This is a genomic window from Pseudarthrobacter sp. S9 (assembly GCF_050156545.1).
Taxonomy (GTDB): domain Bacteria; phylum Actinomycetota; class Actinomycetes; order Actinomycetales; family Micrococcaceae; genus Arthrobacter.
Window position 1 is genome coordinate 2,550,039 of sequence record NZ_CP189576.1, and the last position, 57,214, is coordinate 2,607,252.

Genomic DNA, 57,214 nt, shown 5'->3' on the forward strand with positions numbered 1-57,214 from the left:
GATCTTGATGAAGCAGCCCTCCGCCCGGATGACGGCGCGAGTACCGGGCCGGTGAGAAACTATTTCGCCGTGCCGGGCCTCGGTCCGCAGGGCCGGGAGGCCCGGATCGTCCTCGAGCAACAGCTCAAACCGTCCGTCACGCAGGCGTGCTCCCTGGACCCCCGGCCGTCCCGGCTTCAGGACCTCCAGAATGTAGTCTCCGGGAGTGAAATCCGGCCACGCCCGGTGGACCTCCCACGTTTGGCCGGAAGCGTCGATCGCGGACATGGGCACGGGCGGTAGCCAGTTCATGGGATCAGCTCGGAGGCCCGGTCGATGTGCCGGCACATGTCGGCGGCCCAGTCAGGGGACCTGTTCCTGAACGGATCGACGGCGCCGGTGAACATTCGGAAGGCCATCCAGGTGTCCACGGCAGCTTGCGTGATCCCGCCGCCGGCCTGGGCATAGCCGTCGAGGAGGTGGTTCGTATGAGAACCGCGCGGCGCGTCCGCGGGTTCCCGCCACAGGCTCATTTCTTCAACGGCCGCGAAAGAACCCAGATCGGCTTCCGGGGCTCCCAGATGGGAGCGGTCGAAGTCGATCAGGCGGACTTCCGATCCGCCGACCAGCACCTGATCTGCGGAGAAGTCGCCGTGGACCACTACGGCAGTCCCGTGACCCGCACGCCCTTCCAACCGGCGGTAGATCCGGAGCGCCACCTTTGCGGCAGGCTCCGCGAGCGAGGGCAGGAGTGCCGTGATCATATCGCGGTTGGCCGTCAACTGCTCGAGAAGATCCTGTGCGGCCTCGGCGCGGTCCGGCTGGGCCTCGACCGGGATGCCGTGCAGTATGGCGAGGGCTTTCCCTGCCCGGCGGGCCCCTTCCGGGTCCTCGCGCATGGACAGGTCATGGGCGCCCCAGACCGGGCTGGCGCTGATCCCGTGACGCGAGCAGTCGGCATCGCCGAGCCGGCGAAGCACCGGGACCCCGTGCAGCTCCAGCCGTCGCAGGAGCATACGCTCGTCGTCGGGGACCGGCTGTGCCGCCGTCCTGATCACGATTGGCCCGCCCGGCGTTTGCTCCACGAACACCAGCCGACACTCGGGTATGTAGCGCAACACCCGGGCGGTGCCGGTGAGGAGCGGTTGTCCGGGCTGCTGCACGGCGCCGAGGCGATCCAGACCTAAGTCCCGGAGCCAGTCCAGGTTTTTCCTCAAAGTCCAATCGTCCTCGAAACCGCCTATGGCGACTACAGAGTCCCACCGACGCGGGTCCGGGCGGACCAGCCGGATGCCCCCGCCGTCGCTCGCGGAGCGCTGGGCGCGCCCGTTCAGCTTGGAGTAGCCGGATGTGGTGCTGGTCAGGGCCCAACCGTAGTTTTCCGTGCCGTCGCCGGTGCAGCAAAAAGCAACAAGCACGGACGTGTGGGGCTTGTACCGGACACGGGTTATGCGGATATTTTCACCCACAAGCTCGGACAGGCGATCGTCGTCGAGCACGGCTGCCAGGTACGGAAGGGCGTCGTCGCGCCCGGCGAGTGAAAGGTCCGCGTCACTCAACCGCGTGGGCATCGCGTTCACGTCGGCACCTGCAATTCGTGCCCGGATAAATCCTGCTCCGGCCGCGGGGTGGGCGTTTCTCCCATCCACTTGCTGAAGCGGCTTTCGGGGTCCTCCAGCAGCTTCAGCGGACGCCCCTCTTCGGTGATGCGGCCGTCCTCAAGCCACACGATCCGGTCGCACAGGCGCGCTGCGAAGGCATCATGAGTGATCGTGATGGAAGTCCGCCCCCGGGTCAGAACCTCCATGGCGTCCAGGATCGATTCGCGTGAAGCCGGGTCCAATCCCGCCGTTGCCTCGTCCAGGATGACGATGGGTGCCTGCCGGAGGATGGCGCGGGCGATCGAGAGCCGCTGACGTTGACCGCCGGAGAGATCCTTGGCAGCTTCCCCGAGGACCGTGTCATAACCGTCGGGAAGAGCCCGGATGAAGGTGTCGGCCTGTGCCAGCGAGGCGGCGTGTTCGATGTCCTCGTCGGAGGCGTCGAGGCGGCCGAACCTGATGTTCTCCCGGACCGTGGTTCCGAACAGGACGGAGTCCTGGAGCAGGATGGAGACGTGCGAGCGCACTGACGCGATCTGGAGCTCTTTCAGGTCCTCGCCTCCTACCCGGACGACGCCTGACGTGGGGTCGATCATGCGCAGGATGAGGCTCGCCAGGGTCGATTTTCCCGCGCCGGACGGACCGAGGATGGCCAGATGCTCCCCGGCCGGAATGCGGAGGTTGATCCCATGCAGCACTGTGGTCCCCTCGCCGTGGCCGGCGAAGACGTCCTCGAACGCGATGTCCGGGCGGTGGCCGTTCAGGGCCCGCGCGTTGGGGGCTTCGGGCAAATCGGTCTGGGCCTCGAGCAGGTCCGCCACGCGCTCGCCGGAGGCTGTGGCCCGGGCGATCCGGCTGGTCTGCTTGGCAAGATCCTTCAGCGGTTTCATCCCGGTTTTCAAGTAGGTAAGGAACACTATGAGGTCGCCTGGCGTGATCGAGTGGCTCAGCACGCGCCAGCCGCCGCCGGCCAGCACGACGGCGGTGGCGACGCCGATCAACACGTCGGTGCGGCGCTCGAGGCTGGCAGCCAGCCGCAGGGCGACAACTCCTGTTCCCAAGGCTGCCTTGTTGCTATTGCGGAAGTTGGAGCTGATGGTTTCCTCGAGCCCGTAGGCCTGCACTTCACGCATGGCGCTCAGGGTCTGGGAGGCGGTGGTGGCCAGAGCGCTTTCACCCTTGCGTGACCTGCCGGCTGCCTCCGTGATCGGTCCGGAACTCCGGCGGGACAGAAGGGCGAAGATCGCGGTGGCCAGAAAGACGACCAGGGCCAGGAATGGATCCAGCCAGAGCATGATGATGGTCATGGCTACGAGCGTCACCGCATTGCCCAGCATGGGCAGGCCGGCCGTGACGGCGACTTCCTGCAGGCGGGATACATCAGCCACCAGACGTTGGACAGTGTCTCCGGAAGAGGCTCGAGTGTGGTGCCTCATGGACAGGCCTTGCACATGGCGGAAGGTGCGGGCCCGAAGGTCAGCGGCGACCTTAGTTCCGATGAGTGCGAAGGAGATCGCGGACCAATAGTTGGCAATGGCACGCAGGATGCTGATGACCACGATCGCGCCGCCGCACAAGAGCAGCGTTTCCAGACTGGCATCCATCGTGGGCCCGGGTCGTCTAATCGTCGCGCCCAGCGACCGTGAAACCGCATCGATGACTATTTTGACCGGCCACGGCTCCAGCAGGCGGAACAGGATATCGGCTGCGAGCCCCACGAATCCGGCGACCATCAGGAGCCGGTGTCCGCGCAGGTGCGGGCGCACGCACTGCAAGGTCCGGCGGAGCCCGGACTCAGGTTTGTTGCTGCGGTCTGGGCGCGGCCGCCGCCACGGTCCGTGTTTGGGCTGAGATGGTTTGGGCGGGGAAGATTCGGACCGAGGAGGCAGGTGCCTTGGCGTGGCCGTCATGGCACGGCGACCCTGCGCGCTGGCGGCAAGGCCGCCGTGATGCGAGACAGCACCCCGTTCCAGGTGAACCGCATCACCGCTTCATCGCGGGCCTGGCCCCCGAGCCGTTCGCGGAGGGCCGGATCCTCCGCGAGCCGGGTGAGGGCGGCGGCGAGGGACACGGGTTCCCCGGGCGGCACGAGTATTCCGGTGCGCCCGTCCTCCACAATGGACGGGATCTGGCCTGCGGCGCTCGCGATGATGGGCATCGCGGCCGCCATGTACTCATAGACCTTCAGCGGTGAAAAATAGTCGTCCTGACCGGTGGCATCAGGGGGATAAGGGGCGGCGGCGGCGTCGCATTCATCCAGGAGACCTGGTACAGCCGCAGGCGGGACGGCACCGGCGAAGTCTGTTTCCACGCCCAGGGATGCGGCGAGGCGTTCGAGGTCCTCCCGGACCGGGCCGTCGCCGATGATCCTCACCTTCCACCGGCGATCCGGTTCAGCCGCCTGCTCGTTGGCGAGGGCAACGGCATGCAGGAGGCCAGGGACTCCATGCCAAGGCTTCAACGTTCCCACGAAGGCCACAGTGAGGTGATCGGGGTTCCTGCGCCCGGGGCGGCGTGCCGTGATCCGGTCGACGTTCACACCATTCGGTGTCAGCACCGTCCTGGCCGTGGGCACCCGGTCCCGCACCCACCGGACCACAGGCTCAGAGACGCACGCCACGACGTCGGCCGTTGCGGCGTTGCGGCGGAAGACAGCCTCGGCTTTCTTCACATCGAGCAGTTGGCGGTACCGCTGCTGCTCTTCGATGAGCGGGGCGTTGACTTCGAGTACCGACGGGACGTCGAGTACCTTGGCCACCACCGAGAGGGCCGGGCTGAACAGCGAATAGCGCTCGTAGACCAAGCCGCAGCCGTTGCGCAGGACCTCGTCAACGAGCGCCAGTGCCGCGTCTTGGACGGCCCGTTCCCGCGCCGGTCCGGGGACGGATTCCGGTCGGACTTCGACGACGTCGAGGTCGGCCAGGTCGGCGGGCCTGTCGGTTCCCAGACGGGTGCAGTAGACCGTGACGGCGGCCCCGGTTCCGCGCCAGGCGCGGACGATTTCCTGGACATGCACCGAGGAGCCCTTGGTGCCGAAAACGGGCACCCCGGGGTCGGCGCAGAGATAGGCCACGCGCATCATGCGACCTTCCTTTCCGCACGGGAGAGGGATCTCAGGAGTTCGGACTGGCGGTGGACGTCGAAGTCCTCCTCGATCAGGGCACGGGCATTGCGGGCCATGGCCACGATGTCGGTGACGGGGGAGCCGAGCGTGTGGATGGCCCGGGCCAGGGCGTGGGGATTTCCCGGCCGGGCCAGGATTCCGGTGGAGCCGTTCCGGACCACTTCCGGAATCCCGGTGACCGCGGTGCTGACGCAGGGGACTCCGGTGGCCATGGCCTCGAGCAGGACCGTGGGCATGCCGTCCGCGTTTCCGTCGGCGCCGATCACGCAGGGGGCAACGAAGATATCGGAGGAATGGAGCAGCTCGTGGACCTGGTCCTGGGTCTGGGGCCCGAGCAGCCGGACGTGCTCGCCCAGCCCGAGCTGGTCGATGCCGGCCGCCAGATCCTCGGCCAGCACGCCGGTCCCGGCGATGCGCAGGTCCAGGCTGAAGCCCTGATCCAGGAGTTCGGCGGCCGCGGGCAGCAAATGCTGGAACCCCTTCTTCTCCACCAGGCGCCCGACGGCGGCGATGCGCACCGTGGCTCCGAGCGGGCGCGGATCCCGGTACGGGAAGCTCTCCAGTTCCAGCCCGTTGCGCACCAGATGGAGCCGGGACGTGGAGGACGGGAAGCGGCGGCGCAGGTAGCGCATGTTGTAGCGGCTGATCGTCACGGCGTGGTGGGCCTGTTCGAGCTTGATCCGGAGGTCGTCATCGCGGACAGACTCATGGAAGATGTCGACGGCGTGGGCGGTGAAGGAGAACGGGATGCCGGTAATGGCCGAGGCCAGCCGCGCTACGCTGGTGGCGCCTGACGCAAAGTGGACGTGCATGTGCCGGATATTCCGGTTCTGCAGGACAGTCGCCAGGTTGATGGCCTGGACAGCGTCGTCCGCTGTGGCGGCGGAGAGTTCGGCAAAATTCCGGCCCAGGGCGCCCGTGAGCCCGGCCACCCCGGCCATTTGGAGGCTGTCCCACAGAGCTACAGTCTTAATTGGCCGGTCAATATAGGTCACCGGTGCCTGGACCCGGGCGAGTGCGGGATGGAACCGGGGATCGGTGGTCGGCCGGAGGGAGAAGATCTCGATCCGGTCGCCCGCCGCTTCGCGGGCCAGGATCTCCGAAACGATGAACGTTTCGGAGAAACGCGGGTACATCTTGAGGACGTACGCAATCCCCGGTTCAGACGGCGACACGACCCGCGCTTCCCTTCGCATGGGCTGCCGCATCCCTTTCGTTCGCACGGAAGAGCGGCTGCAACAGCTCGGCCGCCAGTTGCGGAACGCGGATCAGCCCATCCAGGACCGCACGGCGGCGGTCCACTGTGGTGCCGAGCCTGGACGCCAGCCAGCCGGCCAGGATCTCGGGGGTCAGAGTGCCGATTTCGTGTTGTTCCAGATAACCGGCATTGGCCAGGGACGCGGCGCGGATGCGCTGCTCGGCGCGAGCCTGGGTGCGGGGCACGATCAGCGCTGGGACATTGGTGCTCATGATCTCGCACACTGTGTTGTAGCCGCCCATGGAGACAACGGCGGCCGCGTGGCGGATGTGGAAAACGATGTCGTCCACGGCGGGGACCACCTTCACTCCGGGTCCGGCCTGACGCTGGAGATCCTTGAGCTGCTCGGCGGGCATCTGCGGGCCTGCCACGATCAGGTGTCCCAGCCCGGCAGGCACGTGCGCGGCGACCGCCACGCTGGCCAGGGCATGGCCGTCCGAGCCGCCTCCGACCGTGGTCATAAAGTACGGGCCGGGCATGGAGCTCGTGCCGGACACCGAAGGGCGCCCGGCGGCGAGGTAGCCGGTATAGCGGATGAGTTTCCGCAGGGAGAACGGTATCTCGCCCGCCGCCACGGGGTCGTGAACGGCGGGGTCGCCGTACACCCAGATCGCGTCGAACAAGGCCTTGACCATGCGGGGTCCGCCAACGCGGGCCCATTCGGTGAAGGCCGCGTCGGGGGAGTCCAGGACTTCGCGGAGCCCGAGCACCACGCGTACGGGACCGGCGGAGCGGGCCCGCCGCAGGGCGGTTTCGAGTTCGCCGTGGACGCCGGTAGCATGGCGGTCCACCACCACCAGATGGGGGCCGAAGCCGGCGATGACGGCCTGTAGCAGCCTGGCGCGCAAGGACACGAGATCGTGCATCGGCAGCGCCAGGTTCCGGGCCCGGTAGCCTTCGGGGCTTTTCTCTATCCCTGGAAGCAGGACCCAGTCCCACCCCTCCGGAGCTTGAAACGCGGGCGCCAGCGCAGTGCCGGTGATGAGGATGCCGGTGACGGGACGTCCGGTGAGCCCCGGAAGCTGATTGCTCAGCGCGTGGGCCAAGGCCAGATTGCGGCGCACATGCCCCAGGCCCACTGAATCGTGTGAGTAAAGCGCTATTCGCATGGGCTCCACGGCAATCCTCCCAAGCCTGTGGTCCTCCGGCGCAGCCGTTTTCGCAGCTGTCTTTAGTTGCCGGCGGTCTCTGATGTTACTAATCAGCGTGCGCGGGAAGAGTGAGGAGGGGATGAGGGGAGGATTAAGGATTTCTCATGGAGCGGCCGGCATCAGCGGCTAGCGGTTCAGAGGCGGACGCCAACTGCCTGCAACGGGATCCGGATCAGGAAAGAGGATCCGTGGCCGTATTCGGATTCGACTGTGGCAATGCCGCCGTGCGCTTCGGCGATCGCGGAGACGATGGCGAGGCCGAGCCCCGACCCCTCATCCCCGCGGCCCGGGTGTGCCCGGCCGAACCGCTCGAAGATGCGTTGCTGGTCCTCCGTCGCGATGCCGCTACCGTCGTCGCGCACCCACAGCAGCAGCGTGTCCGAGGCAGGCAACGGCTTGCCGTCGGGCGCTGTCGGGCCCTCGATCCGGCATCCCAGAGCGATCGTGGAGGAGCGCTCGGTGTACCTGACGGCGTTGGCGGCGAGCTGGACGAGGGCCTGTGTGAGGCGCTGCGGGTCGGCTTCCACGACGTAGTCGGCGGTTTCATCGATCTGCCAGCGGCGGTCCGCGAGGACGTGGATCTTCTCCATCACCTGCTGGAGGAACTCGGGGATAGGGATGGGCTCCTTCCTGATGAAGTCAGGGTGGCCGGAGTTGGCGAGCAGGAGCAGGTCATCCACCAGGCGCTGCATGCGGTCCACTTCGTCGAGCAGCACCTCCCTCGTGGCCACGACATCGGCGGGATCGTCGACGGTCACGAGCTCGAGGTGTCCGCGGAGAATGGTGAGGGGTGTCCGTAGCTCGTGGCCGGCGTCGTCCAGGAACTGTTGCTGCTGCTGGGCGCCCTCATCCAGTCTTTCGAGCATGGTGTTGAAGGTCTTCGTGAGGAGTGTCACGTCGTCCTCACCGTCGCGCACTTCCACCCGCCGGGTGAGGTCCTCGTGACTGACCACCCGCGTGGCTTCGCGCAGACGGCGGAGGGGATCCAGCAACCGGCCGGCGACCAGGCCGCCAATCAGCGCAGCGCCGAGCAGCGTGCCGGCGGCCACCAAGGAGTAAGTGCGGATCGAGGAGACGTTGTGCTCCCTTTGGTCGCCGGCGTCCCGGCCAACCAACAAGAACGTCCCCGTGGTGACGGCGGCACCCTTCACCGGCAGGACGACGGTCCTGAACGGACGTCCGGCAGCAGTGAGTTCGCCGAAGGCGGCGCCCGCGGCATCCCTGAGCCGGGCGGCGGAAGGGTACAGGCCCGCATCCAGGAGACCATGGTCGGGGTTTCCTTCGACGGTCCACGCCACGCGACCGGCAACGATTCCGGCCATGACCTCGTTGCTGCGGGGCTGGATGTCTTCCGCGGCTTCGTGGAGCGCGCTGATGTCAGACCTGTTGGCGTAGTCCCCGGACGTCTTGCGGTTGGTCTGCACCAGCTTGACCACCTCGTTGGCCTTGTCCAGAATCGCCTGGTCCACCCTGGCGTCGGAGTCCTGGAACTGGACGATGAAGGTGACCAGTCCCGCGGTCACCAGCCCCGCGAGCATCATGCCCAACATGGCTGCCACCACCCGGAAGCGCACCGAATGGATCTTCGCGCCCCAGCCGGAGGGGTCCAGATCCTCGGCTGGGCGAGCAACAGCCGGCGTCCCGGGCACAGCGTGGCCATTTTCGCGGAGCCGGTGTTGCGTGGAGGTCACGATATTCCCTTCCCGATGGCGGCGGCCGGTCCCCGGCGCTCGGGGCCGCGCCGCGCACCTTCGTTTCTAGCCAAGGCGGTATCCAGCGCCGCGGGTTGTGATGATGTGGTCCGCGCCGATCTTCAGCCGCAACTGGCGCACATAGACATCGACGACGTTGGAGGTGCCGTCAAAGTCGTAGCCCCACACGTGGCTGAGGAGTTGCTGCCTGCTCAGGACCTGCCCCGGATGGAGCAGGAACATTTCCACCAGCGCGAACTCACGGGCCGAGAGCTCGACGATCCTGCCGTCGACGCTCACTGTGCGGGTGTGCAGGTTCAGTTCCAGCGGGCCGTAGCGGATGATGTAGCCCGCGGGTGATTCGCCGTTGTCCCCGTTGCGCAGCCTGGCCCTGATGCGGGCCACAAGCTCCTCGAAGCGGAAGGGCTTGACCATGTAGTCGTCGGCGCCGCCCTCCAGCGCGGCTACGGTGTCCGCGGCGGAGTCCCGGGCAGTGAGGAAGATGACCGGGATGCCCACCTGGTTGTGGCGGAGCGCGGTCAGGACGGTGAAGCCGTCCAGACGGGGGAGCCCGATATCGAGGAGGAGGAGATCGAACTCGCCGCTGGATGCGTAATCCACAGCCGTGACGCCATCGGCGACGACCGTGGGGGCATAGCCCGCCGCCCGCAAACCCTTCTCGATGAACCGGGAGATGCGCTCTTCGTCTTCGGCAATGAGTATGCGGATCACGGTGACCCCCAGGAAGGCCCGGATCCGGAAAAGGTCCGGTGGAGCGCATGATCGCGCTGCCGGCATTATTCGCGGGACTTCAGGCCTGCTCCAAAACTGCGGCGTCTCCTGCACGTGAGCTGGGAGGAATTCCGAGGCCCCAGCAGCCTCGATCTGCCCGGGGTGCGGGCGCGGTGCGGACCCCACAGCGTGAGGACCGGCGGTTCGACTGTTCCCTTGCTCCCCGGGCGGGTCCAATGTCTGCTCAGTGGATCCAGCCCGTCAAGGCGGCGGGGCGGGCCGGCCCGGCCCGGCGATCCTGGCATCCGAGGGTCGGGATGTTCTTAGTGATTGAGTGATGGACATGTATTGCTCCTCCGCGAGGATGCCCGGCCATACTTACGGGCTTTCCATCGGGTGTCTGCACCGGGTTTTATACCCGGTTCCCCTATCCTGCTCCTGCATCGGCGCCCGCGCCACCCTTGGACGCAAGCTTTACGGACAATTGCCGCAGATGAACAGCGATTTCGGCTTCACCGCCCGAACAGGGCGGCGGTGATCTGGTGCGTCAGGTCGTGGATGAGGTCGAGGCGGGCCTCGCCGTCGGCGTCGTCCGGGCCCCAGGTGTAGATAACCACCGCGTAGGAGTGCCCTCCGGAACTCAGGATGGCGGCGTCGTGGACGTAGCCCTCCACCACGCCGTACTTGTGGTGGACGGTGATGTCCGGGGCGACGGCGGCCGGGATGAGGTCCTCGTCGTTGGTCTGCTGCATGTAGCCCAGCAGCTCCTCCGTATGTTCGGCATTGAGGAGCTTGCCCGTGGAGAGCTCCTGCAGTAACCGCGCCATGTCCGGCGGCGTCAGGAGGTTCTGTTCGGGGTCGTAGGTGATCCCGAGGGAGGCGGCGTATTCGACGAGCCGGGGGTAGCCGATGTCCTGCATCAGCAGGAGCCAGGAATCGTCGCTGCTGGTATTGACCATGGCCTCGAGCTGGAATGCGGTATCGAATGCGCCCAAGGGCGTGTCCAGCGACTTTTCGCCGGTTTCCACCAGATGGTAGTAGGCGGCCGCCGTGAGGATCTTCGCGGTGCTTGCCGCGACATACTCAGAGACGTCGCCGTAGCTCTGCAGATTCCCGTCACGGGTGTCCGCCACTGCGACGCCGATCCTGTGACTGCCGTTTTCGCTGAGGATCCGTTGGATCCCGGCGGCGAGGTCGACGGCGGGGCCGGGTTGGGCTTTCGACGCCGGTGCGGCACCGGGCTGCTTCTGCGGCTGCCACGGGGTTACGGCCAGGAAGTCCGTGTGCGGTGCCGGTACCGTGCGGACTGTGGCCAGGACGATGAGAGCGGCCAGGACCAGGAGGGTGGCGGCCCACACCAGGAACATGTTTCTCCGGTGGTTTCCGGTGGCCGCGGCTGGGGCGTGCGGTCCTGTGGTGTCCATGTGCCAGGACCTTCCAATTCAAGCGGGCGGGGGTCCATTGAACGTATGCCCCGGGGGAGGCGATGTCCACGGAACGCGCGGGACACCCCGGAGCTGTGGCAAAACTCCCACCCGCACCGCAGAATCCGGACGTAGACTGACGTTCGAATCAATGTGAGTGAAGTGCCCGGATAGAAATGCGCACCTGAGTTGGAGACCGGATGCTCTGGAAACTGCTCGTTGAGTACCTGCGGCCGCAGCGGCGGCTGATGCTCGCCGTCGTCGTCTTCCAGCTGGCGCAGTCCATCGCCTCCCTGTACCTGCCCACCCTGAACGCGGACATCATCGATGAGGGCGTGGCCAAGGGGGACACCGGCTACATCCTGCGGCTCGGTAGCGTCATGCTGCTCATCACCTTGCTGCAGATCGCTTGCGCCGTCACCGCCGTGTACTTCGGCGCGAAGGCGGCGATGGGCCTGGGCCGGGACGTGCGCGGGGCGATCTTCACCCGGGTGGCCGAGTTTTCCGAGCAGGAAGTCACCCGCTTCGGCGCCCCGAGCCTCATCACCCGCTCCACCAATGACGTCCAGCAGGTCCAGCAGCTCGTGTTGATGTCCGCCACGCTGATGGTGGCCGCGCCCATGCTCAGCATTGGCGGCGTGATCATGGCCATCCGGCAGGACGTGCAGCTCTCCTGGCTGATAGCCGTGAGCGTGCCCGTGCTGCTGATGGCGGTCGGGCTGATCGTCACCCGCATGGTCCCGCTGTTCCGGCTGATGCAGACCCGGATCGACACCGTGAACCGCGTGCTGCGCGAGCAGCTGACCGGCATCCGCGTGGTCCGCGCGTTCGTGCGTGAGGACATCGAGACCGCCCGGTTCGGGGAGGCGAACGCCGATGTCACGGACACGGCCCTGCGCGCCGGCCGGCTGATGGCCCTCGCGTTCCCCTCGGTCATGCTGGTGCTGAACGTCTCCAGCGTGGCCGTGATCTGGTTCGGCTCGTTCCGGATCGCGGACGGCTCCATGCAGGTGGGCACGCTCATCGCCTTCCTCAGCTACCTCATGCAGATCCTAATGTCCGTCATGATGGCGACGTTCATGGCCGTGATGATCCCGCGGGCCGCGGTCTCGGCGGACCGGATCGGCCAGGTGCTGGGCACCGAATCCAGCGTCCGGCCCCCGGCGCACCCGGTCACCCTGACGGCGGGGCGGGGCGAACTGGAGATGCGCGGCGTCGGCTTCGCCTACCCGGGTGCCGAGCAGCCCGTGCTCAGCGGCATCAGCTTCACCGCCCGCTCCGGGCAGACGACGGCGATCATCGGCAGCACCGGCTCCGGCAAGACCACCCTGGTGAACCTCATGCCGCGGCTCTTCGACGCCACGAGCGGTTCGGTGCGGGTTGACGGCGTGGATGTGAAAGAACTGCACCCGGATCTGCTCTGGGGGCACATCGGTCTGGTCCCGCAAAAGCCCTACCTGTTCTCCGGCACGGTCCGCAGCAACCTGCTCTACGGCAAACCGGATGCCACGGAGGAGGAACTCTGGCGGGCCCTGGCCATCGCGCAGGCGCAGGACTTCGTCCAGGACATGGAGGGCGGCCTCGACGCGCCGATCTCGCAGGGAGGGACCAACGTCTCCGGCGGGCAACGGCAACGGATCGCGATCGCCCGGGCGCTCGTGAAACGGCCCGAGCTATACATCTTTGACGACTCGTTCTCCTCGCTGGACACCGCCACGGACGCCCTCCTCCGGCAGGCGCTCAAGCACAACACCGCCGGGGCGACGCTCGTGATCATCGCGCAGCGGGTCTCCAGCATCCTGGACGCGGACCAGATCCTGGTGCTCGACGACGGCAGGATCGTCGGCCACGGCACGCACGAGGAGCTGCTGGAGACCTCGGAGACGTACCGCGAGATTGTCTCCTCGCAGCTCGCGGCGGAGGAGGCGGCATGAGCACTGTCCGTAACAACCGGCCCGCGCCCGCCGCGCCTGCCGCCGGGGGACCCGCCGGGGCGCCCGCCGTCGAACGGATTCCCCGGCCGGCCGGCGGACCGGGCCGCGGCGGTCCCTTTGCCGGGATGAATATCCCGGCGGAAAAGGCGATGAACTTCTGGCCGTCCGCGAAGCGGCTGCTGGGCGAGCTCCGTCCCGAGCGGCTGTGGCTGATGCTGGTGCTGGCGCTCGCCGTCGTCAGCGTGACGTTCTCGGTGATCGGCCCGCGGCTGCTGGGGCAGGGCACCAACCTGATCTTCTCCGGCGTCGTGTCCAAGCAACTCCCGCCCGGGGTGAGCAAGGTCCAGCTGATCGCCCGGCTGCGCGCCGCGGGGGAGAACCAGAAGGCGGACATGCTCAGCGCCATGACGCTGACCCCCGGCGCCGGGATCGACTTCGGCGCGCTGTCCACCGTGCTGCTGTGGGCGCTGGCGCTGTATGTGCTGGCCTCGGCGTTCAGCTGGGTGCAGGCCTACGTGCTCAACGGCGTCGTGCAGCGCACGGTGTTCCGGCTGCGCGAGCGGATCGAGGCGAAGATTAACCGCTTGCCGCTGCACTACTTCGACTCCGTGCAGCGCGGTGAGCTGCTCAGCCGGGTGACCAACGACGTCGACAACATCTCCCAGAGCCTCCAGCAGTCCATCAGCCAGGCGGTGACCTCCCTGCTGACGGTGGCCGGGGTGCTGCTGATGATGGTCCTGCTCTCGCCGACCCTCGCCGTGATTGCCCTGGTCACGATTCCGCTGACGCTGGTGACCACCGCGGTGATCGCCAAGCGCTCGCAGAAGCTGTTCGTGGCGCAGTGGAAGCACACCGGCGAGCTGAACGGCCAGATCGAGGAGACCTACACCGGGCATGCGCTGGTGAAGGTGTTCGGCCGGCAGCGCGAGGTGGAGGAGCGGTTCCGGCAGAAGAACGTGGAGCTGTTCGATGCCGGCTTCGGCGCCCAGTTCATCAGCGGCCTGATCATGCCGGCCATGACGTTCATCGGCAACCTGGTCTATGTGGGGATCGCCGTGGTGGGCGGGCTGCAGGTGGCCTCTGGTGCCATGCAGCTGGGCGATGTGCAGGCGTTCATCCAGTACTCGCGGCAGTTCACCCAGCCGCTGGCCCAGCTGGGCTCCATGGCCAATTTGCTGCAGTCCGGGGTGGCCTCCGCCGAGCGCGTGTTCGAGCTGCTGGACACCGAGGAGCAGAGCCCTGAGCCTCATGTGCCGCTGGAGCCGGAGGCGACGCGGGGACGGCTGGTGTTTGAGAACGTGTCGTTTTCTTATTCGGCTGACAAGCCGCTGATTGCTGATTTGAGCCTGGTGGCGGAGCCGGGGCAGACGGTGGCGATTGTGGGTCCCACCGGGGCGGGCAAGACCACCCTGGTGAACCTGATGATGCGCTTCTACGAGCTGGAGGCGGGTCGGATCACGCTCGACGGCGTGGACGTCGCCGCCATGTCCCGGCACGAGCTGCGCTCGCGGATGGGCATGGTGCTGCAGGACACCTGGCTGTTCGGCGGGACCATCCGGGACAACATCGCCTACGGCCGGCCCTCGGCGTCCGAGGCGGAGATCCTGGAGGCCGCGACGGCCACCTACGTGGACCGGTTCGTGCACTCGCTGCCGGAGGGCTATGACACCGTGCTCGACGACGAGGGCGGCAACGTGAGTGCCGGCGAGAAGCAGCTGCTGACCATCGCCAGGGCGTTCCTGGCCCGCCCCAGCGTGCTGATCCTGGACGAGGCCACGAGCTCGGTTGACACCCGCACCGAGGTGCTGGTGCAGAAGGCGATGAGCGCGCTGCGGTCCGACCGGACGAGCTTCGTGATCGCGCACCGGCTGTCCACGATCCGCGACGCCGACCTCATCCTGGTGATGGAGGCCGGGCAGATCGTGGAGCAGGGGACGCATGCCGAGCTGCTGGCAGCGGGCGGAGCGTATGCCGCGCTGTATGCGGCGCAGTTTGCGGCTCCGGTGGCGGAGGTTTGAGGGTCTCCGATCCGGGGAGACGGTGGGAGGCCGTGCCTCCCGCCGTCGTCCTTGGCGTTTCTACTCGCTAGCTGCCTCGAAGGTGGCGCCTTTTATGCGCTGTGGCTCAGGCTGACAGTAAAGGTGTTGGGCCCGCTGCAGGTGACTGCGATGCTGTGCTTGGCAGCTCGGCGAGCTCACCGGTTTGGCCTCATTGCGTCCACCATGATGGGTAATACTTTTGCTTCTAATCCACTGCGTCCGCTTCGCGCAGGAATGAACGTCAGGGCTGCTTCGGCTGGGAAGTCGCGTTCCCGACTGTCAATGGCCAATAGTTTGTGCCCACGGGCGGCCAGCAGAAATGCCCGCTGGTGGCCATGAAAACTGCCCGCTCATGGCCATTAGATCTGCCCACCGGGTAGTCGGCGGCGTTGGCCATGTTCGGGACTTGTGGCCGGTGTCCTTAAAGTATTGAGCAGGTCCAGCGCCGAACTCGTCGGCTGAGCCCACACCCGGACGGCCTCAACCAGGGTACAGCGGGGGCCCGTCCCGTTCACCGGGGCGGTGGCCCGTTTTCGGTGCACAGCCATCCCGGTTGATTATTATCGGGTTGCGGCACCCGCTGCCCCTGGAGGTTACCGGTTCCGGCGCAGCGTCCGGTTTGACGGGCGCCCAGGGATTGGCCAAGGTGTATCAGTGCCCGCAAAATCTGAACAACCCGTCCCTGCCCGGCCGATACCGGGCATCGGCCATCAGATCGCGGCACTGCTGGGCTTTCTTGCCCTTTCCCACGCGGTGTCATTCCTGGGCTCGCTGGCCATCATCGCGAACGCCCACCCCAGAAAACCGCTCGGGTACAGTGTTTGAATGGTTCGTGGACTTGCCGACATCGGGGCGGAGGGTGTTTTGCTTGCCGGCGCGGGGCGCGCCGTCTTGCTGCAGATCGCCCATCCTGCCATCGGTCATGCCATCGCTGAGCACAGCAACTTCTCCGAGCGCCCGTTGGACAGGCTCCGCAGCACGATGAGCTATGTCTACGCCGTGGTCTACGGCACCTCGGGCCAGGTGGCCGCCGTCAGGCGTGTCGTGAACCGGGCCCATGCCCGTGTCCTCCGCCAGCCGGACGCCACCTCGAGGGGGTACAACGCCTTCGACGCCGAAACCCAGCTCTGGGTAGTTGCAACCCTGTACGACACAATGGTCACGGTCCACGAGAAAATCCACGGTCCGCTCGACGACGCCTCGGCCGATGTTGTCTACCGCGAGTACGCCAAGATCGGCACTGCCCTGCAGTTGCCGGAGAAGATGTGGCCGGCTGACAGGGCGGCCTTCCGCGAATACTGGAACCGCACCCTGGCCGGACTGCAAGCCGACGAGGTCGCGGTGCGCGTCGCACGTGACCTGCTTTATCCGTCAGCCGGACCGGCCGTAATGCGCCTGGTCATGCCCCTGGCGCGCCTGATCACGGCCGGGCTCCTGCCGCACCAGCTTCGGAAGGACTTCCGGCTGCCGTGGAACCGGCGGCACCGTCTGTGTTTCGAACGCACGATAAATCTTTTGGCCAGGGTTTATCCGCTGCTTCCGCAACGGCTCAGGCACTGGCCGAAGAACTATTACCTTGGCCAGCTCGCTCCAGCGTTGGGGCACACATAGCAAGGCCGACACCTTGCGGCTGCCCCGGAGGTAAGGGGCCGGCAGTCCAACGCCGATAACAGCGCATACGTCTCCCGGCCGTAACCAGGTGCAGCGCCCCGGCTACAGCAGGACGCGCCCGTTGGCCCGGTCCTGCACGGCGACAAGCTCCCGCCGGGTGGCTACGGGCCCATCCTGGAAGTAACGCGCGTACCCGGCGTCGGGGTCCTCCGCGCTCAGCGTCCATCCGCTGATGACCTGGTCGTAGGCGTCCAGGATCCTCGGGTGCCTCGGCCGGGGATCCGGACTCGTCGGCCAGTGCCTGCAGCAGATCCTCACGCGCCCAGCTGACCACTTCGTCGGGGTAGTGCGGCATCGCTGAACCTCCGGTCCTGGACACGGCAGGCGCTGCGACTCACATCGTAACGGCCGGATCAGCTACGGCAAGCCCGCGGCCGCGGGTGGCGCAGCCCTCGGCTTCCAGGGCGTCGAAACAGCCCAGGAAGATCATCTGTTGCCCCGGCCATCACGTACCGGCCGCGCTTGCGGCCGTCCCCGTGGGTGGTCCGGAACGGGCCACGGGGTGCCCTTCCGGACCGCCTCTAATGGAACTATTAGAGGTGTTGGTGGTCGGTCGTCCATCATGTGGGCGGGTGGAGCCATGCGGAAGCTCAGGCCGTCCACATGTGGGCGAGGGATCATCTGGTGCGTTTGCGGCGGTTAGGGGGTCGCTTCAGAAAACGGAAAAATCGTACGCTAAGGGCGTTCGAAGGCAGGTATCTACCGGGTCAGCTCAAGAAGCGGAAAGACAACGCGCGCCGGGTGTTGGCGATGACGCCCTCTCAGATGCCGCTTGGCACGGACACAGTCAGTTTCAACCGGCAGTTTGTCCAAGGAAACTAGTCAGTGTGCGTCCGTAAGGGGAACGGTCGGTGCAGCAGATTCGGCGTCGACCGTGGCGCCCCGATCGATGTGGCAGCTCGCCGCCCAACGGGATCCTTGAACGCAACACCAAGAATTCACAAGCACGCGGCGAGCGAAGTGCATGGCTCGAGGGCAGGATGGAGAACATGGAAGTCCTTGGGAGCCGCATCCTGCTTCATCCGTCCGAACCTGAGCGGAGCCACCGGTTTTATCGGGACACGTTGGGCTTGGCGATCTACCGAGAGTTCGGGAGTCGTGATGCGCCGGGCCTGGTGTTCTTCCTGGGAAACGGTTTTCTCGAGGTCGGCGGACGGTCGACTGATCCGCAGGGGGGTGCCCTGGCGATCTGGATTCAGGTCCGCGACGTGCAGCTCGAGTACGATCGGCTGCGGGCGGCCGGGGTACCGGTGATCCGCAAGCCGCAGCAGGAGCCGTGGGGGCTGGTGGAGATGTGGATCGCGGACCCCGACGGGGTGCGCATCGTGCTCGTTGAGGTTCCGAAGGATCACCCGCTGCGACGCGACCAGCGGTGATCATTTCTTCTCTCGCGGCCGCCGTCCCGACGGCATCCTTTGCGGCGGAACGGATGTTCGAAGGGCAGGGTCTTAGCATTGGTCGTATGAAGGTTGGTGAGGTCCACGGACGCTCAGGGCGGAAACTGCAATGACCGGTGACAGGGATCGGGATGCTTCAAGGCGCCCGCGGCAGGCCCGGCCACGTGACGCTCTTGGGCGGCCGCTGCCGTACGGAAGCGCTGGCGTCGAGCCGGTCTCGGAGGAGCCGCTGCCGCCGGCGCAGACGTTGGTCTCGGCCCGGAGTCTGGTGGAAGCTGGCCGGCCCTTCGCCGCCCATGAGGTACTCGAGTCCCGCTGGAAAGCTGGGCCGGCCGAAGAACGCAACCTTTGGCAAGGTCTCGCCCAGATCTGCGTCGGGCTCACCCACGCCGCCCGGGGCAACAGCGTTGGCGCGCTCCGGCTCTTCGAGCGCGGTGCGGCCCGACTCGAGGAGTACGGTTCCGGCGAAGGGCCGACCTACGGGCTCGACTTGTCCGCCGTTGTGAGTTGCGCACGTGATCGGATGCGCACCGGCCGCTGAGCTGGCGACCAGCATCCTCGCGGCAGGCGGCGGAGGCACTATTTCCGGGGGACTACTGAGAGTTTGCTTGACCAATAACTTGTCCCGTTAGCGGAACCCTCTGCCAGCCAGGAATGACTTCCGCCGCGTTGTGACAGTTAAGTCAGACACGGGCCTTCCGGCCGCGTGACGTCACATGGTGCGGCGGTCCCGTCTGACGAACCTGGTTGTTGAGTTCCGTCGCGTCAATTATTCGCCGGGCCCAGGTCAGGGGCGTGGACCGGTTCGGGCATGGGGAGGTAGTACGCGGAGGTGTAGCGCGATGCGTCGCCGGTCAGAGCCCAGACGGAGCCGCGCCGCCGGCCGGCGCGGGGCTCCAGGGTGGTCCGGTCGCGGTCGGCCAGGCGGGCCAGGACCCCGGAGACGACATCCTCATGTGTGCACAGCACGGTGCCGGTACCGCGGGCGTCGTCGACAAGCCGCATCGCATGTTCGATGCGGCCGTCGGAGAGATCGTGGGTGACTTCCACCGTCAGTGATTCGCGGTGCGCCAGCGGAACCACGGTTTCCATGCACCGGGCGGCCGGGGCGGAGAGGATCCGGTCAATTTCAAAGAATGAGCCCAGATCCTGCAGGGACCGGCCCATGGGGAACATTGGAACGGAAACCATCGGTAGCGACTCCGAGTCCGCCCTTACTTGTCACATGAGGACACGAATAGGAGCACCGGGCCCTGGGGGAATGGTTCAGCAACTGCGCCCGGGAAATCGGGAGCGAGCGCGGCGCCGAAGCCGGGAACTGGCTCCGGTACGCCATGCGGGACGGTGCCCTGGCGTAGCCTCCGGAAACGGTGAGATTTGCGTTAAGGAATCGTTACGCCCTGCGCGCCGGGCCGAAACAACCGCGGAGCAGGATGGGGGGAGTCTGTGATTCCCACGCTCATGTAGCACTCGTGCGGCTCGACTGCGGGGGTGTACTCAGCCGGCCGAAAGGATCTGTCCCGTGATCACCAAGAACCTTTTCCTGCAGGGCGTCTTCCGCTTTGAGGGAGCCGGACTTCAAAAGCCGGTTCCCATCCACCGGGAGCTCGCGCACTTCGTTCCGGACGGGGTCATCAACCAGACCCTCTATTTTCGCGGCGGCAACTCCTGTTCCGAGCTGATCACGATCGTCCTGATGCGCGACGGCGTGCCCATGCGGTATTTCCCCATCGGCGCCAAGAGCGACGTGCACGTGCCCCTCAGGGTGGTGGAGGACATCGAAGGCGGGTCGGTGATCGAGTTGTTCCTCCTGGCAGCGGACGGCGTCGAGGGATCCGTGGTCATAGACCTGGGCATGGTGGAACACTGATGACCACCATCTTGTATAAGGGCAAGCCCAAGCCCCAGGCGCTGCAGGGGAAGCGCGCCGCACGCCGCCGGCTTGTGGTGATCGGCAACGGGATGGCGGGGGCCCGTGCCGTGGAGGAAATCCTGGCCCGCGGCGGTGCGGAGCAGTTCACCATCACGATGTTCGGTGATGAGCCCTACGGCAACTACAACCGGATCATGCTCAGCCATGTCCTGTCCGGCGAGGAGAGCGACTCCGGAATCTTCCTGAACTCCCTGCCCTGGTACCGGGAAAACAACATCACGTTGCACGCCGGCGTCCGGGTTGAACGGATCGACAGGTTCACCAAGTACGTCTTCGCCAACAACGGCCACGTCATTCCTTACGACGTGTTGATCATCGCCACGGGCAGCCGGTCCTTCATGCCTCCGATGGACGGTCTGTACACACCCGGCGGATCGCTCAAGCCCGGCGTGTTCACCTTCCGCACCATCGATGACACCCGCAACATGGTGCAGCACGCGCAGCATGATCACCACCACCGGGCAGTGGTGATCGGCGGCGGGCTGCTGGGCCTGGAAGCTGCCCGCGGGCTGCAGAGCCATGGCGTCGGTGTTGACGTGGTGCACTCCGGCGCGCACCTGATGAATGCCCAGATGGGACCCGACGGCGGGGCCATCCTTCGCCGGAGCGTGGAAGCCCTCGGCATCAGGGTGCACACCGGGAGCCGCACCATCGCTGTCCTCGGCGCGGATAAGGTGACCGGGGTCCGGCTGCGGGACCAGCCGGACGTTGAGTGCGACATGGTGGTGGTGGCCGCGGGCATCCGCCCCAATGTCGATCTTGCCGTCCTCAGCGGCCTGCCCGTTGAACGTGCCATTGTGGTGGATGACCAGCTGCGCGTCCTGGACGAGGATGACATCTACGCGGTGGGTGAGTGCGTCCAGCACCGGGGGGAGGTGTACGGACTCGTGGCGCCGCTGTGGGAGCAGGCCGTTGTCCTGGCAGACCACATCACGGGTGCGGATACCTCCGCGGCGTACCTTGGCTCGCGGATCGCCACCAAGCTCAAGGTGGCTGGCGTCGAGGTGGCGTCGATGGGCCTGCACGGCCCGGAGCGCGACACGGACGAGCACATCGTTTTCTCCGAACCGAGCCGGGGCGTGTTCAAGTCGATCGTCATCCGGGACAACAAAATGGTGGGTGCGACCCTGCTGGGCGACAGCCGCAAGGTGGCCTATCTCACCCAGGCTTTCGACAGGGGGTTGCCGCTGCCGGAGGAGCGGATCTCGCTGATGTTTGATCTGGGCGGCCCGGCCGAGGAGCAGGGCGTGGCTGAACTGGACGACGACGCCCAGGTCTGCAACTGCAACGGCGTGAGCAAGAAATCGCTGGTGGACACTGTCAAGGGCGGCTGCAATACCGTCGCGGGCGCAATGGATGCCACGCGGGCAGGCAAGGGCTGCGGTTCCTGCAAGCTCCTGGTCAAGCAGGTGGTGGAATGGGCGGCCGACGGTGACGTGGAGGAGGATCCGGCAGCCAGCTACTACGTACCGGGCATTCCGCTGGACAAGCCCTCGCTGATGGCAGCCATCCGGAAGCAGGGGCTCCGCTCGGTGTCAGCGGTGTTTGCCGCCCTGGCGCCGGACAGCGCAGAAGACGCGAAGTCGAAAATGGGCCTCGCCTCGCTGATGAAAATGATGCTGGCAGACCAGTACATTGACGAGCGCGATGCCCGGTTTATCAACGACCGCGTGCACGCAAACATCCAGCGCGACGGCACGTTCTCCGTGGTTCCGCAGATGAAGGGCGGCGTGACCTCCGTGCAGCAGCTGCGCCGGATTGCCGACGTCGCCGAAAAACACAACATCCCCATGATCAAACTGACGGGCGGGCAGCGCATCGACCTTTTGGGCGTTCCCAAAGAGGACCTGCCACACGTCTGGGCCGACTTGGACATGCCCTCCGGGTATGCGTACGGGAAGAGCTTCCGCACGGTCAAGACGTGCGTTGGGAAGGACTTTTGCCGCTTCGGCACCGGCGATTCCACGAGGCTGGGCATCGAGATCGAGTCGAGGTTCCAGGGCATCGAGTCGCCGGCGAAACTGAAACTGGCCGTGTCCGGCTGCCCGCGCAACTGCGCCGAGTCGCTGGTCAAGGACGTGGGCGTGGTGGCGGTGGAAGGCGGCCGCTGGGAGGTCTACGTCGGGGGAGCGGCGGGAGCCCACATCCGCAAGGGCGACTTGCTGGCCACCGTGGATGATCCGGAGGACGTTAAGCTGCTGACCGGCCGCTTCATGCAGTATTACCGGCAGAACGCCAACTGGCTGGAACGGACGTATGCCTTTGTGCCACGGGTGGGCATTGAGCACATCCGTGCCGTGGTGGTTGATGACGCGGACGGCATCGCCGCCGAACTGGACGCCGCCATGCAAGCCTCCGTGGACAGCTACGTGGATCCGTGGAGTGAGCGCGAAGATCCGCTCACGCCGGGCCAGTTCCGCACCTCCCTGCCGCTCACGGTCCTGCCGCAGGTGCCGGTCCGATGAGTACGCGTCCGATGAGTGCCGGCCTTCGCAACCTCGGCCCCGTCGATCAGATCCCTTTCGGGGAGGGACGGGCTTTTGGAGTCGACGGCGAACAGGTGGCGGTCTTCCGGCTCCGCGACGGAACCCTGCGCGCGCTGTCCGCCGTCTGCCCCCACCGGGGCGGGCCGATCGCTGACGGCACCATCGACCAGCGGGTGGTGATGTGCCCGCTGCACCAGAATGCCTTCGAGCTGGACACCGGGTGCTCCACTACCGGGGCTGAGCCGCTGCGCAGCTACGAGGTTCGTACCGACGGTGAACAGAACATCGTTCTGAAAACTGGCCGGAGTGGCGTCATTAATTAGGGATGGCGCCGGTTTGGTGTTGCCCGCGTCACGGACAGCCGCCCGGGTCTTGTAAGCTGGGCAGGCCGCGCGAACCTTCGACGCGTTGTGAGTTTTTGTCCAGATAATTTCCCCAAACGCGGGATAACCCGAATTATGTGTCCCTGAACTCCGCGTTTCGGTCCCGGCCATACCCCGACGGGTTACAGGCGGGTTCTGATTCACCGCATTGCCCCTGAGGACACCTCCAGGAGCACAGGGCCTACAAACTTGGCGGCTCACGACACCTTCAGGAGAACTGGGCCCTCTACGAAGGCCGGCCCCGTGGCGGCACAGACCTGCGTCAAGCGGAGAACCTGTCGTCGGTCATGGCGGCAGCCGCGCCCATGACATCCTTGGCGCGCATGTCCCGGATTGCTTCGATCGGGGAGACCTCGCCCAGCCAGGGGTTCGCGCCGACAAACCACAGCCGGGCCACGTGTTCACCCTCCACACCCGCCACCTCGCGTCTTTCGTCCTCTGCTTTCTCGTTGGAGCGCTGAAGGGTCCGGAATGGTTGCTGCTGCTGATTGTCTCCGTCATTGGACTCTCAATCTTTCTTTTTGGCCTCTGCATCTTCAGGGACGTCAACGGCGCCGCAACTGGCTGGTCCCGCATGTACAAAGAGAGCAAAGGAATACCGCCGGAAGGCTTCACCTTCGCCGATGTTCCGACGATAAAGTTCATGGGCTTCATGTACATGTGCATGGGAGTCCTGGCCTTTGTCGGCATGGCACTCGAGGCTTTCAGGTAGCCAAATATCCCCGGCACACGGGATGCGATCTAAAGGACGCTTGTCTATGGGGACATCTCAGCAAAGGATTGTTTTTCAAGACACTGGGTTGTTGAATTAAGAGCTGCGTCGGCGTCCGTTTGTCGCACCTTCACCGGGCAGTTTCTCGGGCGGGTCATACGGGAATCATCCAGAGCCGCAATGACAAGGGTTTCCTGAAGCAGCGGTTGGGCCGCCGGCCCGGCCGGAAGGGGACCGGCTTACGGGCGCGTGAGGGCAACGATCTTAGAGAAGTGAAAGATCCCAAGCCGGGAGCGTGTGTTGTTTAGGCAGGCGCCTTGGATTGTTCTGGGACACTTCAAGCATGACCAATCGCCAGTTCCCATTCAGCCCAAGAACCAGCGGAGATTTGGAGCCGGGAGACATCATTGCTGTTCCTTGTGAGGGAGGGCGTTGGGCCTGCCTCCAAGTCGTTGAGCTTAAACGCGAAGGAGCCGGCTCCCGCTCCACCTTCGTGGTTGGAGCGCTACCTTGGAGCGGGGCAGAGCCACCCACGGACCGAGATGTGAAGGGTCTGGCCGTCACAGAGCAAGGACTTACGCGGATTGAGCTTTTTACTGAGGGAGGTCTGCAAGTCGTCGCGAATAGCCCTTTTGTGCCGACCGCCTTCGCCTCGAACTACCGACACTTTGAGGTGGGCACTCAGCACCTTGTTTGGGGATGGAGGGCGGCAATCCGCAAGGCGACGACAGCGGCAGATGCCACCTGATCGAATGGCCCGGTGAGGGATGGGCTTACGGAAGCGCCGGCGTGTAGCTGACCAGACCCGTTGGCGGCGCTTCTTTGCGAGCGGCGAACCTGGCCCCCGTAGAGTGAGGCACCAGCCCGTAGCAGACACTCACCTAAAGGAGACCCATGCCAGACAGAACCCGCGTCGAACGACTCGAAGTATGGGTCGGTGGGCTTTCCCGGCGCCAGCTGATGATCTGCCTGAGCGCGCGTGGCATCCTTGTTAACAGTCACGCGGAAACCCTGCTCGAGGACCTCGTCTTCGACGACCGGGACTCTCGTCCCGTGGTGGTCACAGAGCGTACGGTCGCCGAACTCGGGCTTCCCAGTGGGGCGACGCTTACTCAGATCTTCGAGGTTGCTCAGCAACAGGGTTTGTTGCTGTGCCCGGTGGATACTGGGCCCTATTTGCGCATGGCTCTGAACGGGCAGATGGAGTCTCGCGACTCGGTGATGTCTTCGGGGCGGGCACCCGATGGCGGCCTCACAGTGGCCGCCGAAGCTCTTAGCCAGGACGACGAGTATCCGAAGGGCTTCTATCTTCGAGTCGTAGACGGTCAAGCGTGGCTGCGTGGCTACCGATGCGACGACGAGCACATTTGGTCCCCCGATGACCGCTTCATCTTTCAACTTCCGCCGCCGCCCGCTTGAACTCAGCCGGGGAGGGAAGGCCCGTAGAATAGTGAGGAATTGGCCGGGGGGACCACATGAATTCACGCGGGATTTGCCTTGTCATCGAAGATGACCTCGACATCCGGGAACTGCTCGTACTGATCCTCTCCGGCATGGACTTTGAAGTACGGGCCGCATCCACCGGGGCGGCAGGGATTCGCGCGGCCAGGGCACTGGACCCGACCCTGATTACGTAGGATCTCGGCTTACCGGACATAAGCGGCCACGATGTTGCCCGCGGCCTCAGGGAATATTCAAATGCGCCGATCATCATGATCACCGGACGGCCAGGGACGGTGACGAACTCGACGGCATGGCAGCCGGTGCTACCGCCTACCTGACCAAACCCTTCCGGCCTGTACAGCTCAGGGCACTGGTGCAGGAACTGTGCCCGCTGCCGTCGCCTGTCACCGCACCAGCGCATGATGGGTTCAGTGGTGAGGACTGATGCCTGACCCGTCCACCCTTGCCTTTGGCCTGACGTACACGGGCACCCTCGTGGTGGCCCTGCTGATGTTCCTCTCCCAGGTCGCCGCATTCACAGCCCTGGTGGCCCTGGCCGGGACCGTCAGACTGCTGGTCGTGTCGGTGCGGGCACTACTGCGCCCACGTTCCGACTGACGCTGTACTCGCCAGTAGCGGCCACGGAAACACGGTTGGAGCAGCGCATGTAAATGGCCCCGGCAGATTCCGGGGCCCTTCTGAGTATGTCAACCTGATTCAGGGCCGGTGTGACGGCCTGATCCAGGACCACCCACGACCCTGCTGACCAGCGCCAGCGAATGCACGCAGTCAGCGGACGCTGGCAACGGTCGGGCTCGGCGCATGCAAGAGCCATCCCATTTGGGAACCCACATACAGGACGGTCGAGCGGGAATGCAGACTAGCGTGAGCTCACCGCCGGGACTCCGAGGATGCTGTCCAGCAGCCCGTTGCGGAATTTTCCCTCCGGATCGTGCGCCGATGCAAGCGAGCGGAAGTCCGCTAAGCGGGGGTAGAGGGACTCCCAGTCGTGACCGTCGGGCGTGAAAAGCTTGCCCCAGTGCGGCCTGGCCCCGAACGGCCGAAGCAGGTCTTCGAGCTGCGGAAGAAAGGCTTCCACCTGCGGCTGCAGCGGCTTCCAGGTGAAGTGCAGTGCAACGCTCTGCTGCCGGTAGAAGGGGCTGAGCCAGAATTCGTCCCCGGCGCCGGTCCTGATTTCGGAGACAAATAGCAGGGGCGCAAGTTTGTCCGCCAAGCTCCGCACTGCCTGGATCGCAGCAGGTGCCTGCTCCAGCGGCAGGATGAATTCGCTTTGCAGTTCCTCACCCTTGCTGGGCGTGAACTCGTGGCGGAAGTGCGGTAGCCGGTTCAGCCATTGCCCGGGCTCATCCATCTGGACTGTGCAGTTCTCGGCCGACATCCCCGGCAACGGGTGCCGCGGGCGGATGGCTGCCGTGGCCCCGAACAATTCACCGATGGAGGGCTCCGAGTCCAGCGCCTTGAGCCAGACCTGGCCGATGCAATCGCCCACGTAATCGGTGAAAAGACTCACGCTGTAGGCGCTGGACACAAGCTGCGTGAAGTCCGCCAGCGCCCGTTCCCACGGCAGGTTTTCCAAAACACGCTGTCGCATGCTGAAGCTCGGCCGGACGGCAAGCTGGAGGCCGGTGACGATGCCAAGAGCGCCCAGGCCAACCACGCTGCCCAGGAATTCCTCTCCGTCCGCGCGGGACAGTGACACCTGCTCGCCGGAGGGCCGGAGCAGATCAATGCCCTCCACCGCTCCGGCCAGGGAGGGGTTGCTCACGCCGGATCCATGGGTGCCCGTCTGGATTGCCCCTGCCACGGAAATGTGGGGCAGTGACGCCAGATTGTGGATGGCCACGCCGGACTGTTGCAGCGTACGGCACAGCGCACCGTAGCTCACTCCGCCGCTGACGCGGACCCTCTGCTGTTCCGAGTCCAGTTCGATTTGCTGCGGCAGTGCATCCAGCAGCACGTGCACGCCGTCTGTGTCCCCTATGCGGTTGAAGGAGTGCCGCGATCCCAGGGCCTTGACCCTACTGGAGCGCGCCACCACCTGGGCGAGCTCAGCCACCGACTCCGGGCGCTTGACGTCCGCTGATGAGTAATTGAGATTTCCTGCCCAGTTCTTCATTTGCTCGGCTTTCGGGTGAAGGCTAACTTTCGCTCCAACAACTGTGAGCGCTAACAATTTCCCTGTCAAGCCGCTTCCGCCGCCTCTCGTCGAGGCGCGGGAGGTATCATCGTCAGCAGGTCATCCGCAGCGGCAGCCACTGCTGCGGGCTTTGGCCCAGAAGGCTTTGAAAGGGGAGTAGTGCGCGCAACAGTCAAGGATGTCGCGCGTCGCGCCGGCGTTTCACCCAAGACTGTCTCGAACGTCATGAATGGAATCGTTCCGGTTAGTGGAGCCACCAGGTTCAAAGTGGAGCAGGCCATTCTCGAACTGGATTATGTGCCCAACCTCTCCGCCCGCGGGCTGCGCAATGGGAGGTCCGGTGTGATTGCGCTGGCCTTGCCTGATCTTGGCACGCCGTACTCGGCAGAAATTGCCCACCACATTGTGGAGGTGGCGCACGAGCAGGGCTGGATCGTGCAGATCGAGGAAACCGGCTCCGATCCCCAGCGTGAGCACGAACTCATGGTGCGCGCCCGCTCCAACCTGATCGACGGACTGATCCTTAACCCTGTGGTGCTGGACGAGAGTGCCGTCCAGGTGGGCGTTGCCCTTCCGCCCGTGGTCCTGCTCGGGGAGGTCACGCAAAGGCTTGCCGACCGCGTCTTTGTGGATAGCGTCGCTGCCGCCCGCGACATGACTCTCGCCCTGGCGCAGACCGGGCGCCGACGGATCGCCGTCTTGGGAACTACCCAAGGCAGGGGATCGGCTGCGGCGATACAGAGAACTCAGGGCTATGAAGAGGCGTTGAAGATCCTTGGCATCGAACGGGACGAGTCACTGCTGATTCCCTGCGAAAAGTGGACGCCACAGACTGCTGCCGATGCGCTCACTGCCTACCTGGACTCCCATCCGCTTCCCGAGGCACTGTTCTGCTTCACGGATTCCATGGCCATCGGCGCCCTGAGTGTGCTCTGGAAGAGGGGCCTGCGGATCCCGGAGGACATTGTGGTGGCGGGCTTTGATGACATCGCCGACGGCCGCTACGCGGTTCCGTCGTTGACCACAGTCTCCTTCGATAAGCGTGCTATTGCCAGCGAAGCCCTGCGCCTGCTCACGGAGCGGATGGCCGACAGGGGCCACGAGCAGCGCGTGGTTTCCATGGACTACACCATCGTGGAGCGGGACAGCAGCCGCATCTGAAACGAGAGCAGCCCACCAAATTGTGTGCGCTAACAATTTTCTCTTGCCCTGTCCATTACATCGATGTAATGTGAGGCGTGCGTCACCCCCCGCAGGCAACGGCCCGGGAACGGGGGACGCGCCGGAACCGGAGTTTTGAGCAACAAGAAGTGACCTTGCAGCGGGCCCATCCAAAGGAGTGTCGGGTGAAGCAGTTTGAATTTTTCGGGAAGCAGTTGTCCCGAAGGCAGTTACTGACAGGATCGGCAGCCTTAGGCAGTGTCCTGGTAGCAGGCGGCCTGACGGGCTGCGGCGGAAACGCCCAGGCCTCTGACATGCGGGACATTGGTTTCTGGCATCTCCTGTCCGGTGGTGACGGCATCAAGATGCAGGCGATGATCAGCAGCGCGAACCAGGCCAACCCCGGCTTCAAGGTGCAACCCACGGTCCTGGCCTGGGGCCCGCCGTACTACACCAAACTGGCCATGGCATCGGCCGGCGGGCGGCCACCGGAAGTAGCGATCATGCATGCCAGCAGGGTTCCCGGATACGCCCCGGGCGGGCTCATTGACCCTTGGGACCTTGACCTGCTGGCCGAGCACGGCGTTACCGGGGAAGACTTTGCGCCACGAATCTGGGAGAAGAGCCAGCAGAACGGCAAAGTGTTCTCCATCGCCCTGGATTCGCACCCGTTCGTCATGTTCTACAACACGGACATCGCCCGCAAAGCCGGCGTCCTCGGCGGCAACGGACAACTGCAGGAAGTAACTTCTCCGCAGGAGTTCATGGCCATGGCCAGGGAAATGCAGAAGGTCACCCAGGCCCATGGTTTGTCCTTCGGTTACCTCGGCAGTGGCTCCCAGATGTGGCGGCTCTTCTACACGCTCTACAAGCAGCACGGCGCGGACATGGAACTGATCCAGGGCCAGCCGATGAAAGTGGACCGCGACGCTGCCATTGAGTCCTTGGAATTCATGGCGTCGCTCTTTGATGACACCATCGCTGCCAAGAGCGGCGACATCGGCACGGGCATCGCGGAGTTCGCCCGTGGTGGCTCGGGAATGCTGTTCAGCGGAGTGTGGGAATTGCCCACGCTCAAGAAAGCCGGACTTCCGGTGGACGCTGCCACTATTCCCACGCTGTACGGAACGCCGGCAGCCTACGCAGACTCGCACTCGTTCGTCCTGCCGCGGCAGCTGAATGTGGATGAAGCGAAACGGCGGGACGTCTACAAGTTCGTGAGCGATGTCCTCAAAGGATCACTCTCCTGGGCAGAAGCCGGGCATATTCCGGCCTACCAGCCCGTGGTCCAGTCACAGGCATACCGCGACCTCACGCCGCAGATTCACTACGCCAACGCAGCGGATATCATCGCCTACGATCCCGAAGCCTGGTTCAGCGGCTCGGGCTCGGACTGGCAGACCTACTTTGCGGAGAACGTCCAGAACGTGCTCCTGGGTCGCGATAAGGCGGCCGCAGGTTGGGACGCCTTTGAGCGCCGCACTAACACCCTTCTTTCCCGGCCCAACCCGGTCTAACGGCACCGAGCGACAAAGGAGTCCTTCATGAGTTCTTCAATAGCGTCCCGGCACAGCACCGGTCAGCCGGACATCGCCACAGGGAGCCAACCCCAACAAACGCGCCGCCCATCACAGAGCCGTAGCAGGAGCAACCTGAGCGGCTGGGGATTCGCCACCCCGTTCCTGGTCTTCTTCCTTGTCTTCCTGGTGTGGCCCATTCTCTATGGCGTCTACATGAGCCTCACGGGCAAGTCCCTGACCGGCGCCAACGACAGCCTGATCGGCTTCGCGAACTACGCCGAGGCACTGGCCGACGCTGACATGTGGCACTCCCTGGGAAACACGCTCTACTTCACCGTCATCAGCACCGTCCCCCTGGTCCTCGTGGCCCTGGTGATGGCGGCCCTGCTGAACGTCGGGCTGCCTGCCCAGTGGCTGTGGCGGCTCTCCTACTTTGCCCCGTATCTGCTGGCCTCCACCGTGGTCTCGCTGTTCTTCACCTGGATGTACAACCCGCAGCTTGGCCTGATCAATGACTTCCTCGCCAAGATCGGCCTCCCCAAAGTCGCCTGGCTCAACGATCCCAACGTGGCCATGTGGGCGATCGTCATCGCCACGCTGTGGTGGACCGTGGGGTTCAATTTCCTGCTGTACCTGGCCGCGATGCAGAACATCCCTGCACAGCACTACGAAGCAGCGTCCCTGGACGGCGCCGGAGCCTGGCGGCAGTTCTTCTCGATCACCCTGCCGCAACTGACCCCCACCACGGTGATGATCGTGCTCCTCCAGATCCTCGCGTCCCTGAAGATCTTCGATCAGGTGTACCAAATGACCGCCGGCGGGCCCGGAGGATCAACCCGCCCAGTGGTGCAGTACATCTTTGAAACCGGCTTCACCGGCTACCGGCTGGGGTACTCCGCAGCCATCTCCTACATCTTCTTCGGACTGATCGTGCTCATTTCGGCCATGCAGTTCGCCATCACCCGCCGCAGGAGTGCATAACAATGGCAACCCCTACCCTCACCCGTCCCACCCCACGCACAAGCACCAGCGAAGGGATCCGCCGCCCGCGCAAGAAGATGACCGCAGGCAAGATCGCCGCGATCGTTGTTGCGGCCTTCATCGCAGTGCTGTGGCTGATTCCGTTTGCCTGGGCCACGGCCACCGCTTTCAAGACCGAGACGGATGCCGCCGCTCCGAAGGTCAGCTGGATACCGCCGTCGGGCTTTACCGCTGAAGCGTTCGTCAAGGTGTTCCAGGACGGCAACATCCCGCTCTGGACCTGGAACTCGTTCTACACCTCGGCGGCCATCACGGCGATCACGCTGGTGATCTCGGCGCTGGTGGCCTACGCCCTGTCCCGGATCGACTTCAAGGGCAAAAAGGTGCTGATGACGGTGATCATTGCCTCGATCATCGTCCCGCCGCCGGTCCTCATCATCCCGCTCTTCTACCAAATGCTGGCGCTGCACCTGATCGATACCTCGTGGGCCATCATCCTGCCGCAGGTCATCCACCCGGCCATGGTGTTCGTGCTCAAGAAGTTCTTCGACCAGATTCCCCGCGAACTTGAAGAAGCCGCTGTGATGGACGGTGCCAGCCGCGTGCGGATCTTCACCCAGATCATCCTGCCGTTGTCCCGGCCCATCCTGGCCGCCGTCGCGATCTTCGTGTTCATCGGCGCCTGGAACAACTTCCTGTGGCCCTTCATTGCCACGAACGACGGCGCGCTCCTCACCCTTCCGGTGGGCCTGCAAACCATCAAGAGCGCGTACGGCATCCAGTACGCGCAGAACATGGCCTCCGCGCTCCTCGCGGCACTGCCCCTGATCCTCGTCTTCCTGTTCTTCCAGCGCCAGATCATCAAGGGCGTCGCGACGACAGGCCTGGCCGGTACCTGAACCGGCACCTAACGCTTGCCAAACACCTACCAACAGTCCTGTTCCACAACCAAGGAGATACTGCACATGTCCCGCGCACGGATCACCCTCGACCGCGACTTCACCATCGGCGAAGTACCCCGCCGCCTGTTCGGCTCCTTCGTGGAGCACATGGGCCGCTGCGTCTACACCGGCATCTACGAGCCGGGCCACCCGGAGGCCGATGAGAACGGCTTTCGCCAGGACGTGCTCAAGCTCGTCAAGGAGCTCGGTGCCACCGTCATCCGGTACCCCGGCGGCAACTTCGTCTCCGGCTACAACTGGGAAGACGGCATCGGCCCGCGGGAGAACCGGCCCCGCCGGCTGGACGGCGCCTGGCACACCGTGGAGACCAACACGTTCGGCCTGCACGAATTCGTGGACTGGTCCCGCCAGGCCGGCACGGAAATCATGGAAGCCATCAACCTGGGCACCAGGGGAGTCGACGCAGCCCGCGAGATCGTGGAATACGCCAACCACCCCGGCGGCACCTACTGGTCAGACCTGCGCGCCAAGAACGGCCACAAGGACCCGTTCGGCATCAAGCTCTGGTGCCTGGGCAACGAGATGGACGGGCCGTGGCAGATCGGCCACAAGACCGCTGAGGAATACGGCCGACTGGCTCAGGAAGCCGCCAAGGCCATGCGCTTCGTGGACCCGGACATCGAACTGGTTGCCTGCGGAAGTTCCAGCTCCGGCATGCCGACGTTCGGCGACTGGGAGCAGACGGTCCTGACGCACACCTACGACGAGGTGGACTACGTCTCCCTCCACGCCTACTACCAGGAAAACGAGGGCGACGTCGGCAGCTTCCTCGCCAGCGCAGTGGACACTGACTACTTCATCGAATCGGTGATCGCCACCGCCGATGCCGTGCGTGCCAAGGGCAAACACAAGAAGCACATCAACCTGTCCTTCGACGAGTGGAACGTCTGGTACCAGCGCGGCCTGGACACCGAGGACCAGCCGCACAACGTCGCCAAGGCGGGCTGGCGCGAGCACCCTCGGGTCATCGAGGACAAGTACAACGTGACGGACGCCGTGGTGGTGGGAACCCTGCTGAACTCTCTGCTCCGCCACGGCGACCGCGTCAAGATCGCCAACCAGGCACAGCTGGTCAACGTGATCGCGCCGATCCTTAGCGAGGAAAATGGTCCGGCCTGGCGCCAGACCATCTTCCACCCGTTCGCACGGATGGCCGAGCTGGCCAAGGGCCAGATCTTGCGCCTGTCTGTTGACTCGGACAAGTACGAAAGTGCCCGCTTCGGCGGCACCGACCTGGTGGACGTCAGCGCAACGTGGAACGAGGAAACGGGGCGCGTGGCACTGTTCTTCGCGAACCGGGGCCTGGAGGAAGCTGCCGACGTCGAGGTCGCCCTGCGCGGGTTCGACGCCCGCCAGGTAGTCCGCGCCGAGGTCCTGGAAATTCCGGAAGGCGGGAACCGTTTCACGGCCAATACGCAAAGCCGTCCGGACCAGGTGGGGCTCAAACCTCTGGAAGGGGCGAAGGCGAGCGGCTCCGAACTCCGGGCAACGCTGCCGGCGCTGTCCTGGGCTGTGATTGAGCTGGACGTCGTCAAAAACTGACTCCATTGCCGCACCAGCTCTGAGCGGACGACGGCGGGAGGTCCCGCCGTCGTCCGCTCCGCCAGGTTCTGGCCCCTGAGGACGCCGAGCCCTCTCCACAGTCACATCGTGCTCCGGATCCAACAAAGCCAAAGGCTCCTCGCGTATACGGATCACCTTGTATCCGGCGCTGCGAAGACGATCTGTCTTCGATCGATCCCTTCGTTCGTGGGCCTCTCCACGGTGGGAGTAGGACCCGTCGAACTCAATCACGATTCCGTGGGATTTGATGAGAACGTCCACGGTATGGGGCCTGTTGTGGCCAAGGTCAAGGCGCTCCTGCTCCCGGGGATCTACATCACATGGGAAGACAGCCGCGAATTCGCAGGCCAGCGCCACGTCTACTCTGGATCGAATGGCAGGAGCACACCACTTGCAGCCGTCACCGTCCAGGGCCCGCGCACGCACCGGAGCCAACCAAACATGCTCGGGCTCCCTGGGACAGATCCACCAGACCCGTCTGCTGCTACCTGTGGTCAGGTTGGCCGGGGTCAGTTCTCCGTTTTTTGTGGGATGCCATTCTCTTGCCAGCTCGGGACGGTTGATGTCGAGTCGGTTGTGCTCCATTGGCCGCTTGCCGGCGCAGAACGGGCAGCCGGCCCCGCTTGACGGACGGGAGCTGACAACGGCCTCCCACCGGTGCGCGGGGTCCCTGCGGCATATCCAGGACGCCACATAGTCGCTTCCCCTTGCGACGTCCTCGGCGCTCCGCGAACTGGCTGGGTCCCATTCGCCGGCCAGAACAGCGCTCGTTCCGGCAACACTGTTGGAGGCGTTTACCTTCTTGCCCGCGCAGAAGGGGCATCCTCCACCGCGGAAACGGGATTCCGGGGAAGCCTGATAGTCATGGGTCGGGTCTTTCGAACACGTCCACCAGACGTCCTTGTTGGACTGAGGAAGAACCTCGGTCGGGATGGGACCAAACAGGTTTAGCTCTTGGTGCCATGTGGGCAACAAGTCCGGCCGGATGACGGCGAGATTGTTTTCCGTCGTGGCTTTCATGCCCTTACATGCGGCACACCCGTGCCCCTTCGTGCGTGTATTAGGGAGCCGCAGACCATGAGTGTCCATTTTCGCATAACCACCATATGGGTCGGTTGCTTCCTGGCCTGACCTGGGACGGAAGCAGAGTGTTCTTATCGGGATCCCGTTGGGCTGTAACGTCGGGAAACAAGTGTGCCAAGGATCGAATTCCCTCATCATGTACCGGCTGCCGCCGCCTTCCGCACGGGCCAGCAGCGACGGCGGGTTCCTCGAACGTCATAGAGTCACTCCGTGCGCTGACGACTCCCGCATATTGGCGATATTGGCGGCCCTGCTTTTCATCGGTGCATAAGGCTCTGCAGAGCCACTCCGGCGAGCATAGGGACGACGTTGGCCAGGACAATGACCAAGACGACAACGAGGGCAAGGGCCCATGCAGCCCGACGCCGCCGGGCCCGGCCCACGAGTTTGCGAAGATTCTCAAATCCCTGTTGAAGGGTAGTAATGTCCCCGTCGGGCGCCGGGTTCCGGTGCCACGTTGTCGGGAGAATGGCAGCCGCCGTTATGCCCGCAATCTGCTCTGGGGTGAGAACGCGCCTGCGACGGTTCAGCCAGCGCAGCAGCTGCCGGTCGGTAACAACCACAACATCAGCCGGCTTCTCCCTGACCGGTAGGCTCTTGGCGTCGACGATAACGAGGACGCCGGTGACTGGCACGACCTCACCCGCTGCGGTGGTGAGGAATTTTGCGGCCCGGACCGCTTCGTGGACCGAGTTGGCGATGTGGCGCTGCTTCTTGCCCGCCACCATGAGAGTGCGCCCGGCAACCCAGACAGACTGGCCTGAATGGTTCTTGGTGTTGAGGGTAAAAACCCCGCCCGGGCCTATCAGGACGTGATCAATGTCGGAGGCGCCGGCGCCGACGGGGACGGCATGCAGGACCGTCCATTCCGGTCCCAGCCGCGCGAGAATTCTACCCACAGCTATTTCACCCAAAGCACCTTTGTACCAAGGGCGGCTGTCCACGCTCAGCGGGTCAGCCCCGAAGAAACGGCCCAGCGGAGATCGTGGCACGTCGCGTTCCCTGCAGGCCATCAGTTCACCGATGACGGCTTGGGCCGGAATGCGACCGCTCAAATGACCGGAGTGTTCTTGAACTTCCGGATTCTGCCCAGAAGCCGTGGCCGGTGGCCCCGGAAAATCTACGGATGCAGGATCAGATCCCATGGATCACCGTTCGGTCGTCGGACATGTGACCGATCATAAGCCAAGCAGTGCGTAGACGGTTAGCTCAGGTAAATTGAGGCAATGGACCCACCCGGCTTTCCGCGGACGATTTTGGGAGTACCAGGAGGGGTTCGGCGACGAACAGGTCTGTTTGGGGCTCTCTTTTTGAGTGCCGCTGACACAACCTGAGCTAACCGGATACGCACTAGCCAAGCAATATGAATCAAGCATCGAATCGCCAGGACGCTTCGGGCATGAGGGCTGGCTGATACCCTCGTCACCTTGGCGCTGCAGCAGGATTCGCTCGCCAATGATTCTAGAACTGACACGCTGACTGCATGCCAGCCGGTGCTCAACGCCGGACAGTGTTGGCTAGGGCCAGTATCAAAACGACCAACGCGAAGACCCGCGCCCCCAGTCCACGGTCAGCGACCAAAGTCCTGGCGGGTCGGCGGTCTGCCCTTGGCTGGAGTTGTTTCGCGTGTCGCTGACGATGCGCAGACTGCGGCCAAGGTGTCGCCGTCTACCAGCGGCCCGTTCTGACTGGGCCGGCCCTTCTTGGATTCCAGCTCGGGGCCGGAATCCTTATCCGCGACACGGTACACGACGTACTCACTGACGCATCCATAGTCGGCTGCGACGGCAGCCGCGTTCGCCGCGCACCTGGACTCTTTATCTTCCGGCGTGGCGAACAACGAGGCCGGGAAGGACTGCGGAACCCAGCGCCCGCCCAGCTCGGCATCAAGGCCGGCAGCCGTGCCGTTCTCGGCATCAAGGTAGCCGCGTTCCCAGCGCCCCATAGTGCGGGCCATCGCTGAGCACAGCAACTTCTCCGAGCGCCCGTTGGACAGGCTCCGCAGCACGATGAGCTATGTCTACGCCGTGGTCTACGGCACCTCGGGCCAGGTGGCCGCCGTCAGGCGTGTCGTGAACCGGGCCCATGCCCGTGTCCTCCGCCAGCCGGACGCCACCTCGAGGGGGTACAACGCCTTCGACGCCGAAACCCAGCTCTGGGTAGTTGCAACCCTGTACGACACAATGGTCACGGTCCACCAGAAAATCCATGGTCCGCTCGACGACGCCTCGGCCGATGTTGTCTACCGCGAGTACGCCAAGATCGGCACTGCCCTGCAGTTGCCGGAGAAGATGTGGCCCGCTGACAGGGCGGCCTTCCGCGAATACTGGAACCGCACCCTGGCCGGACTGGAAGCCGACGAGGTCGCGGTGCGCGTCGCACGTGACCTGCTTTATCCGTCAGCCGGACCGGCCGTAATGCGCCTGGTCATGCCCCTGGCGCGCCTGATCACGGCAGGGCTCCTGCCGCGCCGGCTTCGGAAGGACTTCCGGCTGCCGTGGAACCGGCGGCACCGTCTGTGTTTCGAACGCACGATAAATCTTTTGGCCAGGGTTTATCCGCTGCTTCCGCAACGGCTCAGGCACTGGCCCAAGAACTATTACCTTGGCCAGCTCGCCCCAGCGTTGGGGCACACATAGCAAGGCCGACACCTTGCGGCTGCCCCGGAGATAAGGGGCCGGCAGCCCAACGCCGATAACAGCGCATACGTAAGCACGCCAGCGGATTGCATTTTCTGAACATATTCAGAATAATGGACTCATGAGTACCGTCATGATCAGCCGCACCGCCAGCTCCTCGGACCTGTCCAGGAATCCCGCACAGGTCTTCCGCGCTGCAGACGAGGGTCCTGTAACCATCACCCGTCGTGACGGTGAGCCCCTTATGCTCCTTCGGTCCAAGACAGTTGAGCGGGAACACGAGGCACTCCAGCTGGCCGCGAGCCTGGTCGCCGCATCGCTCGCCCCGGGAGAATCGAGCTTCGCCGACAGGCTCCTGATCCCATTCCCCTGGCTTGGCTTTCTGCCGGCACAGCAGCGCGAGCAGTTCGCATCCGAAATAGTCGACGTCTCCCGGGCCTGTGCGTCCATTTCAAGTTTCGACAGGTTGTTCGTCGTTCTATCCGAGTGGAAGGCAACCGCGGAGGCCGTCGCCTCCGGCTACACCCCGGACACCGAGCTCGACTGGCTGGACGAGTCCGAGGCCGTTGACGACCCCCGAGCAGAGAAGTGAGCCCTAAGAAGGAGACGGTTCCCCGGCCTCTGCGCCCAGCGAGTACGAAATCGTTTTTGGAACGTCCAATGCCCGCAAAGGGTGGATTGATGTCCTCGCCGTACAGCGCAACACGGTGGTCGCGGCATGGGAACGCCTCACCACCAGCCCTCTCGCGGACGACACCACCTGCCATGGCATGAAGGGTGACCTCGAATTCGTCACCCACAAAGGCCCGGTACTCCTAGAGCTGTCCCTAGGTGACAAGTGGCGGATCGGATGTCCAAAGAAGGTCGTTTCCTCTTCGTAAGAGATGACCCTTGAGTTCCTAGGTTCGCGGCCGGGGTCTCTAAGGGATATCTCTGAATGAGGACGGCGCGGACCCTCCTCCCGCAAACGCCCGATTTTGAGAAAGCGTCGACGATGCGGCCCTGCTGAGCGGCGAAGGCCGGAGTTCTTCTCAGAACCCGTTCTCACTCAAGAAGGCGCGGGCCGACTTCTAAGAAATGTTTGTGAGAGAATTTCGGGATGAGGAGCGAAACCGGAGCCAGCGCCCCCTCCGACGCCGATGAGGTCGAGCGGCACCGGTGCCCCCGCTGCGAGGTCCAGCCCGGCTCGCCGTGCCGTTCCCGCTCCGGAGCGGTCGCCTCGACCTATCACACGGGCCGGTTCACCAAAGTCCCCCGCTTGGCGAAGGAACTGCGTGTGCCGACCCCGGGCGACCGGGGTCCCGGCCAGCCGTGGCGGCCGGGCACGCCGCCGCCGGCACCAATCCCCGCAGACACGCCGAGTGCGGATATCCGCGTCGGCTATGCCCGCTGCTCTCACCTGACCCAGGAACTCCAGTCCCAGCTGGATGCGCTGGCCGCGCACGGCATCCCGCGCGAAAAGATCTTCGCCGAGAAAATCTCCACCCGCGTGCGGGTCCGCCCGAAGTTCGAGGCCGCGCTGGAAGCAGCCCGGCAGATCAAGGCCCACGCCCCGCACTGCCGGGTCATCTTCACCGTCTACGAGATGAAACGCCTCGGGCGCGATTCCGCCGAGCTCACCGCACTGGCCGATCACCTCACCGCACACGGCATCGCACTGGAAATGCTCGCCGGGCCGCTCACCGGGATCTACGACCCGACCGGCACCGGGCGGGTGCTGTTCGCGTTCTTCGCCGCGATGGCCGAAACCGAACGCGAGAACATCCGCGAAGCCACCCTCGAAGGCCTCAACGCCGCCGCCCGCAAGGGAAACCACGGCGGACGCCCACCGGTCATCACCGACGACATGCTGTACACCGTGCTGCGCCGCCGCAAGAACGGCGAGTCCCTCAATGACATCCGCCCTGACCTGATCATCCCCACCGGCAAACGCAAGGGCCGCAACCCCAGCCTGGCCAGCATCTACCGGGCGCTCACCGAACACGACAAACGTCAGGCCTACCCCGAAGCCATTGACCAAGCCCACGCCGACTTCGCCACGCTCAAGCCGAGCACCCGACACGACTGAACTGCCGGGTTACCACCCAGCCATATCCGCCCGATTTGTTCTCGATACTACGGCGACCCCAACTCATGGACTGAACTACCGGCGCTCACGCTGCGAGGGACTGACCACCAAATCAGGGCCGTCTCCGGAAACGAACAAGTCCGGAGGCGGCCCTCATCCAGGCCCCCGATCCAACGCAAGAGAAGGACGAAACCTTGGGCAGCCACTTCCTGGGGCGGTAACCTCATCGGCATGCGCACCAGCACGGGCGCCACCACCGACGCGCTCGGCTCCGCCCATCCTGCTCACCGACAGCGCTCCCAGGCCGCCGCAGCCAGCTACGGCTGCGACTCCTGAGAAAACACCACCGGCAGTACAGGGGCGCAGGCCTCGGTGAAACCCTGCGATGACTTCCGCTGCCGGGCCCACCGAGCCAACGTCTGGCTCTCGTCGTCCGATGGTTCCAACCCGGCCTTCGGGCCGCCCCGCATTCGCCATACCCCATTTACAATAAGGAAACGAATTTCAGGCGCGGGTCACTAGACGGCAGCTACCGCTGAGCGCACGGCCTGGGCCAACGTGGTGGCCGGGCGCCCGATCAGCTTCTGCAGGTCGCCGCTGCTCACGAGCAGGTCCCCGCGGGCGATACCTAGGTCTGAATCGGCAAGAATGTCGGCAAATGCCTCGGGGACACCCACCCCGGCCAGCATGCCGGCGTAGTCGGCCGCGGGCATGTCCTGGTAGGTGACGGGTTTGCCGGCGGCAGCGCTGATCTCGGCAGCGAGTTCGGCCATGGTGAATGCTTGGTCCCCGCCCAGTTCGTAGACCTTGCCGGCCTGGCCGTCGGCAGTCAGCACCGCGGCGGCGGCCTGCGCATAGTCTGCCCGGAAGGCGGCACTGACCCTGCCGTCACCGGCACTTCCGGCAACGGCGCCCTGCGCCAGCGTGCCGGGAAGCTGCTCGGTGTAGTTCTCCAGGTACCAGCCGTTGCGCAGGAGCGCGAAGGGGACGCCTGATTCCTGGAGCAGGGCTTCGGTGGCCTGGTGCTCGGCGGCGAGCTTCATGCCGGTGGTGTCAGCGTTCGCGATGCTGGTGTAGGCCACCAGCTCCACGCCTTCAGCCTTCGCAGCCTCGATCACGTTGCGGTGCTGCTCCACGCGCTGCCCCACCTCGCTGCCGGAGATCAGCAAGACCTTGCGGGCTCCCTGGAGGGCAGCCGCCACAGAGGCAGGGTCGGTGTAATCCATGGCCCTGACCTGGACGCCGCGGGCGGCAAAATCGGCAAGCTTCCCGACGGAGCGGCCGGTGGCCACGATGTCCGATGCGGGGACGTTGCGCTCCAGCAGTGCTTCTACAACGTGCTGGCCCAACTGGCCGCTTGCGCCTGTGATGACGATGCTCATGGGGTGGTTCCTTTCACCGTTTGTACTTGGTCACCGTAGATAACCAGAGGACAGGCAAGATGCTTCCCAATGGAGAGTACGCACTTTCAGGTAAGGTACTGGAATGAAGGTAAGTATCCTGCCGGCGTCCCTGCCGCTCGCGTTTTCCGACGGCGTGTTCCCGGCCGGCTGCCCCAGCCGGACTGTGCTGGACCACATCACCAGCAAGTGGGGCGTCCTGATCCTGGTGTCGCTGTCAGAAGGCGGGCAGCGATGGAGTGAGCTGCGACGGCGGGCAGAAGGCATCAGCGAGAAGATGCTTGCCCAAACGCTGAAGACGCTCGAACGGGACGGCCTGGTCAACAGGAATGCCCAGACGGCCATTCCACCCCGGGTCGACTACAGCCTGACCGAGCGTGGATATGAGCTGAGCACCCTCCTGGTCCCCCTGGTGACCTGGGCGTTCAACAACGCAGACGACATCGTCAACGGCCAGCGCTGACGGCGCCCCAGCTCACCACGTACCTCCAAGGACCACTCCCCGCCGGACCCGAGGTTCTGTTACTGGTGTGACTGATGTGAACGTTTCCTGGTGCCCAGCGCCCGAAATCCGTTGCCTTACTGGAAATGGGGAAACGACACCACCCGGGACACAACCGGTGCAAGCAAGGCCCACATGAGCGCCACCGCCACGGGCAGCACCACCGCCCGACTTACCCCAAGGTCAGTACCGTAGTGCCTCAAGTCAAGATGCTCGCGAAATAGGTTCCGGTGCCTCAGCTATTTCTGCTCGCGAAATGCCGGCGGTGATGGCATTGGTTTTGTCTTTGGCCAAGGCGATGAGTTTGTGTTGGATGGCGGTGATGGCGCGCGTCAGTTCGGCGGGGTTGGTGTCGTTGAAGAGCCGGGCGAACTCGCTGGCGCGCTCCGGTGTCAGGACAGCTGAGTCCATGACGCGCTGGTACGGGGTGCGTGGCCTGTCATAGATCCGGGTCTTCCTTCCGTTCCTGTTCGAACGCCAGCCGATGGCCTTCGTGGTCGCAGTGAACATGTTCAGCCGCACCCTCACGAGCGGATAGAGCTCATTGAGCAGCCTCAGCTCACCGGCAGTGTCGTAGCGGTAGTGGAAGGCGTGACGGCGGACCACATCGCCGTTCTTCTGTTCAACGTGGGCGTTGTCGTTGGATTTATAGGGCCTGGCCCGGGTGAAGAACAAGTCCCGCTCACCGGCCCATTTGATCAGGGCGTGGTTGATGAATTCACCACCGTTATCGGTATCCAGGCCCACGAGCGGGAACGGCAGCCTGGCCTCGATGCCTGTCATAGCCTCGAGGACCCACCGGTGGGCGCCGTTCTTAATCGCAATGTTCTCTGTCCAGCCGGTGAATACATCGGTGACCGTGAGGGAGCGGATGAACTCCCCGGCCAGGGTCGGGCCGCAGTGCAGCACCAGATCCGCCTCGACGAACCCCGGCGCCTGTTCGTGCTCATCCCCGGCCTTGCGGACCTGGATCGAGTTGCGCAGCAGCGGCCCGGGTTTCGTCCCGGACAGGCCCAGTATCCGCGCACCGTCCTTGGTCGGCTTCAGCATCCTGTCGATCGTTGCCCCGGAAACGGCGAGCAGCTGCGCCCGCGTCTGCTCGTTCAGACGTCTCTGGTCCAGCTCGTGAAACCTCTCCAGCTTGGGCAGCCAGATGGCCATCGTCGCGGCCAGATACTTCCCGGACGGACGCCCGGCAAGGTTCCACACCTGAACCAGCAGCTTCAGCGTGTCATACCCGTACGAACGGGACCGCGGTACGCGTTTGACCGCTTTCACCGGGCCCTTCCGCTGCAGCGCCGTCCGTAACGCCCGTCTCGTATTCGCCCTGGACCAGCCCGTCGTCGCGACCAGCTGATCCAGCATCACCCCCTTGGCCTTCTTCGACGCGCGCCCATACTCGGCCGCATGCTTCTTCGTGATCTCCCGACGCGCACCCATCGACAACTGACCCATCCGCCAAGCACACCGCAGCACTCGGGCGGTCACCGGCATTTCGCGAGCATTAATCAAATGAGGCACGCACCCCATTTCGCGAGCACTATACGTGAGTCTTGTCGAGTACTGTCGCTCTCGGCCAACCCCGTCCTACAATGGCCGGAGTTCGTACAGACCCCCGATTCACCTGAGAGGACTCCCGTGGCCGACCTGGAACGCAACAAGAAAGTGGTCGTCGACTACTACCAAACGGCCTTCGGAGGTGATCCCCAAAGAGCCGTAAGCGAGCACTTCGGTGATCGCTACGTTCAGCACAACCCGGACGCTGAAGACGGACCGGCTGCCTTTGTGAGCTTCGTCAATTGGTTGCGCGGCACTTACCCTCAACTCCAATTAGAGATCAAGCGGGTGATCGCCGAGGGCGATCTAGTCGCGACCCACTCCCACTTAATATTGAATCCGGGGGAACCAGGAAGGGCGCTAGCGGACTTCTTTCGCCTAGAAAATGGGAAAGTAGTCGAACACTGGGACGTCATCCAAGACATCCCTGAGAAAGCCGCAAATTCGAACGGCATGTTTTAGCCTCGATCCACCGATGGGGTTGAGAATCTCGCGGCGCGTTAATGGCGCGTATCCCTTTAGTACCCCCTGTTGAGATGGGGTGGTCGTCGTTGACAGTCCTTGGGGCCGGGGTGGTGCCGGCGGCCCGTGAAAGAGATCGTTACCCCCGGTTCGTCTTCCCAGCAGACCCGATTGAGGGAAATTGGTGGACGGAGGAGAACGGTGCGCAGCACCGGGTCTTCCTCCGGGCAACACCGGATAACTCACAGACGCGGGAGCCGTACGCTCAGGCACCTGCAGCAGTTTCTCCAGCTCAAGGGCATGCTCGCCGGTCACCGCCCGCCAGGGCGGCGTACAGCCTGGTCTCCGCCTTCTTACGGACGCTGGCCACCTCGTCCCGCAACGTCGTGACCCCCGGCAGCAGCGCTCTCCGCGCCTGTGACCATCCCACCGCGGCGTAGAACAGCGGCTTCGGCTGGTCACCGGTCGTCCACGCCTGTCCGTCCAACCAGCCGATCAACTCCGCCTCCGCCGAGGCGTAGGAGACATAACCGTATACCTCGGCGATCTCCCCGCCTGATGCTCAAACCGCGTCGGCCGCCGCTCCAAGTACCCCTTCACGAACGACGGATCCGCCACACCGACTTGTCCGGCCACATAATCCACCACCCTGGTCGGTACGCCGAGGGGTCCTCCAGAAACGTGCCCAGGTGCCGGACGGTCACAAGCTGGAGGCTGATGCTTATCTGAAGCTCCCACGGACCCGTATCGCTGGAACGGCACTGGCCCGTGGCAGCTTTCAGGCGTACTTGGGTCCCACCCCCTGCACATGGCCACCGTCGTCAGAACGGTCCATGACCCCGCTACCCGCGCCTACGCCGAACGCAGGAAGGCCGAGGGCAAGACATCACGCGAGATCCGGCGGTGCCTCAAGCGATACCTCGCCCGCCACCTCTACCGCGCCCTCAACGCACTCCACGCCTCCGATGAAACCATCCCGAGCGCAGCTTGACAGATATAGAAGATTCCGATTTTCGGCGAGTACTACGGCTTACTAGGAAGACCCGCCCAGCGGCGTGCGGTGACCTGTTGGATCGCTGTGGTCATGAGCCAAAGTTTCCCAGCCGATTCGGGAAAGCGTGTCATCGCGTGAGGTCATAGAGAATGTCGGCGAGCTCATCCAGGCGCTCTCGCGCCGATTCGGACGAATACGCCGACCCGGGCTCGGGAACCAGCGAAAGGTCCATGAGACCACCCATTCCAAGCACCACACCATGGAGCTCATTCGTTGCGTACTCACGGGCATCGGCTACTGCATCGCGGGCCTCTAGCACCGCCACTCGCTCCTGCAGCCATGCGGCTTTGTCAGCGCGACCGCATTGCTTCAGGAGATTGATGATCTCGGAGACAACGCCCAGCAGGTTATGCCCCGTCACGGCAGCGGCTCCTGCGCAAGCTGTTGGAAGAGCGGCGGTGAGGATGATAGCGGTTGATCCCATTGGGTCTGCATTCCCGAATTTTTCCAATTGCCTAGATTGAGGTGGGTGTTCATGTCGAGGGTGAAGCGTCCGTAGGGGTTGATGTGGGTCCAGAACAACGGGGTAAGACCGCGCCAGTCTTCCGGCGTGAGTAGGTCATGAAAGGCCGGGTCTTCGAGTACTTCCTGCAGCATCAACGTGTTGACCAGCACGAGGGAAGATTGGAGCAGGTGGAGGGCGAGCATGGACACTTCGGTCGTCTCACGATCTGGCCCGGTCAGGTCCCGGTTTTTGCCGTAGAAGACGACGTCGTTGCCACTGTTCCAGTTCTCCACCACCTGCAATCCGGAATTTATCTCGCGCCGGAGGTCTTCGTTGGCGAGGTAGTCGGCGGCGAAGATCGTCCGTACGGCGCGGCCGAGTTCCTCCAGAGCCTGGTATGTGGGATGTTTCGGCCCGCCACGGGTGAAGCGGCGCAGAATCGTCTCTGATTCGGCGGTGCCGAGCTTGAGGGCGGTAGCGTATTTGATCATCTGATCGTATTGCTGGCCGATGATCTCCCAATTAATCGGGCGGGACGGTACCGGGCTGATCTCCCCGTAGGCTTCATCGTTGCTGGCACGGTAGAGGCGGATCGATCCGATGTTCTTCAGCCGTGGCAACAGCTTGAAGCCCAGGAGCTCGGTGAAGGCGAACCCGACAATCGAGGCACCGTGGGTATCGACGTAGTTCGCCTCGATCTCGGCAGTGGTGTCGTGGCGCAGGACGCCTTCGATCATTGCCGCAACCTCCGAGGAGGAACAGTTCTTCAACTGGGAGTAGATGCACGTCGATTTCTCTTCGACGTGCCAATAGATCATGACCCCTGGACCGCCGTAGCGGTTGTGCCATTCGGTCATCAGGTTCGATTCCCAGGAGCCGAACTTCTTCGAATCCGACGCACACGCGTTCCCAGTGCCCCACCATGCCGGATTCCGGGCCTCAAAGGTGGCATTGACGACTTCCACGATCGCCTGGCGGAGGCTGTCTTTCGTGATGAACGTCCGGCGCACATGCCGCAGCTCGCGCTCGGTCTCGGTATGTCCGCCGGCGTTGGCAATCGCTTTGATCCCCATGTTCGTACCCAACCCGAACAAACACATGAGCAGCCGCCGCCGGAGCGTGTCCGGATCGAGGTTTTGCCGTGAAGAGATGGAGGTGAACTCTTCCGTGCATCCGGTCAGGAAGTCAGCTTCCTTGAAGACTTCCAGCAAATCCAGTGTTCCCCGCCGTCGGATGAGCTCTTCTTTGAGTTTGCCCAGGTTCGCCGGTTCAACGAGTTTTCCAGTTTCGGTACCGCAATCCACGGGGCACCTCGGCGTTTGGTGATCTTTACCCCGCCTGCCGTGTCACCAAGAAGCGCGTTATCCAGGCTCTCCAGCGACCGGCTCATCCTGGATTGCAGATCGTTGATGAACACGGTCGGGTCCATCGGCTGCCGAAGCGACTCGTAATGCTGCTCACGGGTTACATCGAAGTCTTTCGGAAGATCATCTTCCGGATCACGCCATTTCCTGGCCCCGGCAACGAAAATCTCCCTGCGGCGCAAAGCGTCCCGCAAAGACACCAGCAGACATAGCTCGTACGGGATCCGCTCAATCCTGCCTCGCTCATCTACAAGAGCGCCGGCCCAGGACCTCGGCACCACACCAACGATCTGGACATTGTCCTCGGTGCTGAAGTACTGGGCCTTGCTCCCTGCCTCGGCATACTCTTTCAGCAGTGCAATGGCATCCATGATCGGCCGGAACGCGGTGTTATGGCAGCGGAACTGCAGCACGGACAACAACGCCGGCAGCATCCGGCGGTAGTGGTTCGAATACGAACTTCGCAACACGATGCGGACCTTGCCCTGGAACACTGCCTCGTTGGCCATGGCTTCCTTCACGAGTTGCTGCAAAGTCTTCTCGCTCACCACCGGGAACACCGCATCCCGGACTGTCTCATCCGGGTGTTCCACCGCTGTTTCTGCCAGTTTGAACAGCAGCTCCGTCTTGCCCCGCACCCGCTGGAGGTCCTGAGTGAGTTCCTTCTCGACTTTCTTCACCGCGCTGGTATTGATCTTCAACACCAAAACCAGGAGCAGATCGACTAGGCTGTCCGTGATCTCCGCGCTCCGTTGATGACACAACGCCGCCAGCAACGTCAGCCGCACAGGTTTAGGCGCGTCCCAGAAATCCGACGGATACATCCGGGAAGCCCGCGCCCTCCAAACTCCTACGATCTTCTCAGAGACCCCCGCAAACAAGTCAGCAGGAACCTCCAAAGACTGTGCCGCTGAAAGCTTCTCGACCTCAGCCAGCAAGGATTCCAACCCTGCCGGCCCAGGATCCGCCTTCAACACCGCAAGCAACGAACCTGCTGATCCGTCCGCGATCAAGGTCTCCAGCCTGGCAGCACCAGCAGAAGAAAGCCGTTCCACCACGCCAGCGCAAAACTCCTGTTCAAACGCTTTCCGCGCCGCACCGATCAGCCGCTGAAGACGTCCCGGCGGCTCAATCTTCTCCTGCCTGCAACGGCCCAACAAAGCCTCGGTCAGCGCAGGCTCACGTACCTCAAAGGGGCATACCTCCCCTACCAGCCACGCCGTCAACCGGGATTCATCGACCCGAGTGAACTCTCGGAATCCAAAAGCCTCACGGATCTGCACGCGGTGACGCTTTGCCGTCCGCTCCGAAAAATCGTAAGCACCGAGCACAGCCCCGGCCACACCAACTTGCTCGGCAACATAAGACACGGCCTCGGCCGGAAATTCAGCGGCATTACGGGCAAAACGCGCTTCCAGCTCGAAGAATTTCAACATCATCGCGAATCCCAAACGTGTGGCACCGGACTTGTTTCCCAACAGGGCCCAATCCTCGCCGACAAGAGTCCAGCCCAACAACAATTCGTCCTGTGGACGCGACGTCGAAACCATCACCTCATGCTACTTGTCACCTCAGGACAGCTCTAGGAGTACCGGGCCACGGGGAGCCGCTTAGCAGGCTTCGTAGGTCAGGATCCCTGGATCCTCACGTCCGGGAACCACCCGGCCGGCGCCTTCTTTGGCTCCAGGTGGGCGGGGTCGCGGTGCCCGGCTTTGTCGCAGTTGTAGAAGGGGCCTTGAGGGTCCAGGAGGACGCGCATGTGATAGTCGGCGTGGTCGCGCCACCACACGCTGATCCCTGTGGCGCCGTCGAGGCGCAGGTGCTCCCACGCCCGCCACAGGGCTTCTACACGGGATACGGCCTCGGGGTGGAAGTACCATTCCATGCACCATTTGGCGCTCCTGTCATCGACGTCGCGGACGTAGGTGGGCAGGAGCTGTTCGTGCAGGAACTCTTCGGCCGAGCCGAACACCAGCTGCGGTGCCTCCGCCGGCTCAGCGGCAGGGGCTTCGTGGGTGTGGCCACCGTTAGTGCCGGGGTCTGCGAACAGACCGATTTCCTCTGCCATGTTCTCTCCTACTTGGTGACCCAGGGATTGACCGCCGAAGGTTCGCCGGTGAGTACCGGTACGGCGTCGTCGTCTCGGCGGGGGCTGTTGGCCTTGATGGATGCTTCCACGGCTTCCTTGTGGGGCCCGGTGTACCAGGGCAGGGTGCGGACGAGGGTGGCGGGCGCTCCGGAGGCGAGGACGACGGCGCGGCCGCGGTCCAGTTCCGCGAGGTTGGAGACGTCGAAGATGCGCTCCTTGCCCTCCTGGCGGGAGCGGCTGCGCCCGGACTTGCCGGAGGAGATGGAGACGTTGGTGTAGCTGTAGTCCCAGATCAGGTCCGAGAGTGCGCGGAGGAAGCCGTCTTCGGCGACGCCGCCGCCGTAGACCTTGATGTTCGCGGCCGACCAGATTTTGCGCATGTTCGCCTCGCCCCACAGTTCCACGCCCTGGGACCAGGACTGCAGGATGGCCATGACGATCAGGCCCTTGGAGCCGTAGTGGCTGAACTGGTCCGGCAGGGAAGCCCAGCGGACCACGTTGGCCAGCTCGTCCAGGGCGAACAGTGCAGGCAGGTCCAGGCGGCCGCCCTGGCGCTCGGCCCGTTCCTCCATGGCCTCGGCAATGGCCACGGTGAGGGCGGTGGTCAGCGGCGCGGCCGAACCGGCGCCCTCCTTGGACAGGATGTAGATCGTCTCCCGGGACCGGGCGAAGTCTTTGGGGTTGAACTGCCGGCGGGAATCCGTGGTGACGGTTGCCCCGGCCTCGGGCGCGACCCAACGCAGGGTGTTCCTGCTTTTGAGGCACTGGACCATCTTTTCGGCGGTGCCGAAAATACCATCCCGCTGTTTATCGGCCAGCTTCAGCGTCGATTCCAGGCCCTTGCACTGCAGCTCGTAGCCGTGCTCTTTCAGGATTTCGATGGGACTGCGGCTGACCTGCTCCGTCACCCACAGATACACCTGCGTGATGGGAAGTTCCCCCAGGGCGGCGGCGAGGAAGTAGGAGGAGAGAATGTCCTCGGCCTTGGGGTCGAAGTACGCGTCCGGTTTGGACCCGGGGGTCCGCGAGCCGACGGCGAAGTGCTGGGTGAGCTTGTATGCCTTCTCTTCATCGGTGACGTAGGGCAGGGGGTTCCACCACCAGGTGGGTTCCTCCTGGGCGATCTTTTGAGGATCAAACACCCACACGGGGGCTGTTTCGGCCCGGACGCTGCGGGTGCCGTCCACGACGTCGCGTTTGTTCGAGGTGGAGACCACGGCGCCGGGGGCGTCCAGGATGGCCGGCATGACGCGGGAGGTGGATTTACCGGTTCGGGGTCCCCAGATGTCGATGCTGAGGTCTTCCCATGGCTGGATGAACTTCTGCCCGGTGGAGACCACCCGGCCGACCGTGATCCCGGGGGTGTCTTTGACGCCCAGCCGTTCGGCGGTGGCCGTCGCACCCTTTTCGGAAAATGCGGCCAGTGACTTTCCTCGGCCGAGGTAGCGTGCGGCTTTGTCCACCCGGGCCCGTTTGCCCGCGCCCTTGGCCCGGACGACGAGGATCAGGACGATGCCGATAACCAGCAGTGTCGCCAGTGCGCCGGCAACGACAGTGGACTGGACCGGCCACGGCACGCGGCCCTTCACGAGACCGGCGATCAGATCAATCGGGTGGGCCGGGGGCGCGGCAATGCCGGCCATCCACGATCCGAGATGGGCTGCGACCCAGCTGCCGCCCCCGATGACGACAGCTGCGCCGATGGCCAGCCAGATTTCCAGCCCGTCGCCGAGGCCGGTGCCTTTGCGGTTCGGGGCGCTCATGCCGCACCTTCCTCCCTGTGGGTCGGAGCTGCCGCTTCCGGCAAGGTTTCTGCCAGTATCTCTATTCGCTCAGGTTCGTTGGCCTGATCTGCGGTCGGGGTTCGCGTTTGAGTAGGTGACGTCGGTTCGGTGCCCCCGTGGGCTCGAACCGATGAACCGTCGACGAGAGTGACGGTTTGGGCGTAATGTCGACGCATGGTCGCTCCTTCTGAAGTTGGTGGCTGATGGTGCTGGTGGCGTTGCCGGGTGGCGGCGCCACGGATCCGGCGTTCTGGAGTGCGCAGGCATTCGAGGACTTCGAGCAGGAGATCGTCGATCAGTACGCGTTGGCGATGGCAGCAGCTGGTTTGAGCGACTCGCATATCCGCAATACCCGGGCGACGATTATCGAGTTCGCCCGGTCGGTGACCGGCCCGCTGTGGGCGGCGACCTGTCAGGACGCCGACCGGTTCCTGGCCGAGCAGAGGCGGCTGGGTTGCAGTGTGAGCACCAGGGCCGGCAAGGCAGGGACACTGGCGCTGTTTTACGAGTTCATGATCAGCCGCTACCAGGGCCGGGTCCATCGGGCGACCGGGGTGCTGGTCGAGCAGCCCATCGACGAGTTCAACCGCCAGTCCGGTGCGGCGTTGGGCAAGGTCCGGGTGCCGCCTTCGGATGCCGAGATCGACACGTTCTTCACCTGTTGGCGGCACTCGATCCCCGAGGCCCGCAAGTACCTCCCCGCCGCGCGGGACTACTTCGCTGCCTCGCTGTGGCGCCGGCTGGGGTTGCGGATCAACGAGACGGTGATGCTCGACATCCGTGACTGGCGCCCGGACCTGGGCGGCTTCGGCAAACTCCACGTCCGGTTCGGCAAGGGAACACAGGGCCGTGGCCCCAAGCCGCGTCTGGTCCCGGCGATCAACGGCGCGGCCGAGCTGATCGACTGGTGGCTGGGCGAGGTCCGGCACCAGTACGGCGAGGACTGGGCCGACCCCGACGCGCCTCTGCTCCCCTCGGAGCGGTTCGACCGCGAGCTGGGACGATGCGGCCGGGTCGGTGGCAACGCGCTGCGGCGCACCCTGGGCCTGCAGGTCGAGCAGTGGCTGCCGGCATGGTCGGGACGGATGACTCCCCACGTTCTGCGGCATTACTGTGCCTCCTCGCTCTACGGGGCTGGAATGGACATCAAGGCCCTCCAGGAGCTGCTTGGGCATCAGTGGCTTGCCACTACATCGGGCTACATCCACGTGCGCAGCGAGCACGTCGAGCTGGCCTGGAAGAACGCCAACGAGCGGGTCGAGTCCCGCCTCGCGACGACACAGAAGGAAGGATGAGGCCGTGCAGTGGAACCTGCGGATGAGAGCCGCCGAACGCGGGGTCTGGAAGTCAGCGCAGATGCGCCGGATGCTCGCCGAGGCCGGGCTGGAGATCAGTGCCGGGAAGATGTCGTCGTGGTGGGCCGGGACACCGCCGACGATGAGACTCGAAGAGCTCGACGTGCTCTGCTCGGTGCTGGAGTGCACGCCCTCGGACCTGATGAGCCCCGAACCGGACAAGGTCGCGGCGCGTCGTCCGCGCGCAACCGAGACCGTCAACGGCGATGACCGGGGCCACGGCGCCGGCGACGGCGGGGTATCGCCGGTCGTGGCGCCGAGATTCGGCAAGCCGCGGTCCGAGCCGCCCCTATAGGTCAGGCTGTCGTGAGTCCCGCCCCGGGGCCGGCGGCGCCGCTGCGGCCACCATCGATGTGCACCCGCTGCCAGGTCAACCGGGTAGCGTGGGCCTACCCGCGGGTGGACTACTGCTACGACTGCATTCCAGGAGGGCCGTTCATCACGCCGCCATGCTCCAAATGCGGCACCGGCACCGACTACTTCAGCCAGGGCATGTGCGCCGCCTGCCATCCCGGCAGCCCGCAATACCCGGACTCGTGCAGGGGCTGCCTGGCATGGGGTGTCTACCGCCGCTACAACTGGACTTGCTGGCCGTGTCGTTGGTGGCGCTCCCACCACCCGGAAGGAGTCTGCGACTTCTGCGGCCGCACCACCCGTATCGGAGAGCAGAGAGCCTGCCGACTGTGCCTGGAACAGGCCCGAATGCTCCAGGAGCCCGGACGCGCCCCCGACTTGGCCGGAGCGAACAAGGATGGCCAACAGCTCTTCTTCGCCAACATGAGCTTCCAACGCCGTGGAGCACCACGGTTGACCCCGGACCAACGCGCGCCATGGAAGCGGCGGGACAAGAACAACCTTCCCTTCCAGCCCGGCACCGGGTTCGCCGCGGAGGTCGGGGTGCGGTCGACGTTGTTCGACATGGCGCCCGATCCGGAGGTCATCGCAGCGCGTGTCCTGGTCGAAGACAGCGACCTGACCCGCTACTGCGCCGCCGTCGTCCGCGAGCACGCCGAGAGGGCCGGTTGGAGCAAGCGGCAACGCAACGACGTGATCCGCTCGTTGCGGCTGCTGCAGATCCTGCGGCCCACCCCAACCGCGAAGATCCGCGCCACCGACGTCCTCCAGCTGCGCCAATACTCCGGCAACGTCATCTCCACAATCGACGTACTGGCCGCGGCCGGCCTGCTCATCGAGGACCGGCCGACCAGGCTCGAACGCTACTTCGCTGCCAAGACCAGCACCCTGCCACCGCTCATGAAGGACCAGCTCGAGGTGTGGCTGCAAGTCCTGACCGAGGGCGCCCGCCAGGCGCCCCGGCAGATCCCGCGCGACCCCCAGACCATCAGGGTGCACATCCTGGGCATCGAGCCCATCATCCACGGCTGGGCCGAGGCTGGCTTCCAGTCCTTCTCCGAGGTCACCAGCGCCGACATCACAGCCGCGCTGGGCGAAACAGGAGCCCGCCGCCACATCGCCGGGAACGCGCTCAAGTCGCTCTTCACGACCATCAAAGCCCGCCGGCTCATCTTCGCCAACCCCACCCGCGGGATGAAGGCGTCCCCGAAGGCCACCACCATCCCGCTCGCCCTGGACGCCGCCGTGATCCGTCAGGAGCTGAACTGCCCGGACCCGGTGGTCGCACTCGCGGTTGCCTTGGTCGCCTTCCACGCCCTGACCGGTAAACAGCTCCGACACCTGCAACTCACCGACATCAGCGACGGGCATCTGGTACTCGGCAACCGGGACATCCCGCTGGCCGCGCCCGTGCGCACCCGCCTGGCAGCCTGGCTCGACCACCGCAACCGGACCTGGCCAGGCACTGCCAACCCGCACCTGCTCATCAACCGGCGTACCGCACCCAGGCTCGTCCCCGTCGGCCCTCAGTTCCCCTGGGTCGGCCTCACGCTGCGGCCCCAAGCGCTGCGCGAGGACCGCATCCTGCACGAGATCCACGCCACCGGCGGCGACATCCGCCGCATCTGCGACCTGTTCGGGCTCAGCGTCGACGGCGCCACCCGCTACCTCAACACCGTCGAGCACCCCGACCTCACCATAGAGGGCGAACGGGTTCCCCGAACCTGAGCACCCAGACAGGCGGCAGCCCCCGAGCGTGCTCAAGTTCAGGCCAAAAGCGTCAAAATTCAGGCTCTCCTGACTCTTCCGTGGGTCAATTTCGGCCTGGGAGCACCGGTTTGTGACCGCCGAGGCTGAGCATCGCGAGGGCGATGAGTGCTTCGGGTGATTTGAAGCCGAAGGCGATGCGGGTGATCAGTCTGATCTTCGTGTTCATCGATTCGACACGCCCGTTGGAGAGCCCATGCTCGATCGCGGCGAGGATCGCTGCGCGGTGGTTGACGATGCTGCGTTGGAGCTTCACGAACGCGGGGATCCGGCACCGGCGTGCCCAGGCAACCCATTTATCGAGGGCTTCGGCGGCTTCGTCGTGGGGCAGTTTGAAAATGACCCGGAGACCTTCCTTGAGGTAGTAGGCCCGGCCGAGGGCGGGGTCGGTCTGCACGATCCAGGCGAGCTTGACCTGCTGCTTCTCGGTCAGGTTCTCCGGGTTCTTCCAGAGCGCGTACCGGGAGTTCTTCACACCGGCTGCGCGGACACTGTCCGGGCGGGCCGGCGCGTCTTTCGCGGGCCGGCCGCGGCCGCGCCTGGCCTCGGTGGCCCGGGCTGCCTTTCGGGCGTCGTTCCACGCGGCCCGTCGCACCTCGTCGAGGGCTTCGGTGGCCCATTTGACGACGTGGAACGGGTCGGCGCAGCGCACCGCGGCCGGGCAGCGCTGGGCCACGACAACGGCGATCCAGGCGGCCCCATCGGCGGAAACATGCGTGATCCGGGCGCAGCGTTCTATCCCGAGGGCGTCGAAGAACGTGCCCAGGGTGGCCTTGTCCTGCCCAGGGGCCGCCCAGACCAGCCGGCCGCTGTCGTGGTCGACGACGACCGTCAGATACTTGTGGCCGCGTTTGTAAGAGATCTCGTCAATACCGATCCGGACCAGTCCGGCGAACTGGTCGTGGAGCTTCTCCGTGTCGTTCCAGACCCGGGTGATGATCGCCCCGACCGTGCGCCACGCGATCCGCATCAGCTCCGTGATCGCCGTCTTGGATGTTTGCGTGGCCAGCCAGGCGATCTGAGCATCGAAATGGTGGTGTTGCCGGTCTGCTGCCGGGCCCAGGGGACGGCGGCGACGGTCACACCGTGGACCCGGCAGGACACCCTCGGGGCGTAGGCTTCCAACTCGACCCGGATCGCCCCGGCGTCCAGTGCCCGCCAGCGCCGTCGCCCCTGGCCCTGGTCGTATTTCGGGCAACGGCGGAGGCAGATCCCGCACCGGTTGCGCATCGAGCCGGTCGGCCTGACCGAGGCGACCAGAATCCCCGTTTCGTCGTCCAGATCGATGACCTCGACGACCGCTTTCTCGACACCGAGCAGGGTTCGCCATAGTCTTGCATTTCGCACGTCGTTTTCCCGTCTGAAAGTTTCTGTTCCTTTGACAGTCAGAAACCTAGACAGGAAGCGGCGTGCGGTCGTTAAGGCGCTCCGGAAACACCCACGGTTACGTCAGGAGAGCCCAATTTTTCCTGATTTATCGCACTACAGTTGACCCAAATCGTAGAATCTTGCTGCGTCAGCTGGCAGGGGGTGGTCATACCGGTGCCCTAGAATTGCGGATATGGACAATGGGACTACGGTGTTGCGATTGACGGCCTTTGCTTCCGAACCGTCCGGGGGAAACCCCGCCGGCGTAGTGCTTGACGCGAGTGCCCTGTCCACCTCGGAGATGCAGCAGATCGCCACGGACATCGGCTATGCCGAGACTGCATTCATCACTCGGCCGCCCACGTCGTTCGTGCCATCCCGCGTTGGAATCCGTTACTTCTCGCCAACGGCCGAAGTGCCGTTTTGTGGCCATGCCACGATAGCAACCGCCGTCGCGCTGGCTAACCGTGGCGAAGCCGAAACTTTCCTCTTCGAGACGCCGATCGGTGAGGTTAAGATCGAGACTCAGCGAACTGCTGCCGGCACCATTGCTTCCTTTACCAGCGTCGAGCCGTGCGTCGAGTCGATGGAGGAGTCAGTGCTTCAGCGCCTGATGACACTCTTGGGTATCAATGCCGCAGATTTGCATCCGTCTTACCCGCCGCGGCTCTCGTTCGCCGGCAACATTCACCCCGTGATCGTCTTCGCAGAGCGTTCTGCCTTCGACAGTTTCACGTTCGACCCAGATGCAATGCGTGCCCTGATGGACGAACGGGGATGGGCGGGCACAGTGACCACGCTGTATGCAATCAGCCCTTTGGAATTCGAGGCGCGCAATCTCTTCCCTGTTGGAACGATGAGCGAGGACCCTGCCACCGGATCCGCAGCGGCGTCCGTTGGTGGATACCTTCGTGCGCTCCGTCTGGTCGATGTGCCAGTCCGAATCACTATTCACCAGGGTCGACATGTCGGGCGGCCAAGCATCCTTGCTGTCGATATCCCCGCGACAGGCGGAATAGTCGTGTCTGGGACCGCTTCCGTCATTCAATAGCAATAACGAGGGGCGGAACGTGTGTCCGTAAGCCGGTCCTTCACCGGACACACCCGTCCCTGACTCGCATCGTTGAAGGTACTGGCTGGCGGCCGTCCCCATATCACCCGTCCGGTGATTTGTCCGGTGGGGAGGCCTCCCAGAACTGCAGGGTCGTGCCATAAGGAATGTCCGGGCTCAAGGGCAACGGTGTATCGGCCAACTTCTGGCCGGGTCACCTTGATTCCCGTTCGTCGTGTTCGGGCTGCGGGCTTGAAAACCTCCACGGCTCTGTCTAGGGCGGTGCTGATTACGCCCAGCGCCAAGGGTAGAATCCGCCGGGACACCTCGATGGCCCACCGGGCGCGTCGGCGCGGAACTCCACGCCGAGGGCGCCGTTTTTTGCGATGACGTGCTGGTTCATCGGCACCGCGAGCACGTGGAGTGTTTCGTGCAGCTTGGCATGCTGGCAGTAGACCGCGTCCCCGGTCACCCACTGCGCGGGCACGCCCGCGTCCAGGCTGCGGGTATTCATCGCGATGGCCAGATCGGGCTTAGTCGCGAAGGAACGCTCGTCGGGGACTCCAGCGCCGGCGCAACGGTCGGGATCATCGGTCCAGGCCTTGGGCAGGTAGAGCTCCCGGTCCAGGAAGGTGCGCCCCGCCGGTGTGGCGTAGGTCAGAAACACCCCGATTTGGCAGTTGTCGACCCGGCCGGCCGTCCCGGCATACTGCCGGGCGACACCGCCGAGAGAGTGCCCTTTTTCAGGAATCCGGTCTCGTCGACGATCAGCATGCCGTCATCGGAACCGAGGTGCCGGAGAACGTAGGAGCGCAGGTCATCACGCTGCCCGGCCAGGTCCCAGTCCGCGGTCGAGAGCAGCCGCTGCATCCGGTCCGGGATCGCCTGCCCGGCCCGCTCCCGACGGGCTGTCTCGTTCGATTCGCTTCACGGCGGGCCACTCTGCGCTGATCCGCTCCTGGCCGAGGAGGCGTCGTGCAGACGACTTCGGACATTCCGTGCAGACGACTTCGAAAAGTGACATGGACAGCGGGCCGCCGACAGGACGTCCCGTTTCCAAGGACGTGGGACGTTGTGGGGTGTCAATAAATGAGCGATCTTCGCGTGCAGGACAATCTGCGGCGGGTAAGGCGCATGAACGTTATCGAGTTACTCGAAGGGCGCGTCGCCGAAGGCGAACCCGCCTCGCACAAAGGGATGGCCCCGCGCGAGCCGGACGACGCAGGCGCCGCGACATCCGCATCTGGAACGCATTTAGGTTCGGCCGAGGGGACCTTGGTAAAACGCCACCCTCGGCCCGAACTCACAGCTCGGACCGTTTCAGCGGTCCGCTGCGGCCGGTGTCCGGCGACGGGACGGTGTCCCGGCAATGAGCAGGGCCGCAATGGCCACGGCCGCGCTCAGGATCAGGCCTGGGCGGTACTGCTCCAGCATTGCCGCCGCATGCACGCCGGTGCCTGCGGCGGCGTCGTCGGAGGGCTTGCCGTGACCGCTGACCATCGCCGTGGTGACCGCCAGCACCAGGGCGGCCCCCACCTGTGTGCTGGTCTGGATCAGGCCGGCAGCCAG

General features: G+C 64.7%; 52 protein-coding genes and 4 pseudogenes (2 of these 56 only partly in view). 28 read left to right on the forward strand and 28 right to left on the reverse strand.

Going from position 1 to position 57,214, the window contains the following annotated elements:
- From ACQCSY_RS12120 to ACQCSY_RS12160, 9 genes are all read right to left on the reverse strand, one after another.
- Positions 1-291, reverse strand: partial view of a phosphotransferase gene (locus ACQCSY_RS12120; protein WP_427129081.1) — the beginning only. The gene continues 930 nt to the left of window position 1, outside the view; only the first 291 of its 1,221 coding nucleotides appear in the window; the start codon lies at positions 289-291; its stop codon lies off the left edge, out of view.
- Positions 288-1,550, reverse strand: coding sequence for a phosphotransferase family protein (locus ACQCSY_RS12125; RefSeq protein ID WP_427135810.1), 1,263 nt, complete (start codon positions 1,548-1,550; stop codon positions 288-290). Before ACQCSY_RS12125 ends, ACQCSY_RS12120 begins: the two co-directional genes overlap by 4 nt.
- Positions 1,551-1,555: 5 nt before the next feature.
- Positions 1,556-3,346, reverse strand: a complete 1,791-nt coding sequence (locus ACQCSY_RS12130) for an ABC transporter ATP-binding protein (RefSeq protein WP_427129083.1) — start codon at positions 3,344-3,346, stop codon at positions 1,556-1,558.
- 140 nt (positions 3,347-3,486) lie between these two features.
- Positions 3,487-4,662 (reverse strand): glycosyltransferase family 4 protein, encoded by a 1,176-nt coding sequence (locus ACQCSY_RS12135; RefSeq protein WP_427129085.1) that lies wholly within the window; start codon positions 4,660-4,662, stop codon positions 3,487-3,489.
- On the reverse strand, positions 4,659-5,879 hold the full coding sequence (locus ACQCSY_RS12140) for a glycosyltransferase (RefSeq protein ID WP_427129087.1): 1,221 nt from the start codon (positions 5,877-5,879) through the stop codon (positions 4,659-4,661). Before ACQCSY_RS12140 ends, ACQCSY_RS12135 begins: the two co-directional genes overlap by 4 nt.
- Positions 5,866-7,071, reverse strand: coding sequence for a glycosyltransferase family protein (locus ACQCSY_RS12145; protein WP_427129088.1), 1,206 nt, complete (start codon positions 7,069-7,071; stop codon positions 5,866-5,868). Before ACQCSY_RS12145 ends, ACQCSY_RS12140 begins: the two co-directional genes overlap by 14 nt.
- A gap of 176 nt (positions 7,072-7,247) precedes the next feature.
- Entirely contained in the window at positions 7,248-8,804 is a 1,557-nt protein-coding gene (locus ACQCSY_RS12150) for an ATP-binding protein (protein WP_427129089.1), read from the reverse strand.
- 66 nt (positions 8,805-8,870) lie between these two features.
- On the reverse strand, positions 8,871-9,536 hold the full coding sequence (locus ACQCSY_RS12155; RefSeq protein WP_427129091.1) for a response regulator transcription factor: 666 nt from the start codon (positions 9,534-9,536) through the stop codon (positions 8,871-8,873).
- Between the two features lie 512 nt (positions 9,537-10,048).
- Entirely contained in the window at positions 10,049-10,960 is a 912-nt protein-coding gene (locus ACQCSY_RS12160; RefSeq protein WP_427129093.1) for a serine hydrolase, read from the reverse strand.
- Between the two features lie 200 nt (positions 10,961-11,160).
- Here ACQCSY_RS12160 and ACQCSY_RS12165 point away from each other — a divergent pair, with 200 nt between their 5' ends.
- The 4 genes from ACQCSY_RS12165 to ACQCSY_RS12180 all read left to right on the forward strand — a co-directional run bounded on the left by ACQCSY_RS12165 (position 11,161) and on the right by ACQCSY_RS12180 (position 16,544).
- A complete protein-coding gene (locus ACQCSY_RS12165; RefSeq protein ID WP_427129095.1) occupies positions 11,161-12,894 on the forward strand; it encodes an ABC transporter ATP-binding protein in 1,734 nt (577 codons plus the stop codon).
- Positions 12,891-14,912, forward strand: coding sequence for an ABC transporter ATP-binding protein (locus tag ACQCSY_RS12170; protein ID WP_427129097.1), 2,022 nt, complete (start codon positions 12,891-12,893; stop codon positions 14,910-14,912). The genes ACQCSY_RS12165 and ACQCSY_RS12170 overlap by 4 nt, the downstream gene beginning before the upstream one ends.
- 675 nt (positions 14,913-15,587) lie before the next feature.
- Complete coding sequence (locus tag ACQCSY_RS12175; RefSeq protein ID WP_427129098.1) at positions 15,588-15,758, forward strand: hypothetical protein; 171 nt, start codon at positions 15,588-15,590, stop codon at positions 15,756-15,758.
- Positions 15,759-16,544, forward strand: a complete 786-nt coding sequence (locus ACQCSY_RS12180; protein WP_427129099.1) for an oxygenase MpaB family protein — start codon at positions 15,759-15,761, stop codon at positions 16,542-16,544.
- Between the two features lie 102 nt (positions 16,545-16,646).
- Here ACQCSY_RS12180 and ACQCSY_RS12185 read toward each other — a convergent pair whose 3' ends face one another.
- Positions 16,647-16,862, reverse strand: a complete 216-nt coding sequence (locus ACQCSY_RS12185) for a hypothetical protein (RefSeq protein ID WP_426976474.1) — start codon at positions 16,860-16,862, stop codon at positions 16,647-16,649.
- A 722-nt stretch (positions 16,863-17,584) separates the two neighbouring features.
- On the opposite strand from ACQCSY_RS12185, the gene ACQCSY_RS12190 reads away from it, so the two are divergent.
- Positions 17,585-17,980, forward strand: a complete 396-nt coding sequence (locus tag ACQCSY_RS12190; protein WP_427129101.1) for a VOC family protein — start codon at positions 17,585-17,587, stop codon at positions 17,978-17,980.
- Positions 17,981-18,110: 130 nt separating this feature from the next.
- Positions 18,111-18,542: a DUF309 domain-containing protein gene (locus ACQCSY_RS12195; RefSeq protein ID WP_426976472.1), complete on the forward strand. Its 432-nt coding sequence runs from the start codon at positions 18,111-18,113 to the stop codon at positions 18,540-18,542.
- Positions 18,543-18,766: 224 nt separating this feature from the next.
- Here ACQCSY_RS12195 and ACQCSY_RS12200 read toward each other — a convergent pair whose 3' ends face one another.
- Positions 18,767-19,192, reverse strand: coding sequence for a hypothetical protein (locus ACQCSY_RS12200; RefSeq protein WP_427129103.1), 426 nt, complete (start codon positions 19,190-19,192; stop codon positions 18,767-18,769).
- A gap of 331 nt (positions 19,193-19,523) precedes the next feature.
- Here ACQCSY_RS12200 and ACQCSY_RS12205 point away from each other — a divergent pair, with 331 nt between their 5' ends.
- The 3 genes from ACQCSY_RS12205 to ACQCSY_RS12215 are packed head-to-tail and all read left to right on the forward strand — an operon-like array spanning position 19,524 to position 22,743.
- Positions 19,524-19,871 (forward strand): molybdopterin oxidoreductase, encoded by a 348-nt coding sequence (locus tag ACQCSY_RS12205; protein ID WP_426976470.1) that lies wholly within the window; start codon positions 19,524-19,526, stop codon positions 19,869-19,871.
- Entirely contained in the window at positions 19,871-22,399 is a 2,529-nt protein-coding gene (gene nirB / locus ACQCSY_RS12210) for a nitrite reductase large subunit NirB (protein ID WP_427129104.1), read from the forward strand. The genes ACQCSY_RS12205 and nirB overlap by 1 nt, the downstream gene beginning before the upstream one ends.
- Positions 22,400-22,410: 11 nt before the next feature.
- A complete protein-coding gene (locus ACQCSY_RS12215; RefSeq protein ID WP_427129105.1) occupies positions 22,411-22,743 on the forward strand; it encodes a Rieske (2Fe-2S) protein in 333 nt (110 codons plus the stop codon).
- A 322-nt stretch (positions 22,744-23,065) separates the two neighbouring features.
- Here ACQCSY_RS12215 and ACQCSY_RS12220 read toward each other — a convergent pair whose 3' ends face one another.
- Positions 23,066-23,215, reverse strand: coding sequence for a hypothetical protein (locus ACQCSY_RS12220; RefSeq protein WP_426976468.1), 150 nt, complete (start codon positions 23,213-23,215; stop codon positions 23,066-23,068).
- Between ACQCSY_RS12220 and ACQCSY_RS12225 the strand changes: the two genes are divergently transcribed.
- The 4 genes from ACQCSY_RS12225 to ACQCSY_RS12240 all read left to right on the forward strand — a co-directional run bounded on the left by ACQCSY_RS12225 (position 23,201) and on the right by ACQCSY_RS12240 (position 25,576).
- Positions 23,201-23,515, forward strand: a complete 315-nt coding sequence (locus tag ACQCSY_RS12225) for a hypothetical protein (RefSeq protein WP_427129107.1) — start codon at positions 23,201-23,203, stop codon at positions 23,513-23,515. The two genes, ACQCSY_RS12220 and ACQCSY_RS12225, sit on opposite strands and share 15 nt — an antisense overlap.
- An 894-nt stretch (positions 23,516-24,409) precedes the next feature.
- Complete coding sequence (locus tag ACQCSY_RS12230) at positions 24,410-24,934, forward strand: hypothetical protein (protein WP_427129109.1); 525 nt, start codon at positions 24,410-24,412, stop codon at positions 24,932-24,934.
- Positions 24,935-24,990: 56 nt separating this feature from the next.
- Positions 24,991-25,152, forward strand: coding sequence for a hypothetical protein (locus ACQCSY_RS12235; RefSeq protein ID WP_427129110.1), 162 nt, complete (start codon positions 24,991-24,993; stop codon positions 25,150-25,152).
- Positions 25,153-25,402: 250 nt separating this feature from the next.
- Positions 25,403-25,576, forward strand: coding sequence for a hypothetical protein (locus ACQCSY_RS12240; protein WP_427129111.1), 174 nt, complete (start codon positions 25,403-25,405; stop codon positions 25,574-25,576).
- Between the two features lie 262 nt (positions 25,577-25,838).
- Here the strand turns inward: ACQCSY_RS12240 and ACQCSY_RS12245 are convergent, their stop codons facing one another.
- A complete protein-coding gene (locus ACQCSY_RS12245) occupies positions 25,839-27,095 on the reverse strand; it encodes a D-arabinono-1,4-lactone oxidase (RefSeq protein ID WP_427129113.1) in 1,257 nt (418 codons plus the stop codon).
- A 180-nt stretch (positions 27,096-27,275) separates the two neighbouring features.
- Here ACQCSY_RS12245 and ACQCSY_RS12250 point away from each other — a divergent pair, with 180 nt between their 5' ends.
- The 5 genes from ACQCSY_RS12250 to ACQCSY_RS12270 all read left to right on the forward strand — a co-directional run bounded on the left by ACQCSY_RS12250 (position 27,276) and on the right by ACQCSY_RS12270 (position 33,282).
- Complete coding sequence (locus tag ACQCSY_RS12250) at positions 27,276-28,277, forward strand: LacI family DNA-binding transcriptional regulator (protein WP_427129115.1); 1,002 nt, start codon at positions 27,276-27,278, stop codon at positions 28,275-28,277.
- 185 nt (positions 28,278-28,462) lie between these two features.
- Positions 28,463-29,794, forward strand: coding sequence for an extracellular solute-binding protein (locus tag ACQCSY_RS12255; RefSeq protein WP_427129117.1), 1,332 nt, complete (start codon positions 28,463-28,465; stop codon positions 29,792-29,794).
- Positions 29,795-29,821: 27 nt separating this feature from the next.
- On the forward strand, positions 29,822-30,778 hold the full coding sequence (locus ACQCSY_RS12260) for a carbohydrate ABC transporter permease (RefSeq protein ID WP_427129119.1): 957 nt from the start codon (positions 29,822-29,824) through the stop codon (positions 30,776-30,778).
- 2 nt (positions 30,779-30,780) lie between these two features.
- A complete protein-coding gene (locus ACQCSY_RS12265; RefSeq protein WP_427129120.1) occupies positions 30,781-31,677 on the forward strand; it encodes a carbohydrate ABC transporter permease in 897 nt (298 codons plus the stop codon).
- 66 nt (positions 31,678-31,743) lie between these two features.
- Positions 31,744-33,282 (forward strand): alpha-N-arabinofuranosidase, encoded by a 1,539-nt coding sequence (locus ACQCSY_RS12270; protein WP_427129122.1) that lies wholly within the window; start codon positions 31,744-31,746, stop codon positions 33,280-33,282.
- A 141-nt stretch (positions 33,283-33,423) separates the two neighbouring features.
- Here the strand turns inward: ACQCSY_RS12270 and ACQCSY_RS12275 are convergent.
- The 4 genes and pseudogenes from ACQCSY_RS12275 to ACQCSY_RS12290 all read right to left on the reverse strand — a co-directional run.
- Positions 33,424-34,392, reverse strand: a pseudogene (locus ACQCSY_RS12275) (zinc-ribbon domain-containing protein); the annotation flags it as partial.
- The gene (locus ACQCSY_RS12280; protein WP_427129124.1) at positions 34,364-34,585 is read right to left on the reverse strand and encodes a zinc-ribbon domain-containing protein; all 222 of its coding nucleotides are present in this window, start codon (positions 34,583-34,585) and stop codon (positions 34,364-34,366) included. The gene ACQCSY_RS12280 and the pseudogene ACQCSY_RS12275, both read right to left, overlap by 29 nt.
- A gap of 58 nt (positions 34,586-34,643) precedes the next feature.
- Complete coding sequence (locus ACQCSY_RS12285; RefSeq protein WP_427129126.1) at positions 34,644-35,300, reverse strand: nuclease-related domain-containing protein; 657 nt, start codon at positions 35,298-35,300, stop codon at positions 34,644-34,646.
- 656 nt (positions 35,301-35,956) lie between these two features.
- Positions 35,957-36,331 carry a hypothetical protein gene (locus tag ACQCSY_RS12290; RefSeq protein WP_427129128.1) on the reverse strand — a complete coding sequence of 125 codons (375 nt, stop codon included), beginning with the start codon at positions 36,329-36,331 and terminating at the stop codon, positions 35,957-35,959.
- Between the two features lies 1 nt (position 36,332).
- Between ACQCSY_RS12290 and ACQCSY_RS12295 the strand changes: the two genes are divergently transcribed.
- From ACQCSY_RS12295 to ACQCSY_RS12305, 3 genes are all read left to right on the forward strand, one after another.
- A complete protein-coding gene (locus tag ACQCSY_RS12295; RefSeq protein ID WP_427129130.1) occupies positions 36,333-37,025 on the forward strand; it encodes an oxygenase MpaB family protein in 693 nt (230 codons plus the stop codon).
- Positions 37,026-37,146: 121 nt separating this feature from the next.
- On the forward strand, positions 37,147-37,617 hold the full coding sequence (locus ACQCSY_RS12300) for a type II toxin-antitoxin system Phd/YefM family antitoxin (RefSeq protein ID WP_427129132.1): 471 nt from the start codon (positions 37,147-37,149) through the stop codon (positions 37,615-37,617).
- Between the two features lie 507 nt (positions 37,618-38,124).
- Positions 38,125-39,093 (forward strand): recombinase family protein, encoded by a 969-nt coding sequence (locus ACQCSY_RS12305; protein ID WP_427129134.1) that lies wholly within the window; start codon positions 38,125-38,127, stop codon positions 39,091-39,093.
- A 518-nt stretch (positions 39,094-39,611) separates the two neighbouring features.
- On the opposite strand, the gene ACQCSY_RS12310 is transcribed toward ACQCSY_RS12305, so the two are convergent.
- Positions 39,612-40,475, reverse strand: a complete 864-nt coding sequence (locus ACQCSY_RS12310) for an SDR family oxidoreductase (RefSeq protein ID WP_427129135.1) — start codon at positions 40,473-40,475, stop codon at positions 39,612-39,614.
- 103 nt (positions 40,476-40,578) lie between these two features.
- Between ACQCSY_RS12310 and ACQCSY_RS12315 the strand changes: the two genes are divergently transcribed.
- Complete coding sequence (locus ACQCSY_RS12315) at positions 40,579-40,956, forward strand: winged helix-turn-helix transcriptional regulator (protein WP_427129137.1); 378 nt, start codon at positions 40,579-40,581, stop codon at positions 40,954-40,956.
- 243 nt (positions 40,957-41,199) lie between these two features.
- On the opposite strand, the gene ACQCSY_RS12320 is transcribed toward ACQCSY_RS12315, so the two are convergent.
- On the reverse strand, positions 41,200-42,450 hold the full coding sequence (locus ACQCSY_RS12320) for an integrase catalytic domain-containing protein (protein WP_427129139.1): 1,251 nt from the start codon (positions 42,448-42,450) through the stop codon (positions 41,200-41,202).
- Between the two features lie 183 nt (positions 42,451-42,633).
- Between ACQCSY_RS12320 and ACQCSY_RS12325 the strand changes: the two genes are divergently transcribed.
- Entirely contained in the window at positions 42,634-43,014 is a 381-nt protein-coding gene (locus ACQCSY_RS12325) for a nuclear transport factor 2 family protein (RefSeq protein ID WP_427129140.1), read from the forward strand.
- A gap of 292 nt (positions 43,015-43,306) precedes the next feature.
- On the opposite strand, the gene ACQCSY_RS12330 is transcribed toward ACQCSY_RS12325, so the two are convergent.
- Positions 43,307-43,561: a DUF4158 domain-containing protein gene (locus ACQCSY_RS12330; RefSeq protein ID WP_427135812.1), complete on the reverse strand. Its 255-nt coding sequence runs from the start codon at positions 43,559-43,561 to the stop codon at positions 43,307-43,309.
- Positions 43,562-43,816: 255 nt separating this feature from the next.
- On the opposite strand from ACQCSY_RS12330, the pseudogene ACQCSY_RS12335 reads away from it, so the two are divergent.
- Positions 43,817-44,005, forward strand: a pseudogene (locus tag ACQCSY_RS12335) (IS110 family transposase); the annotation flags it as partial.
- Positions 44,006-44,135: 130 nt separating this feature from the next.
- Here ACQCSY_RS12335 and ACQCSY_RS12340 read toward each other — a convergent pair.
- The 5 genes from ACQCSY_RS12340 to ACQCSY_RS12360 form a co-directional block, all read right to left on the reverse strand.
- Positions 44,136-44,429 (reverse strand): hypothetical protein, encoded by a 294-nt coding sequence (locus ACQCSY_RS12340; RefSeq protein WP_427129142.1) that lies wholly within the window; start codon positions 44,427-44,429, stop codon positions 44,136-44,138.
- Positions 44,426-45,724 carry a transposase gene (locus ACQCSY_RS12345; RefSeq protein WP_427129144.1) on the reverse strand — a complete coding sequence of 433 codons (1,299 nt, stop codon included), beginning with the start codon at positions 45,722-45,724 and terminating at the stop codon, positions 44,426-44,428. The genes ACQCSY_RS12340 and ACQCSY_RS12345 overlap by 4 nt, the downstream gene beginning before the upstream one ends.
- Entirely contained in the window at positions 45,691-47,427 is a 1,737-nt protein-coding gene (locus ACQCSY_RS12350) for a DUF4158 domain-containing protein (RefSeq protein WP_427129145.1), read from the reverse strand. Before ACQCSY_RS12350 ends, ACQCSY_RS12345 begins: the two co-directional genes overlap by 34 nt.
- Positions 47,428-47,504: 77 nt before the next feature.
- The gene (locus ACQCSY_RS12355; protein WP_427129147.1) at positions 47,505-47,945 is read right to left on the reverse strand and encodes a DUF4913 domain-containing protein; all 441 of its coding nucleotides are present in this window, start codon (positions 47,943-47,945) and stop codon (positions 47,505-47,507) included.
- 8 nt (positions 47,946-47,953) lie between these two features.
- Positions 47,954-49,729 carry a type IV secretory system conjugative DNA transfer family protein gene (locus ACQCSY_RS12360; RefSeq protein WP_427129149.1) on the reverse strand — a complete coding sequence of 592 codons (1,776 nt, stop codon included), beginning with the start codon at positions 49,727-49,729 and terminating at the stop codon, positions 47,954-47,956.
- A 224-nt stretch (positions 49,730-49,953) separates the two neighbouring features.
- Between ACQCSY_RS12360 and ACQCSY_RS12365 the strand changes: the two genes are divergently transcribed.
- The 3 genes from ACQCSY_RS12365 (at position 49,954) to ACQCSY_RS12375 (ending at position 53,187) form a co-directional block, all read left to right on the forward strand.
- The gene (locus ACQCSY_RS12365; RefSeq protein WP_427129151.1) at positions 49,954-51,045 is read left to right on the forward strand and encodes a tyrosine-type recombinase/integrase; all 1,092 of its coding nucleotides are present in this window, start codon (positions 49,954-49,956) and stop codon (positions 51,043-51,045) included.
- Between the two features lie 4 nt (positions 51,046-51,049).
- Positions 51,050-51,400, forward strand: coding sequence for a helix-turn-helix domain-containing protein (locus ACQCSY_RS12370; RefSeq protein ID WP_427129152.1), 351 nt, complete (start codon positions 51,050-51,052; stop codon positions 51,398-51,400).
- Between the two features lie 407 nt (positions 51,401-51,807).
- Positions 51,808-53,187: a hypothetical protein gene (locus ACQCSY_RS12375; protein ID WP_427129154.1), complete on the forward strand. Its 1,380-nt coding sequence runs from the start codon at positions 51,808-51,810 to the stop codon at positions 53,185-53,187.
- Between the two features lie 85 nt (positions 53,188-53,272).
- On the opposite strand, the pseudogene ACQCSY_RS12380 reads toward ACQCSY_RS12375, so the two are convergent.
- A pseudogene (locus ACQCSY_RS12380) lies at positions 53,273-54,573 on the reverse strand (ISL3 family transposase).
- Between the two features lie 214 nt (positions 54,574-54,787).
- Here ACQCSY_RS12380 and ACQCSY_RS12385 point away from each other — a divergent pair.
- Entirely contained in the window at positions 54,788-55,645 is an 858-nt protein-coding gene (locus ACQCSY_RS12385) for a PhzF family phenazine biosynthesis protein (RefSeq protein WP_427129156.1), read from the forward strand.
- Between the two features lie 382 nt (positions 55,646-56,027).
- Here ACQCSY_RS12385 and ACQCSY_RS12390 read toward each other — a convergent pair.
- Together ACQCSY_RS12390 and ACQCSY_RS12395 are read right to left on the reverse strand one after the other, a co-directional pair.
- Positions 56,028-56,545: pseudogene (locus ACQCSY_RS12390) on the reverse strand (IS701 family transposase); the annotation flags it as partial.
- 420 nt (positions 56,546-56,965) lie between these two features.
- Positions 56,966-57,214: the 3' end of an MFS transporter gene (locus tag ACQCSY_RS12395; RefSeq protein ID WP_427129158.1), read on the reverse strand. The gene runs 1,227 nt beyond the window's last position; the window shows 249 of its 1,476 coding nt (coding positions 1,228-1,476); its start codon lies beyond the right edge, outside the window; it ends in the stop codon at positions 56,966-56,968.

Bases quoted from the DNA above. Each gene is read 5' to 3' on its own strand.
- ACQCSY_RS12125 (WP_427135810.1), bottom strand. From the start codon at position 1,550: ATGCCCACGCGGTTGAGTGACGCGGACCTTTCACTCGCCGGGCGCGAC.
- ACQCSY_RS12135 (WP_427129085.1), bottom strand. From the start codon at position 4,662: ATGATGCGCGTGGCCTATCTCTGCGCCGACCCCGGGGTGCCCGTTTTC.
- ACQCSY_RS12145 (WP_427129088.1), bottom strand. From the start codon at position 7,071: ATGCGAATAGCGCTTTACTCACACGATTCAGTGGGCCTGGGGCATGTG.
- ACQCSY_RS12160 (WP_427129093.1), bottom strand. From the start codon at position 10,960: ATGGACACCACAGGACCGCACGCCCCAGCCGCGGCCACCGGAAACCAC.
- ACQCSY_RS12165 (WP_427129095.1), top strand. From the start codon at position 11,161: ATGCTCTGGAAACTGCTCGTTGAGTACCTGCGGCCGCAGCGGCGGCTG.
- ACQCSY_RS12170 (WP_427129097.1), top strand. From the start codon at position 12,891: ATGAGCACTGTCCGTAACAACCGGCCCGCGCCCGCCGCGCCTGCCGCC.
- ACQCSY_RS12180 (WP_427129099.1), top strand. From the start codon at position 15,759: ATGGTTCGTGGACTTGCCGACATCGGGGCGGAGGGTGTTTTGCTTGCC.
- ACQCSY_RS12190 (WP_427129101.1), top strand. From the start codon at position 17,585: ATGGAGAACATGGAAGTCCTTGGGAGCCGCATCCTGCTTCATCCGTCC.
- ACQCSY_RS12195 (WP_426976472.1), top strand. From the start codon at position 18,111: ATGACCGGTGACAGGGATCGGGATGCTTCAAGGCGCCCGCGGCAGGCC.
- ACQCSY_RS12200 (WP_427129103.1), bottom strand. From the start codon at position 19,192: ATGGTTTCCGTTCCAATGTTCCCCATGGGCCGGTCCCTGCAGGATCTG.
- nirB (WP_427129104.1), top strand. From the start codon at position 19,871: ATGACCACCATCTTGTATAAGGGCAAGCCCAAGCCCCAGGCGCTGCAG.
- ACQCSY_RS12215 (WP_427129105.1), top strand. From the start codon at position 22,411: ATGAGTGCCGGCCTTCGCAACCTCGGCCCCGTCGATCAGATCCCTTTC.
- ACQCSY_RS12230 (WP_427129109.1), top strand. From the start codon at position 24,410: ATGCCAGACAGAACCCGCGTCGAACGACTCGAAGTATGGGTCGGTGGG.
- ACQCSY_RS12235 (WP_427129110.1), top strand. From the start codon at position 24,991: ATGAATTCACGCGGGATTTGCCTTGTCATCGAAGATGACCTCGACATC.
- ACQCSY_RS12240 (WP_427129111.1), top strand. From the start codon at position 25,403: ATGCCTGACCCGTCCACCCTTGCCTTTGGCCTGACGTACACGGGCACC.
- ACQCSY_RS12245 (WP_427129113.1), bottom strand. From the start codon at position 27,095: ATGAAGAACTGGGCAGGAAATCTCAATTACTCATCAGCGGACGTCAAG.
- ACQCSY_RS12260 (WP_427129119.1), top strand. From the start codon at position 29,822: ATGAGTTCTTCAATAGCGTCCCGGCACAGCACCGGTCAGCCGGACATC.
- ACQCSY_RS12265 (WP_427129120.1), top strand. From the start codon at position 30,781: ATGGCAACCCCTACCCTCACCCGTCCCACCCCACGCACAAGCACCAGC.
- ACQCSY_RS12270 (WP_427129122.1), top strand. From the start codon at position 31,744: ATGTCCCGCGCACGGATCACCCTCGACCGCGACTTCACCATCGGCGAA.
- ACQCSY_RS12280 (WP_427129124.1), bottom strand. From the start codon at position 34,585: ATGACGTTCGAGGAACCCGCCGTCGCTGCTGGCCCGTGCGGAAGGCGG.
- ACQCSY_RS12290 (WP_427129128.1), bottom strand. From the start codon at position 36,331: ATGGGGCGCTGGGAACGCGGCTACCTTGATGCCGAGAACGGCACGGCT.
- ACQCSY_RS12300 (WP_427129132.1), top strand. From the start codon at position 37,147: ATGAGTACCGTCATGATCAGCCGCACCGCCAGCTCCTCGGACCTGTCC.
- ACQCSY_RS12305 (WP_427129134.1), top strand. From the start codon at position 38,125: ATGAGGAGCGAAACCGGAGCCAGCGCCCCCTCCGACGCCGATGAGGTC.
- ACQCSY_RS12310 (WP_427129135.1), bottom strand. From the start codon at position 40,475: ATGAGCATCGTCATCACAGGCGCAAGCGGCCAGTTGGGCCAGCACGTT.
- ACQCSY_RS12315 (WP_427129137.1), top strand. From the start codon at position 40,579: ATGAAGGTAAGTATCCTGCCGGCGTCCCTGCCGCTCGCGTTTTCCGAC.
- ACQCSY_RS12320 (WP_427129139.1), bottom strand. From the start codon at position 42,450: ATGGGTCAGTTGTCGATGGGTGCGCGTCGGGAGATCACGAAGAAGCAT.
- ACQCSY_RS12350 (WP_427129145.1), bottom strand. From the start codon at position 47,427: ATGGTTTCGACGTCGCGTCCACAGGACGAATTGTTGTTGGGCTGGACT.
- ACQCSY_RS12355 (WP_427129147.1), bottom strand. From the start codon at position 47,945: ATGGCAGAGGAAATCGGTCTGTTCGCAGACCCCGGCACTAACGGTGGC.
- ACQCSY_RS12360 (WP_427129149.1), bottom strand. From the start codon at position 49,729: ATGAGCGCCCCGAACCGCAAAGGCACCGGCCTCGGCGACGGGCTGGAA.
- ACQCSY_RS12365 (WP_427129151.1), top strand. From the start codon at position 49,954: ATGGTGCTGGTGGCGTTGCCGGGTGGCGGCGCCACGGATCCGGCGTTC.
- ACQCSY_RS12375 (WP_427129154.1), top strand. From the start codon at position 51,808: ATGCTCCAGGAGCCCGGACGCGCCCCCGACTTGGCCGGAGCGAACAAG.
- ACQCSY_RS12385 (WP_427129156.1), top strand. From the start codon at position 54,788: ATGGACAATGGGACTACGGTGTTGCGATTGACGGCCTTTGCTTCCGAA.